Below are 55,536 nucleotides of genomic sequence, written 5' to 3'. Positions count from 1 at the left end.
CCGACGAGCTGGACCGGGTCGCGCACGAGTACATGTGCGACCACGGCGCCTACCCGTCGACGCTGGGCTACCGGGGGTTCCCGAAGTCCCTGTGCTCCTCGCTGAACGAGGTCATCTGCCACGGGATCCCGGACTCGACCGTCCTGCGGGACGGCGACATCGTGAACCTCGACGTGACCGCGTACATCGGCGGGGTGCACGGCGACAACAACGCCACCTACCTGTGCGGCGAGGTGGACGAGGAGTCGCGGCTGCTGGTGGAGCGCACCCGGGAGGCCCTGAACCGGGCGATCAAGGCGGTCAGGCCCGGCCGTCAGATCAACGTCATCGGCCGCGTCATCGAGTCGTACGCGAAGCGGTTCGGGTACGGGGTGGTCCGGGACTTCACCGGTCACGGCATCAACTCGTCCTTCCACTCCGGCCTGATCATCCCGCACTACGACAGCCCGCACGCCACCACCGTCATCGAGCCCGGGATGACCTTCACCATCGAGCCGATGCTGACGCTGGGCACCCACGAGTACGACATGTGGGAGGACGGCTGGACGGTCGTCACGAAGGACCGCAAGCGCACGGCGCAGTTCGAGCACACCCTGGTGGTGACGGACACCGGCGCGGAGATCCTGACCCTGCCGTAGGGGCGCGGCGGCGGGGCGCGGCGGCGAGTTCTTTGCCCGCCGGAGGGTTTTTACCGACAAGGCGTCGGGAACACATTGACTGAGGTAATCCTAAGCAGGAGGATCGGGCGTGGCGGCGGCGTGCCGCCGGGCCCGTTCCTCTTCTCCGGAGGTCAGTCTTGGACGCGTTCTCCACGGTCATCCGTGTCGCCTCGCACGAGCAGCACACCGAAGCCGAGACCTCGACGTTCATGAGCGACCTGCTCGGCGGGCGCCTCGGGGTGGACGCGTACACCCGCTACACCGAGCAGTTGTGGTTCGTGTACCGGGCGCTGGAGGACGGCGCCGAGTCGCTGCGCGAGGACCCGGTGGCGGGCCCCTTCATACGGCCCGAGCTGATGCGCGTCGCCGAGATCGAGCGCGACCTGGCCCACCTGCTGGGCCCGGGCTGGCGGGACGCCGTCAGCGCGCTGCCCGCGACGCGGGCGTACGCGGACCGGGTCGCGCAGTGCGCGGCCTCCTGGCCGGGCGGGTACGTCGCCCACCACTACACCCGCTACCTGGGCGACCTCTCCGGCGGCCAGATCATCCGGGACAAGGCCGAGCGCACCTGGGGCTTCGAGCGCAAGGGCGACGGCGTGCGGTTCTACGTCTTCGCGGACATCTCCAACCCGGCCGCCTTCAAGCGGACCTACCGGGAGCTGCTGGACGCGATCGCCGCGGACGACCTGGAGAAGCAGCGCATCATCGACGAGTGCAAGCGGGCCTTCGACTTCAACGGCGCGGTCTTCCGCGAGCTGGGCGAGGAGTTCCCGCTCAGCGCGTAGGCCCGGGCGGCCGAGCGGTGCGGCGGGAGGGGGCCGGGCGGGTGTGTGCGCACCGGCCCGGCCCCCTCGTCCGTCACGAGGCGAAGCGGACGCGGCCGCCGATCTCGATCGTGCCGTCGGGGCCGGGGGCGGTGAGGATCTGGGAGCCGGCGCCCTGGGTGATGTTGAGGGCGCGGTTCAGCTCGGCGGTGAGGAGTATCGCCGCCGAGCCGGTGGCCTCGTCCTCGGTGATGACCCCGTCCGGGCGGCGCGGGAAGCCGCGGGCGCGGATCCGTCCCGCGGTCTCGTCCTCCCAGGCCCACGCGTAGAGCCAGCCCTCGCCGGGCGGCGGGGCGGGCAGTGCGTCGACCTCGGCGGGGGTGGCGTACCGCTCGGTGCGCTTGCCGGTGACCCACTCGGGGCGGGCGGTGATCCAGGTGAACTCCCCGTCGTCGCGCGCCCATACGGAGCCGACGGGCGGCTGGAGCTCCTCGATGTCCAGCAGCCAGGCGACCCCGACCAGCGGGTGTCCGGCGAAGGACATCCGGGTGCCGGGGGTGCGGATGTCGACGACTCCGCGCTCGGGGTCGTCGACGAACACCGTCTCGCTGTAGCCCAGTTCGGCGGCGAGGGCCTGCCGGGAGGCGTCGTCCGGGCAGGTGCGGCCGTCGCGGACGACTCCGAGCAGGTTGCCGAAGCGGCCGTCACCCGCGCAGAAGACCTTGATCACGTCTAGATCGTTCACGCTGGCATTCAAGCACGGCGCGGCGTCCGGGCCCGGTGGCCGGGGAGCGCACGGATGCCGGTGGAGGTGCTCGCCCATCCGCGCACGGGCGCCCCGCCGGCGGTCCCGGTACGGGGCCGCCGCACTCCGCGTCCGCGCCGCCCCGCCGGGCCCCGCGGGGGCCGGATCGGACGGCGTTTGACCCCCGTTTGACCCTCCCTTGAGGGACTCATGGAGGGGTCGTGACGGGCCCGTGTCCGGGGCCGGAACCTGAGAGACGAATCACTGGACGACTGGGTGACGGTCAGGTACGCCTCGGTTAAGTTAGGGCAGCCTCACCGGCCTGCCCCCGCTTCCCCAGGAGCCCCCATGCGCCCCGCCCGCCTCACCGTGCTCACCGCGGCAGCAGCCGTCGCCGCGCTCACCGCAGTCACCGGCTGCGCCGAGAAGAGCGACAAGAGCGGTTCCGGAGCGATCCACGTGAACGCGACCGACAGCGCCTGCGAGGTCTCGCGGACCGAGTTCCCGGCCGGCAAGGTCTCCATCGAGGTGGAGAACAAGGGCTCCAAGGTGACCGAGCTCTACGTGCTCTTCCCGGACGACCGGATCGTCTCCGAGCGGGAGAACATCGGCCCCGGCACCAAGGCCACCATCACCGCCGAGATCAAGGCGGGCGAGTACGAGTTCGTCTGCAAGCCCGGCATGAAGGGCGACGGCATCCGCACGAAGGTCAAGGCCACCGGCAAGGGCGGCACCGAGAAGCGCAGCCCCGAGCTGGACGCCGCGGTCGCCGCGTACCGCAAGTACGTCCAGGAGCAGGCCGACGAGACCCTGCCGAAGGCCCAGGTCTTCGCCGACGCCGTCAAGGCCGGGGACGTGGAGGCCGCGAAGAAGGCCTACGCCCCCTCCCGCATCGGCTGGGAGCGCACCGAGCCCGTCGCCGAGTCCTTCGGCGACATCGACCCGAAGGTCGACGTCCGCGAGGACGGCCTGGAGGCCGGCCAGGACCCGGCCAAGGACTGGACCGGCTGGCACCGCCTGGAGAAGTCCCTCTTCCAGGACGGCAAGATCGGCGACGAGGAGAAGGAGCTCGCCGACACCCTGATCACCGACCTGACCGCATGGCAGAAGAAGGTGGGCCAGGCCGAGATCACCCCCACGTCCATGGCCAACGGCGCCAAGGAGCTGCTCGACGAGGTCGCCACCGGCAAGGTGACGGGCGAGGAAGAGCGCTACAGCCACACCGACCTGGTCGACTTCAAGGCCAACGTCGAGGGCGCCCAGAAGTCCTACGAGCTCCTCAAGGCGGTCACCGTCAAGAACGAGACGGAGCTCGCCAAGCAGCTGGACACCCAGTTCGCCGCGCTGAACACCCTGCTCGACAAGTACCGCGCCGACAAGAACGGCTACGAGTTCACCTCCTACGACAAGGTCGGCGAGGCGGAGCGCAAGGAGCTCTCGGACGGTGTGAACGCACTGGCCGAGCCCCTTTCCAAGCTGGCCGCCGCGGTCGTCAAGTAGTCCGGAGCCAGGCAGAGGCGGGAGACCCACCATGACCGACGAGGTGCCGGAAGAGACCACGGGCGCCGCCGGCGCGCCCTCGCGCCGCGCCGTGCTCGGCTGGGGCGGGGCCGGGCTGGCGGTCGGCGCGGCCGCGGCCGGCGGCGCGGTGGCCGCCTTCGGCGGTGGCCCGGACGTCTCCCCCGCGGCCGCGGCCGGGGCGGCGGTGCCCTTCCACGGCGAGCACCAGGCCGGCATCGCGAGCGCCGTCCAGGACCGGCTGCACTTCGCGGCCTTCGACGTGCGGACGAAGAGCCGCGACGAGCTGGTCGGGCTCCTCAAGGACTGGACGGCGGCGGCCCGGCTGATGACGGCCGGGCAGCCGGTCGGCGACGCGTACGGCGGCCTGCCCGAGGCCCCGCCCACCGACACCGGCGAGGCCCTCGGCCTCAAGCCCTCCCGCCTCACCCTGACCGTCGGCTTCGGCCCGGGCCTGTTCGCCAAGGACCGCTTCGGTCTGGAGGGCAGGCGCCCCGAGGCGCTGGTGGACCTGGAGCTCTTCCCCGGCGACAACCTGGACGCGGCCCGCTCCGGCGGCGACCTGTGCGTCCAGGCCTGCGCCGACGACCCGCAGGTCGCCGTGCACGCCATCCGCCAGCTGGCCCGCATCGGCTTCGGCAAGGTCGCGGTGCGCTGGTCGCAGCTGGGCTTCGGCAAGACCTCGTCCACCACCCCGGACGAGCAGACCCCGCGCAACATGATGGGCTTCAAGGACGGCACCCGGAACATCTCGGGCACCGACACCGCCGCCCTCGACCAGCACGTGTGGGTCGGCGCGGGCGACGGCAGCGACTGGCTGACGGGCGGTTCGTACCTGGTCGCCCGGCGGATCCGGATGAACATCGAGACCTGGGACCGCACCTCCCTCCAGGAGCAGGAGGACATCTTCGGCCGCGACAAGGGCGAGGGCGCCCCCGTGGGCAAGTCCAAGGAACGCGACGAGCCCTTCCTGAAGGCGATGAAGCCGGAGGCGCACGTGCGCCTCGCGCATCCCGACAGCAACGACGGGGCGACGATCCTGCGGCGCGGCTACTCCTTCACCGACGGCACGGACGGCCTGGGCCGCCTCGACGCGGGCCTGTTCTTCCTGGCCTACCAGCGTGACGTCCGCAAGGGCTTCATCCCCATCCAGCGCCGGCTGGCGAAGTCCGACGTCCTGAACGAGTACATCCAGCACGTGGGTTCGGCGGTCTTCGCCGTCCCGCCGGGCGTCCGCGACAAGGACGACTGGTGGGGCCGGACCCTGTTCGCATGAGTCCCCGCCGTTCGCCCGAGTACCCGCCGGAGAGGAAACGCCGTGTTCGGCAACTATCTGATCGGCCTGCGCGAGGGGCTGGAGGCCAGCCTGGTCGTCTGCATCCTCGTCGCCTACCTGGTCAAGACCGGGAACCGGGCCGCGCTGCGCCCGGTCTGGCTCGGCATCGCGATCGCCTGCGGGCTCTCGCTCGCCTTCGGCGCGCTGCTGGAGTTCGGCACCCAGGAGCTGACCTTCGAGGCGCAGGAGCTGCTGGGCGGCACCCTGTCGATCGTCTCGGTGGGCCTGGTGACGTGGATGGTCTTCTGGATGAAGCGCACCGCGCGGCACCTGAAGGCCGAACTGCACGGCAGGCTCGACTCGGCGCTCGCCATCGGTACCGGCGCGCTGGTCGCCACCGCCTTCCTGGCGGTGGGCCGCGAGGGCCTGGAGACGGCCCTGTTCGTGTGGGCGTCGGTCCGTGCGAGCGGCGAGGGGTCCTCCGCGCCGCTGGTCGGCGTACTGCTGGGCATCGCGACCGCCGTCGTCCTCGGCTGGCTGTTCTACCGCGGCGCCCTGAAGATCAACCTGGCGAGGTTCTTCACGTGGACCGGCGGGATGCTGGTGATCGTCGCCGCGGGCGTGCTCGCGTACGGGGTCCACGACCTCCAGGAGGCCCGGTTCCTCGGCGGCCTCCAGGACAAGGCGTTCGACGTCAGCTCGGCGGTGCCGCCGGACAGCTGGTACGGGGTCCTCCTCAAGGGCGTCTTCAACTTCCAGCCGGACCCGACCGTCCACCAGCTGGCGGTGTGGTCCCTCTACCTGGCGGTCGTCCTGACCCTCTTCCTCCTCCCGGCCCGCCTGCGCGGCGCGACCGGGACCCCGGCCCCCGCCGAGTCCCGGACCTGACCGGGGCGGCCGCGCCCCGGGGACGGGCCGGGGCGGTTCGGGCCGGGCGGTCAGCCCCTGCCGATGTACGGCATCGCGGTGGCCATCACCGTCGCGAACTGGACGTTGGCCTCCAGCGGCAGCTCCGCCATGTGCAGCACCGTGCGGGCCACGTCGGCGGCGTCCATCACCGGCTCCACCGCCAGTTGCCCGTTCGCCTGGAGGATGCCGGTCCGCATGCGCTCGGTCATCTCGGTGGCCGCGTTGCCGATGTCGATCTGGCCGCAGGCGATCCGGTACGGCCGCCCGTCGAGCGACAGGGACTTGGTCAGGCCGGTCATGGCGTGCTTGGTCGCGGTGTAGGCGATGGAGTGGGGGCGGGGGACGTGGGCGGAGATGGAGCCGTTGTTGATGATCCGGCCGCCCTGCGGGTCCTGCTCCTTCATCAGCCGGAACGCCGCCTGCGCGCAGAGGAAGGAGCCGGTCAGGTTGACGTCCACGACCTGGCGCCAGGCCTCGTACGCGATGTCCTCCAGCGGGACCCCGGCGGGACCGAAGGTGCCGGCGTTGTTGAAGAGCAGGTCGAGGCGTCCGTAGCGGGCCCGGACCGTGTCGAACAGCGCGGCGACGTCCTGCGGGTCGCTGACGTCGGCCCGTACGGGCAGCACGTCCGCGCCCGCCCCGGCCGCGGCGGCCGTCTCCTCCAGCGGACCGGTCCGCCGCCCGGCCACGGCCACCGACCAGCCGGCGCCGGCCAGGGCCAGGGCCACGGAACGGCCGATCCCGGAACCGGCTCCGGTCACTACAGCGGTCTTCTTCGCGGGTGCGCTCATGGGGCCGCAGAGTACGTCACAGCGGACATACGGCCCGGGGCGTTCCGACAGCTGAGAGCATGGGTCGGCCAGGGGTGGATAAAGCAGATGAAAAGACTGGAGTTCCGCATGTCGGAGAGTGGCCCCCCGACGGCCCCCTCGCACGGGCCGTCACCCGAGCCGTCCCCCGAACCGTCGTCCGGACCGCCCCCCGAGCCCCCGTCCCGGAAGTCCCCCGGCACCACTGCCCCCCTGACGGCGGCGCGCCGCACCAGCCTGCTGGTCACCTTCGTCCTCGGCGGCCTCAGCGCGCTCCCCCCGCTCTCCATGGACATGTACCTGCCGGCCCTGCCGGAGGTCACCACCGCCCTGCGCAGTCCGGCCGCGACCGTCCAGCTCACTCTCACCTCCTGCCTCGCCGGCATGGCGCTCGGCCAGCTGGTCATCGGCCCCATGAGCGACAAGTGGGGCCGCCGCCGGCCACTGCTGACCGGCATGGCCGTCTACGTCCTCGCCACCGCGATCTGCGCCCTCGCCCCGAGCGCCGAGTTGCTGATCGGCTTCCGCCTGCTCCAGGGCCTGGCCGGGGCGGCCGCCATCGTGATCGCGCGGGCCGTCGTGCGCGACCTGTACGACGGGGTGGAGATGGCCCGCTTCTTCTCCACGCTGATGCTGATATCCGGGGCCGCCCCGATCATCGCGCCGCTCATCGGCGGCCAGGTGCTCCGCTTCGCCGACTGGCGCGGGGTCTTCGCCGTCCTCACCGCCGTCGGCCTCGCACTCACCCTGCTGGTGTGGCGCGGCCTCGGCGAGACCCTGCCGCCCGAGCGGCGCCAGACCGGTGGGGTGGGGGCCGCGCTGCGGACCATGCGCGGTCTGCTCGGCGACCGGGTCTTCGCCGGATACACCCTGGCGGGCGGCTTCGCCTTCGCGGTGCTCTTCTCCTACATAGCCGCCTCGCCCTTCGTCGTGCAGGAGATCTACGGGGCCTCCCCGCAGGCCTTCAGCCTGCTGTTCGGCCTGAACTCCGTCGGGCTGATCGCCGTCGGCCAGATCAACGGCAAGCTGCTGGTGGGCCGGATCAGCCTGGACAAGGCCCTGGGCGCGGGCCTGGCCGTCATCACCGCCGCCTCCGTCGCCCTGCTGCTGATGTCGGCCGGGGTGTTCGGGAAGGCCGGGCTGGTGCCCGTCGCCGCCGCGCTGTTCGTGCTGATGTCGGCGATGGGCCTGGTGCTGCCGAACACCAACGCGCAGGCCCTGATGCGCACCCCGCACGCCGCCGGGTCGGCGTCCGCGCTGCTGGGCACCTCCTCGTTCCTGGTCGGCGCGGTCGCCTCGCCGCTGGTCGGGATCGCCGGGGAGGACACGGCGGTGCCGATGGCGGTGGTGCAGCTGAGCTGCTCGCTGCTGGCGGTGGCCTGCTTCCTCGGGATGTGCCGGCCCTGGCGGCTGCGCGAGCCCCTGGCCGCCGTACCGGGCGGCGCACCGGCGGCCCCGGCGGCCCCGGCGGCCCCGGGCACCCCGGCGGCCCCCCCCGGACCGGCCGCGTCCGCGGCGCCCGGGGCGCCGTAAACTTCGCTGGTGACCGCCGCACCCGCCCCCACCACCGCCGACACCCTCCGCAGCGCCCTCGCCGGGCTGCTCGACGGGCTCCCGCCGAAGCAGGCCTCGGCCGCCGTCGAGCGCCTGATCGCCAGCTACCGGGGTACCACCCCCACCGACGCCCCCGTCCTGCGCGACCGCTCCGACGTCGCGGCGTACGCGGCGTACCGGATGCCGGCCACCTTCGAAGCCGTGCGCTCCGCCCTGGACGGGCTGGCCGGAGCCGCGCCGGAGTGGACGCCGGGCTCGCACGTGGACGTGGGCGGCGGCACGGGTGCCGCGACCTGGGCGGTGGACGCCACCTGGGACGGGCCCCGCGAGACGACGGTGCTGGACTGGGCGGAGCCGGCGCTGGCGCTCGGCGAGGAGCTGGCGGGCCGCTCGTCCTCCGCGGTGCTGCGCGCGGCCGAATGGCGCCGGGCCGTCATCGGGAGCGGGATCGTCCTGCCCGACGCCGACCTGGTGACCGTGTCGTACGTACTCGGCGAACTGACCGCGCAGGCCCGTCGGGCGGTCGTCGCGGAGGCGGCCCGCGCGGGCCGGGCGGTGGTGCTGATCGAGCCGGGCACGCCCGAGGGGTACCTGCGCATCCGCGAGGCCCGCGAGCAGCTGATCGAGGCCGGGATGACGGTGGCGGCGCCCTGCCCGCACGACGGGGCCTGCCCCATCGAGGCCGGGCAGGACTGGTGCCACTTCTCGGCGCGGGTCAGCCGCTCCTCCCTGCACCGGCAGGTCAAGGGCGGGTCCCTGCCGTACGAGGACGAGAAGTTCAGCTACGTCGCGGCGACCCGGTTCCCCGTGACGCCGGTCCCCTCCCGGATCACGCGCAAGCCGCAGATCCGGAAGGGGCTGGTCCTGCTGGACCTGTGCGGTCCCGAGGAGACGGGGCTGTCCCGGGCGACGGTCACCAAGCGCCACGGCGCCCTCTACAAGGCGGCCCGGGACGCCGAATGGGGCGACGCCTGGCCCCCCGCCCCGGGCCACGACCACGACAGGGCCTAGGGGCGCAGCTCCTGGGTGCAGCACTTGACGCTGCCGCCGCCCTTGAGCAGCTCGCCGAGGTCCATCGGGATCGGCTCGAAGCCCCGGTCCCGCAGCGGGGCCAGGAGTCCGGTCGCGCCCTGCGGGAGCAGGACGTGGCGTCCGTCGGAGACCGAGTTCAGGCCGAAGGCGGCGGCGTCCTCGTCCTCCACGAGCAGGGCGTCCGGGAACAGCCTGCGCAGCACGGCCCGGCTGCCCGGGGAGAACGCCGGCGGGTGGTACATGATCTCGTCGCCGTCGAGGACGCAGAGCGCCGTGTCCAGGTGGTAGTAGCGCGGGTCCACCAGGTCGAGCCCGATGACGGGGCGGCCGAAGAACTCCTGCGCCTCGTCGTGCGAGAGCGGGCTGGAGCGGAAGCCCCGGCCGGCCAGGATGTAGCCGGCCGTGACGGCGAAGTCCCCCTCGCCCTCGTTGACGTGCGAGGGTTCGTGCACGTCCGTGAAGCCGTTCGCGCGGAACCAGTCGAGGTGGATCTCCGCCTCGGCGGCGCGTTCCGGGTAGGCGAAGCGGGCGCCGAGCACCCGGCCGTCGATGACGAGGGCCCCGTTCGCGGCGAAGACCATGTCGGGCAGGCCGGGATCGGGGAGGAGGGTCTCGACGGTGTGGCCGAGGGAGAGGTAGCGGTCCCTCAGGTCTTCCCACTGGGCTTGTGCGAGGGGCAGGTCCACCGGTTTCGTGGGGTCCATCCACGGGTTGATGGAGTACGTGACCCTGAAGTGCGCGGGTGGGCACATCAGGTAGCGCCGGGGTGTGGCGTCTCTGCGCAAAGAAGGCTCCTCACGACTACGACTACGGACTCACGGTGCTGTGCGTGTCGAGAGAATCGTCTCTCCTCCGGGGTGACCGCGCAGTGAACTGATCGGGTGGTTTACCACAACGGCTCGGAGACGATACGTCTCGGACCGGCTTGATACGTTGGACCGGTGACCAAGTCTCCCGACGCCACCCGGCGCAGCGACCGTTCCCGGCGCGCCATCCTCGACGCCGCCCTCGTGCTGGTCGGCGAGGTCGGCTACAACAAGCTGACCATCGAGGCCATCGCGGCCCGCGCGGGAGTCGGCAAGCAGACGATCTACCGCTGGTGGCCGTCGAAGGCCGCCGTCCTGCTGGACGCCTCGCTGGCGCTGGCCGGGGACGCCGGTGCGGAGGCCGGCTGGAGCGGCTTCCCCGACACCGGGGACCTGGCGGCGGACCTGAAGGCCGTGCTGCGGGCCACGGTCGACGAGTTCGCCGACCCGCGGTACGAGGCCCCCGCGCGCGCCCTGACCGCCGCCGGGGCGACCGACCCGGAGCTGGGGGCGCGCTTCACGGAGAAGCTGCTGGAGCCGCAGTTGGCGCTGTACGAGGCGCGGCTGCGGGCGGCCGCCGAGGCCGGTCAGCTCCCGGCGGACCTGGATCTACGGCTGACCGTGGAGATGCTGGTGGGTCCGCTGACGTACCGGTGGCTGATGCGGACCGCGCCGCTGACGCACGCGTTCGCGGACGCGCTGGTGGACGCGGTGCTGGGCGGCGTGGGATACGTCACCGCCGGGCGGCGGTCGGGCGGGTGACGGCGGCGCGGCCGAGAAGCATATGGCCGGATTATCTGTTTATGCGGGGATCTCGATCGCGGAGTCCGTTCGGGGGGTGCGGTCACCCGGCGCCCCCGATGGTGGGACCATGGAATGGTCTGCCGGGGCAACGGTGAGGTGAGGGGATAGATGGGGTCTGAGACCGGCCGCGTCAAACGCGGCGAGCAGAGCAGGATTTCCCAGTGGCTGCGCCGCCGCTCGAAACCCGCCCCCGAGGACCCCGGCAAGGAGCGAGAAGCCCTGCTGCTCGCCGTCGCCGCCGCCGGACTCCCCCTCGCCCCGGCCGCGCATCCCGCGGGGTACCGATGTTCGTGCGACCGCATCGGCTGTCCCACGCCCGCACGGCACCCCGTCTCCTTCGCCTGGCAGACCCAGTCGACCACCGACCGCGCGCAGGTCGAGCGCTGGGCCCGCAACCAGCCCCAGGCCAACTTCATCACCGCGACGGGCATGGTGCACGACGTCCTGGACGTCCCCCTGGAAGCCGGCCGCAGCGCGCTGGAGCGCCTGCTCGCCGCCGGCATCGAGGTCGGCCCCGTCGCCGAATCGGGCGGCACCGGCGAACAGGCCCGGATGCTCTTCTTCACGGCGACCCGCGGGACGCCGGAGGACGAGGACGAATGGTGGCCCTGCGAACTGGACTGCCACCCCGAGACCATGGACGAACACCCCGGCCTGCGCTGGCACTGCCGCGGCAGCTACGTACTGCTCCCCCCTGCCGCCCTGCCGGGCGACCACTCGGTGAGCTGGCTGCGCGACGTCCGCCACCCGCTCCCGGACCCGCTGACCCTCCTGGAGACCCTCACGGACGCCTGCGCCCAGTACGCGGGCACGACGGACCAGACCCCGGCCGCGGTGGCCTGGCCGCTGGGACGCTGAAACCCCGCCGCCCGCAGGCCGGTGGGCCGGCCGTGCGGGCGGCTCGCGCCCGCGCGCGGGGCGCCGCCGACGGGCAGGTGCCCGCGCGCGATGCGCCCGCGGCGCGCGGGTCAGTGGACCTGGGTGACGACCACGTCGAGGGACCAGGCCTTCGCCGCCCTCGCGGGGGCCTCGGCCTCCACCACGTAGCCCAGATCCCGCAGGGCCGTCACCAGCTCCGCCGGCGACGCCGGGACGGCCCCGGCCAGCAGCAGGTCGCGTACCAGGCGGCCCTTGGTGGCCTTGTTGAAGTGGCTCACCACCGAGCGCTTCTCCACCCCGTCCACGATCTGCGAGTGCAGCACCCGCACGGTGGCGGTCCGGCCCGCCGTCTCCCCCTTCGGCTTCCACGCCGACGCGTACGCCGACGAGCGCAGGTCCAGCACCAGCCCGTCCCCCGCCGCCTGCGGCATCACCTCAGCCATCGGCGTACGCCAGTACGCGCCCAGCGCGCCCTGCCCCGGCAGCTTGACCCCCATCGAGCAGCGGTAGGAGGGGATCCGGTCGGTCACCCGCACCGCGCCCCACAGCCCGGAGAACACCAGCAGCGACCGCTCGGCCAGCTCCCGCGCGGGCGCCGGCAGCCCCGCCAGGTCCAGGGCGTCGTAGAGCACGCCGGTGTAGATCTCCCCGGCCGGGCGGGCCGGCGCCGAGCGCAGGGCGGCGTTCTTCGCGACCTCCCCGCGCAGCCCCTCGCTGAGGCCGAGCACCTCACGCGCCTTCGGTTCGTCCGCCGCGCACAGCTCGACGAGTTCCTCCAGTACGGCCGCCCGCGCGGCGGCCAGGCCCGGCAGTGACAGGGACGCGGGGTCGAGCGGTGCGCCGGAGCCGCCGGCGGCCTTTCCCTCGGAGGGCGGCAGCAGCACGAGCACGGTGGTTCTCCTTCATGACGACACGGCGCAGGGGATGCGGCCCCCGAGCCAGGGTAGACGGCCCGCCGCCACCCGGTCACAGGCGAACGGCCACGCCCGCGCCCCGTCCGCCGGCGGCCCGGCGGGCCCGCGCGGATCCGGCGGAGTCGGCCTACGCTCGGTCCATGCCACGCCGTCACATGCACATGGCCGGAACGGACGGGGCGGCCCTGCGCGCCGCGCTGGGCGACCTGCGGACGCGGCTGGGCGTGCCCGGACCCTTCACGGCCGAGGTGCTCGCCGAGGCCGAGCGGGCGGCCGCCGCCCCCCGGCTGCCGTCCGAGGACCTGACCGGCCTGCCCTTCTTCACCGTCGACCCGCCCGCCTCCATGGACCTCGACCAGGCCATGCACCTGGCGAAGCGGTCCTCCGGCGGCTACCGCGTGCACTACGCCATCGCCGACGTGGCCGCGTTCGTCGGCCCGGGCGGCGCCCTCGACGCCGAGGCCCACCGCAGGGTGACCACCCTCTACTTCCCCGACACGAAGGTGCCCCTGCACCCGCCCGTGCTCTCCGAGGACGCGGCCAGCCTGCTGCCGGACCGCACCCGCCCGGCCCTCGTATGGCGGATGGACCTGGACTCCGACGGCCGGGTCGAGACCACCGACGTGCGCCGGGCCCTGGTGCGCAGCCGGGCCAGGCTGGACTACGAAGGCGTCCAGAAGGCCGTCGACACCGGCACCGCCGACCCCTCCCTGGCCCTGCTGAAGGACATCGGCACCCTGCGCGAGGCCCTGGAGGCCGAACGCGGCGGGATCTCCCTGGGCGTGCCCGAGCAGGAGGTCATCGCGCACGACGGCTCGTACAGCCTGGCCTACCGGGCCCCCCTCCCGGCAGACGGCTGGAACGCCCAGGTCTCCCTGATGACCGGCATGGCGGCCGCCGAACTGATGCTGGCCTCCGGCACGGGCATCCTGCGCACCCTCCCCGCCGCCCCCGACGGAGCGGTCGGGCGGCTGCGCCGGGCCGCGAAGGCCCTGCGGATCGAGTGGCCGCACCACGTCCCGTACGCGGTGCTCGTCCGCTCCCTCGACCCGCACCTGCCCGCGCACGCCGCCTTCCTCCAGGAGTGCACGACCCTGCTGCGCGGCGCCGGCTACACGGTCTTCACCGGCGGCCGGACCCCGGACCCCGCCCTCCACGCGGCGGTAGCCGCCCCGTACGCGCACTGCACCGCCCCGCTGCGGCGGCTCGCCGACCGCTACGCCGGTGAGCTGTGCGTGGCGGCGGCCGCGGGGGCGGAACCCCCGGCGTGGGCGGTCGAGGCGCTGGAGGCGCTGCCGCGGGAGATGGCGGGCGGCACCCGGCTGGCCAACTCGGCCGAGCGGGAGTGCGTGGACCTGGTGGAGGCGGCCCTGCTCAAGGACCGCGTCGGGGAGACCTTCGACGCGACGGTCATCGACGTCAGGGAACAGGAACCGCAGGTCGGGACGGTCCACCTGGAGAACCCGGCGGTGGTGGGCCGCGTCGAGTCCCAGGAGGGGCGGCTGCCGCTCGGCGAACGGATCCGGGTCCGCCTGACCCACGCCGACCCGGGCGCGGCGAAGATCCTCTTCGCGCGGGCGTGAGCGGGCGTGAGCGGGCGTGAGCGGGCGTGAGCGGGCGTCAACCGTCACGTACGGGTGACGTCACGGGGCCGCGGCCCGCCGCAGTGCGGTCACCAGCGCGCGGGGGTCGTCGGCGTGGAAACGGACCGTGCGGGCCCTGCCGCGGGCGCCGAGCGGACGGCGGAAGTCCAGCGGGCGGTTCAGCTCCAGGGTGACGGTCGTCTGGCCGCCCACGATCAGGTCGAGCACCCCGTCGTCGGAGAGGGTGACGAGCCGGCCCTCGGGGTAGCGCCGCTCCACCCGGGCCGAGGCCACCGCGTCCGGCGGGACGGTCAGGTCGAACAGGGCCCCGTAACGGATCCACAGCGTCCCGTCGGCCCGCAGGACGTGCGGGCGGGTGACGCAGGCGGCGTGCAGGGCGAGCACCAGCAGCACCCCGTAGACGTCGAGCACCAGCACCACCCGGTGCACGGCGGGCCAGGGGATGAGCACGGCCAGCGCGGCGGTCTCGACGACCGACACGAAGAGCAGCCCGTACATCATGGCCGTCTGCGGTCCCGTGTACCGGGCGGTGAGATCGCCCGGCCGCACCCCGTGCTCGCGGCGCGCGATCCACCGCCCGAGGGAGGCGGTGGCCCGCAGCTCGTGCAGCAGCAGCCGCAGGACCGGCTCCGGTACGGCGGCCCGTACGGCCGCCCGCCAGGAGCCGGTGCGGCGCCGCAGCGAGCACAGCACCCAGGCCTCCAGCAGCAGCGCCCCGAGCAGCAGCCCCTCGGCGGAGGCCGTCGCCCACCCGGGCGGGCGCACCCCGGCCGTGAGGCAGAGTACGAGGAGCAGCTCGCCGGGCATCACGGCGACGGCCGCGATCCGGGCCGCGCGTACGGCGCTCATGGCCGCCCCCTCGCGATGAAGGCCGCCATCACCCGGCGCACCACCTCCGCCTGCGCGGGGGCGTACTCGGCGAGCAGCGCCTCCCCGAACCCGGCGACGACGGGCCCGCCGGACGGGATCGCGTCGAAGACCGCGTCGGGGACGGCGGCGACCATGGCCCGGGCGAGCGGGCCGATCCGGGGGTCGTCGGCGGGGGCGTCGGCCAGCTCGTCCAGCCGCTCGTACAGTCGGAGCACCGCGGGGTCCGAGGCCAGCGGCTCGAGCAGGGCGTAGAGCTCCTCGCCGCCGGCGCCCGGGGCATCGAGCAGGGTCAGGTGCTCGCGGTCCTTCGCGGCGGCCGGGGAGTCCGTCGGCGGCGCCTTCGCCAGCAGCGCGGCGAGCGCGGGCGGGACCGGCTCGCCCTCGTCGGGGGCGGCGGCGAGGAGCGCCGCGAGCCGGCGCCGGCGCCCGGCCAGCTCGGCCTCCTGCCGCGCGAGGTCGGCGTCCAGCTCCCGGAGCACGTCGGCCGGCTCGCGCCCCGCGTCGTCGGCGAGGACGCCGCGCACTTCGCCGAGGCCCAGCCCGAGCTCGGTGAGCCGGCGCACCCGGGCCAGGAGTACGGCGTCGCGCACGGTGTAGGCCCGATAGCCGTTGGGGCGTCTCGGCGGCTCCGGGAGCAGCCCGACGTGGTGGTAGTGCCGGACCGCCCGGGTCGTGACCCCGACCAGCGCGGCGATCTCTCCGATCCGCATGCCGCCAGTAGAAACCCTGCCGCTGCGTCAAGGTCAAGCCGCCGCGGACAGCCGGTAGCATGGTCGGCACGACAGACGAGTCGGCCGGGCGGCCGCGTCGGGATCCCCGGATCCCGCCGAGGAACGTCCGGGCTCCACAGGGCAGGGTGGTGGGTAACGCCCACCCGGGGTGACCCGCGGGACAGTGCCACAGAAAACAGACCGCCGGGGGCTTCGGTCCCCGGTAAGGGTGAAACGGTGGTGTAAGAGACCACCAGCGCCTGAGGTGACTCAGGCGGCTAGGTAAACCCCACCTGGAGCAAGGTCAAGAGGATCCGTCCCCGGACGGGTCTGCGCGAACGATTGAGGGCTGCCCGCCCGATGTTCGCGGGTAGACCGCACGAGACCGGCGGCAACGCCGGTCCTAGATGGATGGCCGTCTCCCCGGCGACCGCGAGGTCACCGGGTGACAGAACCCGGCGTACAGGCCGGCTCGTCTGCCGTTCCCCTTCCCGCACGAGGCGGGCGACCCGCGGAGGCTCCTCCTCCGTCGCGGTGCTTGAATGGACCGTCGTTCCCGGTCCGGCAAGGAGAAGCGCTGTGCCCCTGGTGTCTGTCGTGATGCCCGTGTACAACTCGGCCGCCACCCTCGGCGCAGCCGTCCGATCGGTGCTCACACAGACCCACGTCGACTTGGAGCTGCTGGTCACCGACGACCGGTCCTCCGACGGCTCCATGGACCTGCTCCGCGAGTTCGCCGAGCAGGACGAGCGCGTCCTGCCGGAGTCGGCACCCTCACAGGGCGGTGCCGGCCGGGCCCGCAACCTCGCGATCGAACGGGCCCGCGGGGACTACGTCGCCTTTCTCGACAGCGACGACATGTGGCTTCCGGAGAAGACCGAGAAGCAGCTCGCCTTCGCCGCGGAAGGCGATGCGCCCCTGACGTTCACCTCCTACTTCAAGATGGACGCCGACCACGCCGGCGAGAGCACCGACTGGGTCCCGAACGGGCGGGTGGTCCGTGCCCGGGAGCACGTGGACTACCGCGCGATGCTGGTCCGGGACCACATCGGTGCTCTCACCGCCATGTACGACCGCAAGGTCCTGGGCACGAGGCTGATGCCGGAGATGCGCAAGCGCCAGGACTACGCCCTCTGGCTGTCGATCATGCGGGACGGCGCCGAGGCGCGGGGCCTGACCGAGCCGCTCGCGGTGTACCGGGCCCACCAGGCCGGGTCGCTGTCCTCCAACAAGCTGTCGCTCGTGCAGTACAACTGGGCCCTGTACCGCGAGCACGAGCACCTGTCGGTCCCGCGGGCGGCGAGGGCGCTGGCCGGCGCCGCGTGGCAGTCGCTGCGCAACTCGCGCATCTAGATCGGTACGCCGGGTGTGCCCGCGCCGGAGCGGCGCAGCCGGAGCGGGCACCGCCGTCACTTCACCGGGGCGCTGTACGTCTTCCCGAGCAGGCCGTTCTTGAAGTGGACCGTCTTCGCGGTGACCTTCCCCTTGACCGTGATCGTCCCGGAGGCCTTCTCGCCCTTGGCCAGCTTGACGGTGTCGATCTGGTCCTCGGCCGCCGCCAGTTCGATCTGCTTGCGGGTCCCGTCCTCGGTCGTCACCTCGAAGTAGAAGACGTTGACGTCGACTTCCTCGGCGTTGTTGTTGATGACGGTGACCTGGACCGAGGTGTGGTCACCGCCCTGGGCGAGGATGCCGGCCTTGTAGGCGGCCGGTGAGGCGGTCACCACCACATCGGCGGTGGTGTCGGGCGCCGGGGCCGGCGGCGGCCCGGACTGCGCCGGGGCGCCGGAGGGGGCCGCGGGGGCCGTGGGGGTCATGGGGGCCGGGAAGGCCGGGGTTCTGACGTCCGGCGCGCCGCCCTTGGAGCCGGCGAGGACCGCGGCACCGCAGCCGAAGAGGAGCAGCGACAGCAGGACCAGACCGCCGCAGCCGAAGCCGATGATCTTGCCGGTGTTGCTCTTCCCCGGGGGCGGCGGCGGGGCCGGGTAGCCGTAGGGCGGGGGCGGCTGCTGGCCGGGCTGAGGGGTGGTCATGGCTGCTCCTGCGCTGGGTGGTCGACGTCGGGCTCGGCGCCTGATGCCGATCACCCGGCCCGGGACGTGAGCGGCGATCAGCTTAAGCAGCCGAAACGCGTCGGCGGGAGCCCTCGTCACGGGACAGTCCCTTTCCGAGACCGGTCGCGCGGCGCCGACGCGGACGAGCACCCTCGACGGGTCCTTCGGGAACCACCGCGGCCGCCACGCGCGAAGGCCCCCGCCGGGCGGCGGGGGCCTTCGCGTGCTCGCGGTGATCAGCGCAGGTGCGAGGTGTCGTTCAGGAGCCGGACCGAGGCGTTGCCGTCGGCGTAGTAGGCCACCGCCGACAGGGACGCCGCGGAGAGCTCCATCCGGAACAGGGACTCCGGCGGTGCGCCCAGGGCGAGCCGGACCAGCGTCTTGACCGGCGTCACGTGCGTGACCAGCAGCACCGTGCGGCCCGCGTGCGCGGCCAGCAGCCGGTCACGCGCCGCCGAGACCCGGCGGGTGACGGCGGTGAAGCTCTCCCCGCCGCCCGTCGGCGCCGCCCTCGGGGAGTCCAGCCACGCCTGGAGGTCGTCCGGGAAGCGCTCCCGCACCTCGGCGAAGGTCAGGCCCTCCCAGGCGCCGAAGTCCGTCTCGCGCAGGCCCTCTTCGACCGCGACCGGCAGCCCGAGCCGGTCGGCCACGGCCTGCGCGGTCTCCCGGCAGCGGCGCAGCGGGGAGCTGACGACGGCCTGTACGGTGCCCCGCGCGGCCAGCGCCTCGGCGACGGCGGTGGCCTGGCGGCGGCCGGCCGGGGACAGCTCCGGGTCGGTGCCGCCGCTGCCGGAGAAGCGCTTCTGCGGGGTCAGGGCGGTCTCGCCGTGACGCAGCAGCACGAAGGTGGCGGGGGTCCCCATGTCGGGTCCGCCCCAGCCGGTGCCGGTGGCGCGGGGGGCGCCGGCCGCCGACGGGGTGGCGTCCGCGGCCGTGCCGGAGCCCGGTGCGGGGATGCCGACCGGGACCGGGGCCGTGGTCACGGCCCCCGCGGTGCCCTCGGCATCACCGAAGAGCGTCCCCGCCCCGGAGGCGGCCGCGCTGCGGGCGGCCCGTACGTCGGAGTCGGGCGCGAGGGTGCCCGTACCGGCGACGGCGGCCGCGCGGGCGCCCGTACCGGCGCCGGAGGCGAGGGCCGCGCGGACCGCCGCGGCGCCCTTCGCCGCGTCGCCCGGGGGCCCGGCCGGAGCCGGGGCGGCGGCGAGGTCGGCCGTGGAGGCCGACGGCTCCCACTGCTTGCCGCGCTTGCCCGCGTCCATCGCCTCGTTGGCGAGCCGGTCGGCGTGCTTGTTCTTCTCGCGCGGGATCCACTCGTACGTGACCTGCCCGCGCGGAAGGATCTTCGCCGCCTCCGCCGCGAGCGGCTTCATGTCGGGGTGCTTGATCTTCCAGCGGCCCGACATCTGCTCCACGACCAGCTTGGAGTCCATCCGGACCCGCACCACCGCGTCCGGCGCCAGCTCGCGCGCCGCCTTCAGGCCCGCGATCAAACCCCTGTACTCGGCGACGTTGTTCGTGGCGACACCGATGAACTCGGCGCGCTCGGCCAGGGTCTCCCCCGTGACCGGGTCGAGGACGACCGCCCCGTAGCCGGCGGGACCCGGGTTGCCCCGGGAGCCGCCGTCCGCCTCCACGACGAAACGCGGCATCAGATGCCCGAGTCCGCCGCACGGACCAGGATGCGGCCGCAGTTCTCGTGCCGGACGACCTGGTCGCGGGCCGCGGCCTTGATCTCGTTGATCTCCGCCATGTCGAGCTCCAGCCGGCAGCCCTCGCAACGGCGCTGGTACAGGCGCGCGGCGCCGACCCCGCCCTGCTTGACCCGGATCTTCTCGTACAGCGCCATCAGGTCGGACGGCATGGAGGCGACGATGACCTCACGGTCCTTGGCGATCTTCGCGGCCTCGGTGTCGAGCTCGCCGGTGGCGGAGTCGCGGCGCGCGGTGGCGTCCGCCAGCTTGGCCTCCAGCGAGGAAACCCGCTCGGTGATCGCGGTGACCCGCTCCTGCGCGCCCTCCAGCCGCTCCATGACCTCCAGGACCACGTCCTCCAGGTCGGCCTGCCGCTTGGCGAGCGAGGCGACCTCGCTCTGCAGGTTCGCCAGGTCCCTGGCCGAGATGCCCGCGCCGGAATCCAGGCGCTGCTGGTCCCGGGCCGCGCGCTGGCGGACCTGGTCGACGTCCTGCTCGGCCTTGGTCTGCTCGCGGGCGGCGTCACTGGCCTGCGTCTGGGCGGCGACGAGGAGGTCGCGCTGCTGGCTGAGTTCCTTGGTCAGGGAGTCGACCTCGGCGTGCTCGGGCAGCGACTTGCGCTTGTGGGCGAGCTGAGACAGCCGGACGTCCAGGGCCTGGACGTCGAGAAGTCGGATCTGGTCGGCGGGCTCGGCGTTCAGTTGGGGGCTCCAGAGGCACTAGAAGGGGGTGTGACGGACGGCGCGTGCGCCGTCCAGGGGTCGGTGACCGTGCGCGAGACGTGGGTCCGCAGACCCCAGCCGTGGCGCTCGGAGATCGCGTCGAGCTCGGCGGCGGCCTGCTCGCACCAGGGCCACTCGGTGGCCCAGTGCGCCGCGTCGACGAGGGCGAGCGGGCTCTGCTCGCGCGCCTCGGACACCGGGTGGTGGCGCAGGTCGGCGGTGAGGAAGGCGTCCACACCGGCGGCGCGGACCTGCGCGAAGAGGCTGTCGCCGGAGCCGCCGCTGACGGCGACGGTGCGGATCAGCGCGTCCGGGTCACCGGCCGCGCGGATGCCCTGCGCGGTGCGCGGCAGCCGGGCGGCGGCGCGGGCGGCGAACTCGCGCAGGGTCTCGGGGTGGTCCAGCTCGCAGATCCGGCCGAGCCCCCGGCGGCCCGCCGGGTCGGTGGGGTCGGGCACGAGGGGGCCGGTGACGCGCAGGTCGAGGGCTCCGGCGAGGGCGTCGGAGACCCCCGGGGCGGCGGTGTCGGCGTTGGTGTGGGCCACGTGCAGGGCGATGCCGTTCCTGATCAGCGTGTGCACCACGCGGCCCTTGAAGGTGTCCGCGGCGACGGTGGTGGTGCCGCGCAGGTAGAGGGGGTGGTGCGTGACGACCAGGTCGGCCCCGAGCTTCACCGCCTCGTCGACGATCTCCTGTACGGGGTCCACGGCGAAGAGCACCCGGGTGACCTCGGCATCGGGGTCGCCGCAGACGGTTCCGACGGCGTCCCACTCCTCGGCCCGCGAGGGGGGCCAGAGAGCGTCCAGCGCGGCGATGACTTCAGAGAGACGGGGCACGGGCCAAGGCTACCGTCCGTGGCGACCGGTGGTCCCCTGGCCGGGTGGGCAGCACAACCGCCTCGTCCGTCACCGGCGAATCGGCGGGGGGCCACCCGTACGTGTGAAGCGCGCTGGGTCGCGCTGTTCGGCTGGGAGTGCGAAAACTAGCTTCCTCTGCGGAGGTGACGGCCCGGATGACTGTCTGTGCCACCGAGATCACGAAGACCAGCACGTCCCCGGACCCTGAGGCCACGGGACCGGAGCCGGGCCCGGTTCCGGCGGCCCCCGGGGTCACGGCCCCGGCCGCGGAGGCCCCCGCCCTCACGATCGCCGCCGACGGGGCGTACGCGGCCCGGCTGGCCGGCGAGGGCGAGGCCCGCTACCCGGAGCGCTGGACGCTGGGCGGCCCCGAGCCCTACGCCGTACCGCTGCCCCTGGCGCAGCCGGAGGAGGCGGACAGCGAGGTGCTCGCGCTGGCCGACGGGCAGGTACTGATCCACCGCCGCGTCGCCGACCGGCACGCGTTCTCCTTGCTGTACCCCTCCGGCGCCGCGACGGGCCCGCGCACCGGGGAGGCCCGGCTGGGCTCGGTCGCCGCCGAGGAGGGGGTACGGGTCCGCCTGCTGCCGCCGTCGCCCGACGGGTGCGGGGCCTACGCCCTGGCGGTGGGGGCCGAGGAGAGCACCGTCTGGCAGGTGGCCGGGGCCTCCGGCGGGCCCCGGCGGGCCGCGGTGGTCCCGGGCCGCTGCTCCGGCGGGGTCTGGCTGGACCGCACGGGCCGGCTCCTGGCCCTGGACCGCGAGGTGGACGGCCGCACCAAGGCCGTCGCCGTGGACCTGGGCCGGGGCGGGGTGGTCAGCCCGCTGCTCCAGATCGCCGAGGACAGCGACGACCGGCTGCTGCTGGCCGCCCCGGACAGCGGGCTGCTGCTGATCCGCTCGGACGCCCCGGGTGAGCCTCGGCTGGGCTGGGGGGTGCTGGGCAGCGAGCGCCCGGTCCGCTTCCCGGAGTGCCTGCGGCTGGAGGACGCCCACCCCTTCGCGGTGCAGCCGGGTCAGGTCCTGATGCCGGAGACCTGCGGGGTGGCGCTCCGGACGGGCGGAGGCGGTCTCGCGCTGTGGCGGCCCGCCGACCGGTACGTCTTCCGGCTGGGCGCCCCGGAGGGCTGGCTCGGGAGCGGGCTGTGGACCCCGCAGGGGCGGCTGTGCCTGCCGTACTCCACCCCCGCCGTGCCCTGCGGGGTCGTCAGCCTGAGCCAGCCGCCCGCCCCGCCGCCGCCCGTCCGCGTGGACCCGCCCCCGCCGCCCCCCACCCGGCCGGTACCGCTCCAGCAGGCGCCGCTGCGCTGACGGGGCGGCGCCGGGCATCGTGACAGGGGCGGGGGCATGGCGAACTCCACGGCCCCCGCTGCCGGCAGGCCCTTCGACGTGCTCCTGTGCGACCTCGACAACGTCATCCGCTTCTACGACCCGACCCGCCTGGCGGAACTGGAACGCCTGGCCGGGCTGCCGGAGGGCACCACCACCGCGGTGGCCTTCTCCCCGGAGCTGGACGGCCCGCTGCTGCTGGGCCGGATCACCCGGGACGAGTGGCGGGATTCCATCGCCGACGCCCTCGCCCGCTCCGGCCGGATACCGGAGGAGGGCGCGCGGGAGCTGGCCGGGGCGATGACCCGGTCCCCCTTCACGGCCGACGCGGCGGTGGTCTCCGTACTGCGCGCGGCGCGGGCGGCCGGGCTCCCGCTGGTGCTCGTGACCAACGCCTCCCTGGACCCTGCCGGCCGACCTGCGGGCGGCGCTCGCGTTCCTGTCCTGAGTACGGGTCCGGCGGCCCGGGGGTCCCCTCCCCGGGCCGCCGGCACGGCGCTAGCCGTGCTTGAGGCCCAGGACCTCGGTCGCCGCGAAGGTCTCGTTCGGCGGGCGGGAGTCGTAGTGCGGGGTGAGGAGCCCGTCGAGCTCCTCGAAGGTGAAGGCCTCCTTGGCCGTGTCGAACTTCGCGGCGACCCGGGGGCGTTCCATCACGGCGACGATCCCGCCGTGCACCACGAAGAGCTGCCCGTTGACCTTGGCGGAGGCCGGTGAGGCCAGGTAGCCGACCAGCGGGGAGACGTGCTCGGGGGCGAGGGCGTCGAGCCCGCCGTCCTCGGGGACCTGGAAGCCGGCGAAGACGTCTTCGGTCATCCGGGTGCGGGCGCGCGGGCAGATGGCGTTGGCCGTCACCCCGTACTTGGCCAGGGCCAGGGCGGTCGAGGTGGTCAGGCCGACGATGCCGCCCTTGGCGGCGGCGTAGTTGGGCTGGCCGGCCGAGCCTCCGAGGAAGGCCTCCGAGGAGGTGTTGACGATCCGCCCGTACACGGGTCCGCCCGCCGCCTTGGAGCGTTCGCGCCAGTGCGCGGAGGCGAAGTGGGTGGTGTTGAAGTGGCCTTTGAGGTGGACCCGGATCACCGAGTCCCACTCGTCCTCCGTCATCGAGAAGACCATCCGGTCGCGCAGGATTCCCGCGTTGTTGACGAGGACGTCGAGCTTGCCGAAGCGGGAGACCGCCAGGGCGACCAGCTCCCGGGCCTGCTCGAAGTCGGCCACGTCACCGAGGTGCGCGACCGCCTGCCCGCCCGCCGCGCGGATCTCCCCGGCCACCTCCTCCGCCGGGGCGGCCGAGGCCTCTCCCGAGCCGTCGCGCCCGCTCTGCCCGTAGTCGTTGACGACGACGCTCGCGCCGAGCCGGGCGAGTTCGAGCGCCTCGGCCCGGCCGAGCCCGCGGCCCGCGCCGGTGACGATGGCGGAGAGCCCCTCAAGTGGGAGTGACATCCGTGGCGTTCCTCTCAGCGGTCGTGGAGCAGTGGTCGTCGAGCACCGGCTCGTGGGCAGTGGTCTCAGAGTTCGATGCAGGTGCGCAGGGCGACGCCGGTGCGCATCTGGTCGAGGGCGTCGTTGATCTCGGCCAGGGTCACCCGGTGGGTGATCAGGTTCTCCAGGTCGATCCGGCCGGCCCGCCACAGCGCGATGGTGCGCTCGTACGAGCGGAGCACGTCGCCGCCCCCGTACATCGACGGGAGGATCTTCTTCTCGTCGAAGAACAGGGAGAACATGTTGACCTGGAAGTCGTCGTCGAGGGCGCCCGCGCCGACCACGACGACCGAGCCGCCGCGCCGCGTCATCTCGTACGCCGTCCGCGCGGTCGCGGACTTGCCGACGACCTCGAAGACGTAGTCGAAGCCCTCGCCGGCCGTGATCCGGTTCCTGGCGTCGGCGAACTCCTCCGGGGAGACGGCCTCGGTCGCGCCGAACCCCAGCGCCGCCTCGCGCCGGGAGGCGACCGGGTCGACGGCGAGGATCTGCGCCGCGCCCTGGACCTTGGCGCCCTGGACGACGGATATCCCGACGCCGCCGCAGCCGATGACGGCGACCGAGGAACCGGCCTCCACCCGGGCGGTGTTGATGGCCGCGCCGAGTCCGGTGGTGACGCCGCAGCCGATCAGCGCGGCGATGTCGAAGGGCAGGTCGTCGGGGATCGGGACGGCGCAGGCGGCCGGGACGACCATCTCCTCGGCGAAGGTGCCGGTCCCGGCGAAGCCGAAGACGTCACTGGCCGCCCGCTTGAAGTTGGGGGTGGCGACGTTCCCGAAGGCCTCCAGGCACAGGTGCCCCTGACCGCGCCCGCAGGCGGGGCAGTGGCCGCACGGCGGCAGCCAGCAGACGAGGACGCGGTCGCCGATCGCGTGGCCGGTGACCCCGTCGCCGACGTCCGTGATCACGCCGGAGCCCTCGTGGCCGGGGATGAAGGGGGCGGGCTGCGGCAGTACGCCGCTCATCGCCGAGAGGTCGGAGTGGCACAGGCCGGTGGCCTTGACGCGGATCCGGACCTTGCCGGGGCCGAAGCCGACGGCGTCCATGTCGTCGACGACCTCGAGCTTGTCCTGGCCTGTCTCGCTCTGCAGTGCTGCGCGCACGGTGCGGCTCCTTCCGTGGATGCTACGAGTGTTCGACGACGGTGTCGGCGAGGACCGGCGCGTCGTCCCGTTCGACGGCGGTCACCGAGACCAGTACGCGGCCTTCCTCCTGCCACATCCGGATGCGCAGCGTCTCCCCCGGGAAGACGATCCCGGCGAAGCGCGTGCGGTAGGCGCGGACCCGGGACACGTCCCCGCCGAGCGCGGTGTCGACGACGGCCTTGAGGGTCATCCCGTACGAGCACAGGCCGTGCAGGATCGGCTTGTCGAAGCCGGCCAGCTTGGCGAACTCGGGGTCGGCGTGCAGGGGGTTCCAGTCCCCGGAGAGCCGGTAGAGCAGCGCCTGTTCCTCGCGGATGGCCCGCTCCTCGGTGCGGTCGGGGCCGCGTGCGGGCAGTTCCTCCCTGACGGACGGGCCGCGTTCGCCGCCGAAGCCGCCCTCGCCGCGTACGAAGATCTGCGCGTCGCTGGTCCACAGCGGCCCGTCGGCGTCCGCGACCTCGGTGCGCAGCACGATCACGGCCGCCTTCCCCTTGTCGTAGAGGGCGGCGACCCTGGCGGAGGAGGTGGCGCTGCCTTTGACGGGGATGGGCCGGTGCAGCTCGATGGACTGGCCGCCGTGCAGGACGTCGGCGAGGTTGACCTCGATGCCGGGGGCGGCGAGACCGCCGAGCATGGCCATGCCGGCTCCGGCGACGGTCGCGAAGCTGGGCAGGACGTGGAGCCTGGACTCCAGGGTGTAGCGCAGCTCGTCGGGGTCGGTGGCCAGGTTCTGGCCGTGCAGCGGCGTTCCCGCTCCGAGGCCGAGGTGGTAGAGCTGGATGTCCTTGTGGTCCCAGCCGATGTCCCCCCGGCGGGGTTCGGCGGCGAGGGCCCTGGCGGCATCGATCGGCATGAGGATGCTGCTCCTTCGGTTCCTTGGAAGACCCCGGCACGGCCGTCCGCACCGTCGGCCGCACCGAGGTCGTGTGCGGGGCCGCATGCCGGGACGCGTTCTAGAACGCGTTCTAGCACCGGGCCGAAGGCATGTATAACGCACGCCCCGGCACTTGGGAAGACTGCTGACTTCACGTCAGATCAGCCTGATGCAAAGCGTGTTGCGCCTCGGCGCCGGGGCCGGCCGTTACGCTTCGGCGGTGGACGAAATGCCCCTGACGCACCGGCCCGCGCGCTCGCTGCGCGTCCTGCTGGAGCCGCCGGACCCGGCCCTCGCGCTGCTGCTCGGCCTCCAGCCGGACATCGAGGTGGTGGACTCCCCCACCGCCCGGCCGCAGGTGGCGCTGGTGGAGGAGGTCGCCGCGGTGACGGCGCTGCTCGCCGACGATCCCGAGTGCCGGGTCCTGCTGACCGCCGGCTCGGCCCGCCCCGGCCTGCTGGAGGCGGCCCTGACGGCGGGCGCGGCGGGACTGGTCCTGCGGGACGGCCCCGTCGAGGACCTGGCGGACTGCCTGCGCCGCGCCTCCACGGGCGAGACGGTGGTGGACCCGGCGCTGGCGGGCCCGTAGAACGACAGACCGGCTGACCGGCTGACCGGCCGGCGGCCGGCCGCCGCGGACGCGCGGAGGCCCTCCGCCGGTGACGGCGGAGGGCCTCCGGCCGCGCCGGGGCGGGGCTCAGCCCGCGGGCTTCGTCCAGTCGTCGACCGTCCGTGAGGGGTCCAGCGCCACGGGCAGCCGCTCCAGCCCCCGGAAAGCGGGGAACGGCCCCTTCAGCCAGTCGCCACCGTGCGCCGACGGCATCGCCAGCACCATGTCGGGGAAGCGGTCCAGCAGCGACGTCAGGCAGATCTCCAGCTCCAGACGGGCCAGCGGCGCGCCCAGGCAGTAGTGCGCCCCGAAACCGAAGCCGAGGTGGTTGCCCTGCAGCCCCTCGCGCGTGAAGTCGAGCCTGTCGGGCTCGGGGAACTTCTCCGGGTCCCGGTTCGCGGAGGCGATCGCGATCTGGATGACGGCGCCCCGCGGAATGACCGTCCCGCCGATTTCCACGTCCTCCAGCGCGTACCGGAAGGTGGAGGTTTCCACCGAGCCCTCGAAACGGACCATTTCCTCGATCGCCTGCGGCAGGAGTTCCCGGTTCTCCTGGACGGCCTTCAGCTGTTCCGGATTGGTCAGCAGGCTGTAGACGCAGTTGCCGATCTGGAGGGTGGTGGTCTTGTGGCCCGCGAAGAGCAGCACCCAGATCATCGAGACGAGTTCGTCGTCCGTCAGCGGTTCCTCGTCGTGCGGGGTTTCCGCCAGCACGCTCAGGAAGTCGTCGGTGGGGTTCTCGCGGGTGCGGTGGATCAGGTCCGTGAAGTAATCGCGCAGCCAGTGCTCGGCCTCGACCAGTTCGTGTTTCAGGTCCCTGCTGAACCGGGAGCGGGTCACCTGGGCGAACCACCGCAGGACCTCGACGCGCTCGTCCCCGACGATGCCGAGCAGCTCGCAGATGACCATGACGGGCAGCGGCAGCGCGAAGGCCGCCATCAGGTCGACGGGCTCGTCCGTCGGGCACCGGTCGAGCAGCCCGTCCACCAGTTCCTGGATGTGCGGGCGCAGGTCCTTGACGTGGCGCGGGGTGAAGGCCGTCTTGGCGATGTGGCGCAGCCGGGTGTGCCGGGGCGGGTCCGCGAAGAGGAGGTTGTCGTCGAGCGCCTCGCACGCGTCCCCGAAGAGGGCGTGGTAGGTGTCGATGGCCTCGTGCATGTCCTTGCCGACGCGATGGTCGGCGAAGATCGCGTGGGCGTCCTCGTACCGGGTGATGAGGTACGTGGGCACCCCGTGCCCGGGGGTCAGCCGGGCGATCGGGGCCTTCTCCCGCAGCGACCGGTAGACCGGATAGGGGCACTGCCGGTATTCCGGCGTGCCCTTCGTCACCGCCGCCACCGCGTCTTCGAGCGCGGGTCCGTCCCCCACTGCCACCGTCGGTTCAGTCGTCACGCGCTCATACCTCTCGGGTATCCCGGAATGGACAGTCGGCTCCTTTCCCTGGGCCGAATGACGGCCAAACCGCGTTGACCCGTTCGGAGCCGAATGCACCCCCTCGGGAATGTCCGGGCGGCGGCGGTCCGGGCCCGCCCTAAGGTGTTCGCTGATCAGGTTCCGCGACCCCGTTCCGCGATCCCGTTCCGCGGCCCGAAGAGAGGGAATGCGCCCATGCCGGAATACGGCGCCGGCGGTTTCGCCGCCAGTGGAGCAGCAGGGCCCGCCACCGCGGCCCCGGAGGACGACGACGGCAGCCGGGCGGTGATCGACGTCCACCACCACTTCTGCGCCCCGGCCTGGCGGGAGTGGGGTGAGGCGCGGGGGCTGGTGGATCCGCGGGCGCTGCCGCCGTGGGCCCGCTGGGACGCGGAGTCCGCGCTGGCGCTCATGGACCGGGCCGGGATCGCCACCGCCGTGCTCAAGCCGATGCTGCCCGCCCGGTACGAGAGCTCCGCGCAGCTGCGGGAGGCCGTCACCGTGACGCTGCGGGCGGCGGTGGAGGCCGCCGAGGCGCATCCGGGACGGTTCTTCTTCCACACCCCGCTCTTCCTGGACGACCTGGAGGTCTCCTCCTGGGCGCTGCGCCACGGGCTCGACGAGCTGGGCGCGGTGGGGGTGAACGTCACGGCCAACTACGGCGGGGTGTACCTGGGGGACCCCGCGTACGACGGGATCTTCGCCGAGCTGGACGAGCGCGCCGCCGTGGTGGACACCCACCCGCACAACCTCCCGGCCGTCCCGGCGGGCCCGCCGCCCGGCGCGGGCGGACCCGGCGCGGGCGGACCCGGCGCGGGCGGACCCGGCGCGGGTGGCCGGCCGGGGGCCGGGGGACCGCCCGGGGCCACCGTGCCGGGGCTGCCGAACTTCCTGTGCGACTTCCTCCTCGACACCACCCGCGCCGCCGCCAACATGATCCGCAACCGGACCCTCGACCGCTTCCCGAACCTGTCGGTGGTCCTGCCGCACGGCGGCGGCTTCCTCCCGCACATCGCGACCCGGCTGGAGGCCTTCGCGGGCTCCTTCGACCCTCCGGTGGAGCCCGCGGCGGTCCGGGACCACCTGCACCGCTTCTACTACGACACCGCCGGCCCGATGTCCCCGGCCGGCACCCTGCTGGCCACCGTGGACCCGGCCCGGATCCTCTTCGGCAGCGACTGGCCCGCCTGCCCCGCCGGCGTGGTCGCGGACATCGCCGTACCCGCGCTGGCCGCGGACCCGGCCCTGACGCCCGCGCTGCGCCGCGCGATCAACCGGGAGAACGCGCTGCGCCTGATGCCGCGGCTCGTGCCCGCGTAGGCGTCAGGCGGGGCACTCCGGCACGGCACTCCGGCACGGCTCCGCCGCCGCGGGGAGTTCACCGGCGCAGCAGGGTCACCACCGCCGCGCCGCCCAGCCCGATGTTGTGCGCCAGCCCGACCCGGGCGCCGGGGACCTGGCGGGCGCCCGCCTCGCCGCGCAGCTGCCACACCAGTTCCGCGGCCTGCGCGAGCCCCGTCGCCCCGAGCGGGTGGCCCTTGGAGATCAGGCCGCCCGAGGGGTTGACCACCCACCGCCCGCCGTAGGTGGTGGCACCGCTCTCGACGAGCTCGCCGGAGGCGCCGTCGGCGCACATGCCGAGCGCCTCGTACGTCAGCAGTTCGTTGACCGAGAAGCAGTCGTGCAGTTCGACGACGTCGACGTCCTCGATGCCGAGCCCGGAGGCCTCGTACACCCGGCGGGCCGCGGCGGCCGTCATGGGCTTGCCGACGACGTCGATGCAGGAGCCGCCGAAGCTCTCGGCGGTGTCCGTGGTCATCGCCTGGGCGACGATCTCGACGGCCTTGTGGTGCAGTCCGTGCGCGACGACGAACCGCTCCGAGACGACGAGGGCGGCCGCGGCCCCGTCGGAGGTGGGCGAGCACTGGAGCTTGGTCAGCGGGGCGTGGACGGTCTTGGCCACGAGGACCTCCTCGACCGTGTACACGTCCTGGAACTGCGCGTTCGGGTTGTTCGCGGAGTGCCGGTGGTTCTTGGCGCCGACCGCCGCCAGCTGGGCGGGCGTGGTGCCGTACCGCTCCATGTGCTCGCGGGCGGCGTTCCCGAAGATCTGCGCGGTGGGCGGGGACATCTCGAAGCCGTGCGCGGCCGCCATGATCCCGTAGTGCCGGGCCACCGGCGAGGCGGCGAAGTCACCGCCGTCGGCGCCGCCGCCCAGCGCACCGCGCTTCATCTTCTCGAAACCGACGGCGAGCACGCAGTCGGCCAGGCCGCCCTGGACGAACTGCCGCGCCATCATCAGGGCGGTGGAGCCCGTCGCGCAGTTGTTGCTGACGTTGTAGACGGGGACGCCCGTCAGGCCCAGCCCGTACACCGCCCGCTGCCCGGCGGTGGAGGGCTGGAAGCAGTAGCCGGCCGGCACCTGCTCGACCAGCCCGTAGTCCACGCCGGCGTCCGCGAGCGCCGCGCCGCCGGCCTCCTCGGCCATGTCCCAGTACTGCCAGTCCCGTGACTCCGGCTTCTCGAACTTCGTCATGCCGACGCCCACGATGTATGACTTCATGCCCGTTGATTCCTCGTCCGTAAGTCCGTCAGTCCCTGGGGAGGCCGAGGATCCGCTCGGCGACGACGTTGAGCTGGACCTGTGTGGTGCCCCCGGCGATGGTCAGGCAGCGGGACATGAGCATCCCGTGCACCGCCCGCTCCCCCGCGCCCTCCCGCACCGCGCCCGCCGGGCCGAGCAGTTCCAGGACCAGTTCGGCGGTCCGCTGCTGGTGGGGGGTCTGCACGAGCTTGCGTACGGACGCCCCCGCGCCCGGATCCAGCCCGGACACCTGCTGGAGGGTGGTCCGCAGGCCGATGCAGGCGAGGGCGTGCGCCTCGGCGGCGAGCGCGCCGATGCGGGCCGGGTACGGGCCGTCGAGCTCCACCGACCCGGCGATCAGCGCCTCCAGACCGGAGGGGCCTCCCTGGCCGCCCGGCCCCGGGGCGGCGTCGAAGCTCATCTGGTCGGCCATGTGGACGCGCTCGTTGCCGAGGGTGTTGCGGGCTACCTGCCACCCGCCGCCGGCCGCCCCGACCAGGGCGTCGGCCGGGAGCACGGCGTCCTCGAACCAGACCTCGTTGAAGAGGGCCTCGCCGGTGATCTCCCTGAGCGGGCGGATCTCGATGCCGGGGGTGTTCCTCATGTCGACGACGAAGTACCCGAGCCCCTTGTGCTTGGGCGCGACCGGATCGGTCCGGGCCAGCAGGATCCCGAAGTCGGCGGTGTGCGCGGAACTCGTCCACACCTTCTGCCCGTTGACCTTCCAGGAACCGTCGGCGGCGCGTTCGGCGCGCGTCCGCAGGGAGGCCAGGTCGGAGCCCGCGCCGGGCTCCGAGAAGAGCTGGCACCAGGTCGTGTCCCCGCGCAGGGCCGGCAGGACGTGGGCGGCGCGCTGCGCGTCGGTCCCGTAGGCGAGCAGCGAGGGCACCACCCAGGTGGCGATGCCGAGGTCGGCGAGCCTGACGCCGGCCTCCCTCAGCTCCTGCTGGACGACGAGCTGTTCGACGGGCCCGGCGCCGAGTCCGTACGGGGGCGGCAGGTGGGGGGCCGCGTACCCGGTGGGGGCCAGCACCCGGCGGGCGGCGGCCGGGTCGAGGCCGCGGGCGGCCCCGACGGCGGCGCGGGCGGCCGCCCGGTACGCCTCGGCCCCGGGCGGCAGTTCGAGGCGCAGCTCGCGCCGGGCGCCGGCCGCGGCGAGGCGCACGGCGCGGACGCGGTGGCCGTCGCCGGGGCCCAGGAGCTGGCGGGCGACGAGGGAGCGGCGCAGGTAGAGGTGGGCGTCGTGTTCCCAGGTGAAGCCGATGCCGCCGAGGATCTGGATGCAGTCCTTGGCGCAGGAGTACGCGGCGTCGAGGGCGGTCGCGGCGGCGAGGGCGGTGACGAGCGAGCGTACGCGCGGGGTGTCGTCCGCGCTGTTCGCGGCGTCCCAGGCGAGGGCGCGGGCCTGTTCGAGGCGGACCAGCATGTCGGCGCACAGGTGCTTGACGCCCTGGAAGCGGCCGATGGGGCTGCCGAACTGCTCGCGCGTCCTGGCGTGCTCGGCGGCGGTGTGCACGGCCCAGGCGGCGGTGCCGCAGGCGTCGGCGGCGAAGAGGACGCAGGCCAGATCGCGGACGAGGGCGGTGTCGAGTCGCAGCAGCCGGCCGGGCGGGACGGTGGCGTTCCGCGCCCGGACCTCGGCGGTGGGGCGGGTGGGGTCGGCGCCTTCGTGGGTGCGGATGCCGAGCACGGCGGAGTCGACCGCGAACCAGCGGGTGACGCCCTCCGCGTCGGCGGCGAGGACGACCAGGTCGGCCTCGCCCGCGCCGAGCACGGGGGGCGCGTCCCCGTCCAGCCGCCACCCGCCGCCTCCGACGGGGACGGCGGTGAGGGTGCCGGGACCCAGGGCGACCGCCCCGATACGGCCGCCGAGCGGCTCGGCCCCCGCCCGGTCCAGGAGTACGGAGGCCAGCGCGCTCGGCAGGAAGGGCCCGGGCAGCGCCGCCCGGGCGGCCTCCTCCACCACGACGGCCAGGTCCAGCAGGGTTCCGCCCTCCAGATGGGGCACCGCCAGCCCGGATTCCACCAGCCCGTCCCAGTAGCCGGGCCGGACCCCCGTCCGCGGCGGGGAGTCGAGCAGCTTGCGCACCTCCTCGGGCGGTACGGCCCGCGCCACCCAGCCGCGCACGGCGTCGGCCAACTCCCGCTGTTCCCGCGTGATTCCGATGCCCATGCGCGGCAGAGTAGAACACGTTCCAATCTGACGGAAGGTCAGAAACGGGTTCTTCTCGGCTCCCCGTACGCCCCTTGAGGGTGACGGCGACGGGCGTCTCGTACCGCCGCAGCCGCCGGGGGCGGGGCGCCGCCGACGCCAAGGCCCGAACAGCGGTGGAGGTGCACCTGATGCGGCCGGCCGGGCCGACGCGTGGCGCCGCCCGGCGGGAGCCGAACCCCCGCCCTCAGCCGGCCGGCACGGCCGCGAGGGCGGCGCGGGCGATGTCCACGGCCTCTTTCCGGCACCCGGACGGCGGGGCGGGCGACCCGCTCGCGCCGCTTTCGTCCGACCCGCTGTCATCGGCCCGGCTTTGGTCCGCATCGCCTCCGCTCCACACGTAGAGCCGGAGGTTCCCGTCCCGGACCACGAGTTCGCAGCTGTCCTTCCACAGCGTCTCGTCGCCGAGCCCCACCTTCGTCTGTTCCACCGTCCCCACGGCCGCCCGCACCGTCCGGCGCTCCGAGGCGAGCCGCTCCCGCTGTTCCTCCCGCCCCTTCCGGCCGCCGCCCTCCCCGTTGAGCTTCAGGGACCACTCCACGATCACGCGGGGCTTCCCCCCGCCGAACCAGTAGCAGCGCACCGAGGTGGTGGGTCCGTCACCGCGCTCCGGCAGGACGGTTTCCAGCGTCGGCGCCGGCTCGGCCCCGGGCGGCAGCGGCAGCTTGGCGGACGCGTTGTCGCAGCGGTCCAGCTTCGTGTGCACCTTCTCCCCCCACGACCCGCCTCTCTGTCCGTACGCCCATACGCCGGCGCCGGCCGCCACCAGCGCGACGGCCGCCGCCAGTGGCCCGGCCACGCGGAGCACGCGGCGCCGGGGCGGCGCGGAGGCCAGGGCGCCCACGGTGACGGGCGGCTCCTCCGGCAGGGTCACGAGGGCGGGCCGTGGATCCGGGACCCGCGCCGGCTGCGGCTGCCCCGCCGGCTCCGATGCCGGTGCCCGCTCCGGCACCGGTACCGGTACCGGCTCCGGCTCCGGCTCCCGCTCCGGTTCCGGCACCACCTCCGCCACGAGCGTCGCCGGTTCCTGCGGGCCGCCCCCCAGCAGGCGGTCGATGGCCGCGCCCTGCTCGGCGATCATGCGGTGCACCGCCGGAGGCCACGGCTGGCGGCCCGACGGGGCGACCGGGCCGAGGAGGGCGAACAGGTCCGCCGGGGACGGCCGGGCGGCGGGGTCCTTGGCCATGCACCGCTCCACGACCTCCCGCAGCCCCGCCGGGACGTCCGACAGCTCGGGCTCCGCGTGCACCACGTCGTACAGGGTCTGGAGGGTCGACGACCCCGCGAACGGGTGGCGCCCCGTGACCGCCAGGTACAGCACCGACCCGAGGGAGAACACGTCGCTGGCCGCCGTGAGTTCGCGTCCCTCGGCCTGCTCGGGCGACATGAAGGGCGGCGAGCCGATCACCAGTCCCGTGTGCGTCAGCCGGGTGTCGGCCCCGCTCTCGGCCGCCCGTGCGATGCCCAGGTCGATCACCCGGACCCCGTCCTCGGTGAGCAGGACGTTCTCGGGCTTCAGGTCCCGGTGGACCAGCCCCGCCCGGTGGATCTCCGCGAGCGCGGACGCCAGGCCGGCCGCGAGGCGGCGTACGGTCTCCTCGGGCAGCGCCCCGACCTCGGCCACGGCCGCCCCCAGCGACGGGCCGGAGACGAAGACCGAGGCCAGCCAGGGGGTCGGCGCGTCCGCGTCGGACTCCATCACGGCCGCCGTGTAGGCCCCGGACACCCTCCGGGACGCGGCGACCTCCCGCCGGAACCGGGCGCGGAAGCCCTCGTCGTCGGCGAACCGCGCGAGGACCTGTTTGACGGCGACCAGCCGGCCGTCCGGCGCGGCGCCGAGCAGCACCCGACCCATCCCGCCCTCGCCGAGCACGCCCAGCACCTTGAACGGCCCCACGTACGACGGACCCGACGGCCCTAACGGCTCCATGCCCCTCCCGCCCTCCCCAGGTACGGGAGGGGATCATACAGAGGTGTCAACTCCCGCCACCTGCAAGGGCGGCGCGCACGGGCCCCGCCGGCCCGGCCACCGCCGCCCGCGGCTCCGCCGGGTCCAGCCGCCGCCCGCGCGGCGAGGGCGCGGACCCCGGCATGGTGCCCTACCGGGCGGTAGGGCACCATGGGCCGCCACAGCCGCTCACCGCCGGAGGAACCACCGTGGCCGCCACTCCCAAGCCGGAGACCCTCGCCGCTTTCGAGGCCGCCAAGGGGTTCATGCCCGTACGCGAGGGCCTCGCCCTGTACGGGGCGGCCGCCGCGGCCGCCGCACTCGGGCTGCCGCTGCTGGAGGTCGGCACGTACTGCGGGCGCTCCACGATCCTGCTGGCCGACGCGGCCCGCGAGGCGGGCGTGCCCGCGATCACGGTCGACCACCACCGGGGCAGCGAGGAGCAGCAGCCCGGCTGGGAGTACCACGACCCGACCGTCGTGGACCCGGAGATCGGCCTGATGGACACCCTGCCGGCCTTCCGCCGCACCCTGCACCGGGCCGGCCTCGAAGAGCACGTCATCGCGATCGTCGGCCGCTCCCCGCAGGTCGCCGCGGCCTGGGGCGGCAAGCTCGGCTTCGTCTTCATCGACGGCGGCCACACCGACGAACACGCCACCGGCGACTACGAGGGCTGGGCCCCGCACCTCGTGGAGGGCGGCACGCTCGTGATCCACGACGTGTTCCCGGACCCGGCGGACGGCGGCCAGGCCCCGTACCGGATCTACCTGCGCGCCCTGGCCTCGGGCGCCTTCGAGGAGGTCTCGGTGACGGACTCCCTCCGCGTGCTGCGGCGTACCGGAGCCGGCATCTAGGCCGACGTCCGGGCCTCTAGGCCGACGTCCGGGCCTCGGGGCCACGGACGTGCGCCCGTCCGGGATCATTGGACGACAATCACACCACGCCCCCGGATGGCCCATGGTCCGTACGGGGCCCGGCCGGGCGTTCTAGCATCGCGACGTGCGCTACGACGAAAGCCCCCCGCTTCCCGAGTCCCGGTCCTCGATCAGCCCGGACCGGCCCTGGTTCGCGCGTCGGCCCGCCCTCACGGTCGCCCTGGCGGCGCTTGCCCCGACCTGTCTGGCGGGCTGGGTGCTGGCCCAGGTGCTGACCGGCCCGGGGGCCGACGGGCGGCAGCCCGAGGGCCCGTCCCTCACCGCCTCGCACGCCACGGGCTCGACGGACGCGAAGTCCAGCGCCTCGCCCAGCCCGGCGCAGGTGCCGGCCCAGAGCCCCGCCCCGGGCACCGGGGCCCAGGCCCCCACGGCAGCCAAGGGCCCGCTCGCCGGCCGGACCGTCGTCATCGACCCCGGCCACAACACGGGCAACTTCCAGCACGGCTCCGAGATCAACAAGCTGGTGGACGTCGGCACCCACCGCAAGGAGTGCGACACCACCGGCACGACCACCAACTCCGGCTACAAGGAGGCGGAGTTCACCCTCGACGTCTCCCGCCGGGCGCGCGCGCTGCTGGAGGCCAAGGGCGTCAAGGTGGTCTTCACCCACGAGGCCGACCGCCCGTGGGGCCCCTGCATCGACGAGCGGGCCCGGATCGGCAACGACGCGGCGGCCGACGCCGTGGTCTCCGTCCACGCCGACGGCGTCTCCGCCGGCAACCGGGGTTTCCACGTCATCCTCCCGGCCCGGGTCAAGGGCGGGGCGGCGGACACCGCGAAGATCGTCGGCCCCTCCCGCGACCTCGGTGAGCGCATCGCGCGCAACTTCGGCCGCACCACGGGCTCCGCCCCGGCCAATTACCTCGGCAGCGGCACCGGGCTGGTGGTCCGCGACGACCTGGGCGGGCTCAACCTCTCGACCCGGCCCAAGGTGTTCCTCGAATGCGGCAACATGCGTGACGCCAAGGACGCGGCGCAGTTGATGAGTCCGGAGTGGCGGCAGAAGGCGGCGCAGGGCATCGCCGACGGCATCGTCGGCTTCCTGGGCGGGTAGTTCACGGGCAGTCGTCCCGGGGCGGCTCGCCGCCCCGATCCTCTCGGCCGCGCGAAGCTCCGTACCATGGGGGCGCCCGCTCCGCCCAGCCAAGACCGAGAAGGACACCCCAAGACGTGAACATCCGCTCCCTCACTCGAGGTGACGGCGTGGTGATCGGAGCAGCGGTGCTGCTGTTCATCGCCTCGTTCCTCGATTTCTACTCCGCCACCGGCCTGGACCTCCCGAGTGCGTGGGACACCGACGTCTACGGGCTGGCGCTGCCCACCATCTTCCTGACCGGGTTCATCGCCGCCGGCCTGCTGATCGGCGCCCGCTTCCTGCCCGAGGGCCGCAAGCTCGGAGGCCTGACGCTGACGGCGTGGGGCACCGTGCTGGCCGTGGCGGCGGCCTGGGCGGCACTGTGGTCGCTGATCACCAGCCCGGCCCGGGCCGACCTGGGCGCCGGCTGCATCATCGCCTTCCTCGCCAACCTCGCGCTGGCGGGCGTGGCCGTCGCCGGTGCGAAGGTCCCCGCGCTGGCCGGGCCGCTCGTGCCCGAGCCCCGGCCCGTCGCCCCCCAGCCGTACGGCGGCCAGCCCGGCACCGGGTACGGCTACCCGGGCGGGCAGCAGCCCCAGGCCTACGGGGCCAGCCCGCAGCCCGCCCCGCCGTACGGGGGCACCCCGGCGCCCGGACCGCAGGACGCTCCGGCCGCGCCGGCGGCGGACTTCACTCCGTTCTGGTTCGCGGTGCCGGTGGCCCGTCCCCTGTACGGCGAGGACGGCTCCCCCGTCCCGATCGCGGAACTGGCCCCCGGCACCTGGTACCTGGCCGTCGACCAGCGCGGCCCGTCGGCGCTGATCGCGCAGACCCAGGACGGCCGCCGCGGCGTCCTGAACGACACCTCCGGGATCCAGCGCGGCTGACCGCCCCGCCCGGACCAGGGCGTACGGCCCCCCTCCCCGCGCGGGGAGGGGGGCCGTTCCCTACTTCCCGGCGGGGCGCGCGTGCCCTACAGTCGCCTGACGCTACCTGACGTACCGTCAGATCCGGCTTCGCGGAGGGGATCGTACATGCGCCTCGGACTCGCACTCGGCTACTGGGGCCGCGGACCCGCCCCCGCCCACCTCGGCCTCGCCACCGAGGCCGAACGCCTCGGCTACCACTCGGTGTGGACCGCCGAGGCCTGGGGTTCCGACGCCTTCACCCCGCTGACCTGGATCGCCGCGCACACCTCCCGCATCCGGCTGGGCACCGCCATCGCCCAGATGGCCGCCCGCACCCCCACCGCCACCGCCATGCACGCCCTCACCCTCGACCACCTCTCCGGCGGCCGGATGATGCTCGGCCTCGGTCTGTCCGGGCCGCAGGTGGTGGAGGGCTGGTACGGGCGCCCGTTCCCCGCGAGCCCGCTCACCGCGACCCGGGAGTACGTGGACGTCGTCCGCCAGGTGCTGCGCCGCGAGGGCCCGGTGACCCTGGACGGCCGCTTCCACAGCCACCCCTACCGCGGGCAGGACGGCACCGGCACCGGCAAACCCCTCAAGCCCATCACCCACCCGCTGCGCGCGGACCTCCCGCTGCTGCTCGGCGCCGAGGGCCCCAAGAACATCGCCCAGACCACCCGCATCGCGGACGGCTGGCTCCCCCTCTACTGGTCACCCACCCGCACCGACGTCTACCGGGCCTCGCTGACGGACCTCCCCGACGGGTTCATGATCGCCCCGATGGCCCGTGCCGAGGTCTGCGAGGACGTCGCCGAAGGGCTGCTCCCCGTCAAGGCGATGCTCGGCTTCTACATCGGCGGCATGGGCCACGCCACCCGGAACTTCCACGCCGACCTGATGGGCCGCATGGGCTACGAGGCCGAGGCACGGCGCATCCGGGAACTGTTCCTGGAGGGGCGCAGGGAGGAGGCGGTGCTCGCCGTCCCGGACGCTTTCGCCGACGAGATCTCCCTCGTCGGCCCGCGCGAGCGGATCGCGGAACGCCTGGAACTGTGGCGCGCGGGTCCCGTCACCGACCTGCTCGTCACGGCCCCGGACCCTCACACCCTGAGGGTGCTGGCGGAGCTCAACGCCTGAGCCGGGACTAGGGCGTCTCCTCCGGCACGGCTTCGAGGAGCGCGCGCAGGTCCAGCGGCATCACCGCGATCTCCATCGTCCCCCCGCCCTCCAGGGCGCAGGCCACGATCCGCGAGCCCGGGTTGATGGAGATCCCCTCCCGCACGGAGGGCACCCGGACGGCGGTGGCCCGGGCGCCGGCCAGGGGCACGGCCGGGCGCCGGGCGGGCTGCCAGCGGGCCGCGCCCTGGTCCGCGTACAGCCGGCCGGGGCGCCAACGGCCCTCGCCCGCCGGGATCCGGGCCATGCCCGGGATTCCGGCGGGACTGCCGGCCGCCAGCCGCTGCCGGTGCCTGCGCCGCAGCAGCCAGCCCAGCCCGCCGGCCGCGAGGGAGAGGAACAGGAACTCGATCACACCGCCATTGAAACAGGCGGGCGGCTCAGCCGGTCAGCTGCGAGGTGCTCGGCACCTTGTCGGTCACCACGGCGCCCGCGTTCTTGCCGGCTTCCTTGACCCCGTTGATGACGTTGTCGAAGGCGTCGATGTCGGCGTCGCCCGCCTCGCCCTTGCGGAGCTTGTTGCCCAGCCCCTTGAGGGAGTCGATGCCCGCCGTCAGCGGACCCATGGCCTTCGACAGCAGCGGGTCGCCCTTGGCGTTCTCGGCGGCCGCCTTCAGCCGGTTGTAGGCGAAGGCCCCCGCCAGCCCCGCCTTGATCAGCGCGAACGTACGCCCCTTCGCGCCCTTCTTGAACTTGCCCTCGCGGTACGGCTTGACGATCCACTGGTACGTCGCCCCGGCCGCGAGCCCGGCGTTGGCGACGAACCGCGTCTTGGCGAACTTCTGCCTCTCGGCCTCGGTGCTGGGCGTGGGCGTCACGGCGGCCAGCTCGTCGGCGGCGGCCGCGTTCGGCTCGGCGACGGCGAGGACGGCCAGCTCCGCGGCGGCGGCCGAGGAGACCTCCTCCCGCTGCCCCCGGTCGCCGCCGCTGCCGCACGCGGTGGCACCGGCCAGCAGCGCGGTGGACAGCACCACCGCCGTGAGGGCTCTACGGATACGGACGGTTGCGGATACGGCCACGGTTTCCTCCGGGGACTGAGGTGTCCCCCGCAGCCTCACCCCCGGCACCCGGCCCCACCACCTGGGGGACCCGTTCGGGGGTCCCCCGCGCGACGTCAGCGGCAGCAGTCCGGTTCCAGGCCCGACGGCAGGGCCAGCCCGCCGAAGACCTCCCCCGTCGCCTCGTCCCCGCCCAGCGCCGCCACCGCGAGCAGCAGCGAGCCGGCCGTCCAGGTCGTCTGCTCCACCGGCCACACCGCCCGGTCCTCGAAGACGTAGCCCGTCCAGTACATGCCGTTGTCGGCGCGCAGGTGCCCGATCGAGCGCAGGACCTCCAGCGCCCGGTCCGACTCGCCCATCACCCACAGGGTCAGCGCCAGCTCGCAGGACTCGCCGCCCGTCACCCACGGGTTCGGCAGCACGCACCGCACCCCGAGGTCCGGGACGACGAACTCCTCCCAGCGCCGCTCGATCCGCGCCTTCGCCTCCGGGCCCGACAGCGCCCCGCCCAGGACCGGGTAGTACCAGTCCATCGAGTAGCGGTCCTTGTCCAGGAACCGCTCCGGGTGCCGGCGTATCGCGTGCGCGAGCGCGCCCGTCGCCAGCTCCCAGTCCGGCTGCGGGTCGCCCCGGTGGTCCGCGATGGCGAGCGCGCAGCGCAGCGCCTGGTGGATGGAGGAGGAACCGGTCAGCAGGGCGTCGGTGACGACGGTGCCGTCCGCCTCCCGCTTCCAGCCGATCTCGCCGCCCGGCTGCTGGAGCGCGAGGACGAACTCGACGGCCGCGACGACCGCCGGCCACATCCGGTCCAGGAAGGTGTCGTCGCCGGTGGCCAGGTAGTGGTGCCAGACGCCGACCGCGATGTACGCGACGAAGTTGGACTCCCGGCTCGCGTCCTGCGGCGCGTCCGTGTCCACGCCGTCGGGCCGGTCCGCGTACGCCGCGTACCAGGAGCCGTCCTGGTTCTGGTGCCGGGCCAGCCAGGCGTAGGCCCGCTCGGCCGCCTCGTGCTCGCCCGCCGTGTCCAGGGCCATCGCGGCCTCGGTGTGGTCCCACGGGTCGAGGTGGTGGCCGCGGAACCACGGTATGGCCCCGTCCGCGCGCTGCACGGCCAGGATCCCCTCCACGGTCCGCGCGGCCTGCTCGGCGGTCAGTACGCCGTCCAGGACGAGGTGTTCCGGTACGGTGCGCCCCGGCGAGCTCACTGGGCGGAGCCGGCTGCGCCGACGGGCAGGTGGGGCTTGGTCGCGTACGCCACGAAGCTCTTGCCGATGAGCGGATTGAGGGCCTGCTCGGCGAGGCGGGTGGCCAGCGGCTTCTTCATGATGTCCCAGACCAGGAGCTTGTGGTACGCCTTGACGGGCAGCGCCTTGTCGTTGTCGACGCCGAAGGCGCACTTGAGCCACCAGTACGGGGAGTGCAGGCCGTGCGCGTGGTGGGTGCCGTACGGCTTGAGGCCCGCGGCCTCCATCTTGCCGAGCAGCTCGTCCGCCTTGTAGATGCGGATGTGGCCGCCCTCGACCTCGTGGTAGGCGTCGGACAGCGCCCAGCAGACCTTCTCCGGGCCGTAGCGCGGGACGGTGACCGCGATGCGGCCGCCGGGCTTGAGCACGCGCACCATCTCGGCGAGCACGCCCTTGTCGTCGGGGATGTGCTCCATGACCTCGGAGATGATGACGACGTCGAAGGACTCGTCCGGGAAGGGCAGGGCCAGGGCGTCGCCCTCCATGGCGGTGGCGGTGGCGCCGGCCGGGGCCTCACCGGCCTCCTTCATGGCGGCGAACCACTTGGCGACCTCGCGGATCTCCTCGCCGTTGCGGTCGACGGCGACGACCTGGGCGCCGCGCCGGTAGCACTCGAAGGCGTGCCGGCCTGCGCCGCAGCCCAGATCGAGCACACGGTCGCCTGCGGCGAGCGGGAACCGGGAGAAATCGACGGTCAGCACGGGGTCCTGCCTTCGCGGTCACGGGGGTGAAGGGTGTTGCGGATGAGAGGAACTGCCGGGTGGTGCCCGGGGCGCTCGACGTGGTGGGGGCGCTCCGGGTTCATTCGGGTGCTTCGGGTGCTTCGGGTCTCGGTGGTGCGCTGGGGCAGGCTCCGGAGCTCACCGGGTCCGGGCGGCGGCCGCCCGCGCGACGGCGGCTCTGTAGTGCGCGACGGTGCCCTCGGCGGCCTTGGCCCAGGTGAACCGGGTCAGGACCCGCTCGCGCCCGGCGGCCCCCAGCCGGGCGCGCAGCCCGGCGTCGCCCAGCAGCCGGCCCAGCGCGACGGCCAGCGCCCCCGCGTCGCCGGGCGGCACGGCCAGGCACGTCTCCCCGTCGGGGCCGGACACCTCGGGGATGGCCCCGCCGGTGGTGGCGACCAGCGGGGTGCCGGTGGCCATCGCCTCGGCCGCCGGGAGCGAGAAGCCCTCGTACAGGGAGGGCACGCAGGCGACCTGGGCGCTGCGCACCAGGTCCACGAGCTCGGCGTCGGTGATGCCCTTGACGAACCGCACCGCGTCCTGGAGCCCGTACGTCTCGATCGCGCGGGCGACGGGCCCGCTCTCGGCGCGCTTGCCGACGACCACGAGGTGGGCGCCGGGCTGCTCGGTACGGAGCTTGGCGAGGGCCTCGACGAGGTGGACGAGCCCCTTGAGCGGGACGTCGGCGCTGGAGGTGGTCACGATCCGCCCGGGAACCTCCGGGACGGAGGGGTCCGGCGACCAGAGGTCGGTGTCGGCGCCGATGTGCACGACGTGGATGCGGTCGCCGCGCACACCGAGGTGCTCGGCGATCTCCTGCTGGGAGGAACCGGAGACGGTCAGCACCGACGGCAGCCGTCGGGCCACGCGTCCCTGCATGCGCGTGAACGCGTACCAGCGCCGCACGGAGGCGCGCTTCTTGCGGTCCTTCGCGGCGGCGAGGTCGAGCTTGCGGTCGACGGTGATGGGGTGGTGGATGGTGGTCACCAGGGGCGCGCCGAGATCGCCCAGCAGGCCGTAGCCGAGGGTCTGGTTGTCGTGGATGACGTCGAACTCGCCCGCGCGGGCGCGCAGGTGGCGCCGGGCGCGCAGCGAGAAGGTCAGCGGCTCGGGAAAGCCGCCGGTCCACATCGTGCCGACCTCGAGGGCGTCGATCCAGTCCCGGTACTCGTCGCGCTTGGGCGTACGGAACGGATCGGGGCTGCGGTAGAGGTCCAGGCTCGGCAGCTCGGTGAGCGTGGCACCGGTGTCGAGCACCGGGTAGGGCTGGGCGCCGATGACCTCGACGGAGTGCCCGAGCTTGACGAGCTCCCGGGAGAGGTGCCGGACGTAGACGCCCTGGCCGCCGCAGAACGGGTTCCCCTTGTAGGTGAGGAGTGCGATGCGCAACGGGCGGTCGCCGTCAGTGGCGGAACCCACGAAAGGGCTCGTCACCATGGCCTCTGCGGTCACTCTCGGCCCCCTTCTCCCTGCACTTTCGCCGGAGCGTAACCGCTCGGATAATGTAGAACAAGTTTCAGACTTGATCCTCTGAAGACCATTGAATCTACCGGCCGGAAACCGCACCGTAAGAGGCGGAGCAGGTGATTCGCGCCACGGCTCGGACGCCTGACATGCTGGCCCCCGGACCATCCCGGAATCAGCCGCCGCGACGACACGGAACGCCAGGAACGGGACACATGACAGCGGAAGCGAAGGCCGTGACGCCTCCCCTGACGGAACGCCAGGAGGCGCGTCGGCGCCGCATCCTGCACGCGAGCGCGCAGCTGGCCAGCCGGGGCGGCTTCGACGCCGTGCAGATGCGGGAGGTCGCCGAGTCGTCGAACGTCGCGCTCGGCACCCTGTACCGCTACTTCCCGTCCAAGGTGCACCTGCTGGTGGCCACCATGCAGGACCAGCTGCAGCACATGCACACGACCCTGCGCAAGCGCCCCCCGGCGGGCGAGGAGCCGGCGGCCCGCGTCGCGGAAACCCTGATGCGCGCCTTCCGCGCCCTCCAGCGGGAACCGCACCTCGCGGACGCGATGGTGCGCGCCCTGACCTTCGCGGACCGGAGCGTCTCCCCCGAGGTGGACACGGTCTCACGGCTGACGACCGCGATCATCCTGGACGCCATGGGCCTCGACGCCCCGCCGACTGCGGAACAGCTCTCGGCGGTCCGGGTCATCGAGCACACCTGGCACTCGGCCCTGATCACCTGGCTCTCGGGCCGCGCGTCGATCGCCCAGGTGAAGATCGACATCGAGACGGTGTGCCGGCTGATCGACCTGACGGGGGCGGGGGCGGGCGGGGTCGCGGGGGGAACTGCGGGCGGATCCACGGGAAAGGCCTGATTGTGGTGTAGGGGGCGCCGGGGGCGGGGTCCTGTTGGGCCGTGTCAGGGCCGGTTTGGGGGGGTTCCCGTCAGTCCCATCGTCCTTCCGGTTCGTGCCGGCCCGTCAAGGGCGCTCACTTCGTTCGCGTCACTGCGTGATCGCCTTCGGCGACCCTTGACCGACCGACCCGCCCCGGAAAGCCGAAAGACTGCCGGGAACCCCCCAAAAGAACGGTCACGGGGCAGGAAGGGGAGGGGCGGGTCCCTCAGTGACGAGACGAGGGACCGGGCCACGCCCTGCCGGGCATCCGGGCCCCCAAAGACCCTCGGCGGTCCACCCCCGCGCGTCAGATCGCTACGCGCTCCTCCCGGCTTGGCGTCCGACGACCGTCATGGGCCGATACCCGCACGAAATGACGATCAGGGCCCCTTCCGGGACCGGTGGGCGCGTCAGATCGCTACGCGCTTCCGCCCGGGAGGCGTCTGACGACCGTCATGGGCCGATACCTGCACTCCATGTTGACCAGGGCAGCATCCGGGACGGATGGACGCGTCAGATCGCTACGGGCCAATCGGCTGCTGGTGGCGTGTGCAGTCGCCAGATGACGTCCGTTGCGTCCTGCGAGGACAACGTGAAGCCCAGGCGCTTGGGGACGGCGGCGCTGGCGGAGTTGGCCGGATCGTGGGCGATCTCGACGTACTCCACGCCCGGCAGGGCGAACGCCTCGCGGACTGCGGCCGCCGCTGCCCGGGTGGCCATGCCCCGGCCGGTGGCGGCCGGGTGCAGCCAGTAGCCGACGGCGCGTCCCTGCGGTTCGTCGGCGAGGTAGAGGGAGAGGCTTCCCACAGGCCGGCCGTTCACGGTGATCGCGTAGTTGTACGCCTCACCGCTGCGCCAGTTCGGATCGCAGCCGGCGAGGAAGTCCCGGGTGTGCTGCGGCGTGTGGGAGCTCGCCCACGGCATCCACGGACTCAGGTGGTCGAGGGATTCCTCGCTCAGGCGGAGGAGAGCATCGAAGTCGCCCTCCCGCCAGCGCCGCAAAACGAAGCCTTCACAGTCAATGGTGTCTCTCGGCTGATCCATGGGCGCATCGTTTCGCCACGGAGGTGATCACCACAATGGGATTGACCGTTAGCCTCTCCGGATGATCGCTGAAGCCGACGTATGGAACCGTTTCGTCCGCCTCTTGCCGGATGCCGAGGGGCGCGAGGTCCAGGTCTGCTGGGACATCGGCGAGCAGGAGGCCGGACTGGACCTGCTGGTGTGCGGTCTCCTCGAACACCAGGTGGCCATCAGTGAGACCACCCGGGTGGAGATCTCCGTCATCGCGGAGAGCTGGGGTGTGCGGCGGGACATCGCTTCCCGTCTGCTCGCCTGCCGGGGTGACGGTCTCCCCAGCCCGGTGGAAATCGTCGAACACCCCACCACCACACCCCTGCCCTACCCGGGCCTGGCCGATCTCCTCGTCATCCCCTGGATCCGGCACACGTCCGGCCGCCTCCTCGCCCGCGCGCACGTCGAGGAGCCCTGGGGCGACCTCTCCCTCATTCCCGCGCACTACGCCGTCCTGGCCTCCGAACAGGGCCCGACCCTCCGCCTCCTCGAGTCCTTCTCCGCAAGGGAAGCCCTCGAAGCCCTGCATGCCACGCACCTGTGAGCCACGACCAGCCCAAGACGGTCGTCAGACGCCAAGCAATGAGGAGCGCGCAGCGATCTGACGCGCCCACCGGCACCGGAAGGGGCCCTGATCGACATGTGGTGCGGGTATCAGCCCAAGACGGTCGCCGGACGCTATGCCATGAGGAGCGCGTAGCGATCTGACGCGCGGGGGTGGACCGTTGAGGGTCTTTGGGGGCCGGATGCCCGGCGGACCGGCGCCCGGCCCCTCGTCTCGTCACTGAGGGACCCGCCCCTCCCCTTCCTGCCCCGTGACCGTTCTTTTGGGGGGTTCCCGGCAGTCCTTGTCTTTCCGGGGCGGGCTGGTCGGTCAAGGGTGGCCGAAGGCCATCACGCAGTGACGGGAACGAAGTGAGCGCCCTTGACGGGCCGGCACGACACGGAAGGACGATGGGACTGACGGGAAACCCCCGAACCAGCCCTGACACCGCCCCACCGAAACCCCGCCCCCCGCAGCCCCCGCCCACCCCACCCCTCACTCCTCCGGCGGGAACACCGCCTCCCCCGACGGGGACAGGGTGATGAGAATGGCTTCCACCGGGCAGCCCTCGGCGGCCGTCAGCGTCGGTTCGTTGGCGTCCGTTTCCGGAGAGCGGGGGTGGGACTGGCGGGCCGAGTCGAGGGTGAAGGCGTCGGGGGCGTGGCTCACGCACATGCCCGAGCCGATGCAGACCCCCCGGTCGACCTCGACCTGCCAGCGGTCCCCCATCAGGCACCCGCCGGGAGGTGGATCATCTTGTGCTCCAGGTACTCGCTCAGGCCCTCCGGGCCGAACTCCCGCCCGACGCCGCTGCTCTTGTAGCCGCCGAACGGTCCCAGCATGTCCAGGCTGAAGGTGTTCACGTTGAAGGTGCCGGTACGCACACGCCGCGCGAGGTCGATGCCGTGTTCCACGTCGGCCGTCCAGACACTGCCGCTCAGGCCGAACTCCGAGTCGTTGGCGATCCGTACGGCCTCCGCCTCGTCCCCGTACGGGATCAGGCACACGACGGGGCCGAAGATCTCCTCGCGGGCGATCCGCATCGAGTTGTCGACGTCGCCGAAGAGGGTCGGTTCCACGTACCAGCCGCGTTCCAGGCCCGCCGGGCGGCCGCCGCCCGCCAGGACCTTCGCGCCCTCCTCCTGGCCGATCCGGATGTAGTCCAGCGAGCGCCGCTGCTGGCGCTCGGCGACGAGCGGCCCGAGCTGCGTCGCCGGGTCGAGGGGGTCGCCGACGACCAGGGCGCCGGCCGCTGCCGCGAGGGCGTCGGCGACCTCCGCGTAGCGGCCGCGCGGGGCGAGGATGCGGGTCTGGGCGACGCAGGCCTGGCCGTTGTTCATCCAGGCCGCCGGGACGATCCCGGCGATGGTGCTCTCCAGGTCGGCGTCCGGCAGGATCACGGCGGCGGACTTGCCGCCGAGTTCGAGGGTGACCCGGGTCAGGTTGCGGGCGGCGACCTCCATGACCCGCTTGCCGGCGGCGACGGAGCCGGTGAAGGCGACCTTGTCGACGCCGGGGTGCCCCACCAGGTACTCGCTGACTTCCCGGTCGGCGGGCAGCACCGACAGCACCCCCTCCGGCAGCCCGGCCTCCCGTGCGATCTCGGCCAGGATGAAGGAGTCCAGGGGGGCTTCGGGGGACGGCTTCAGGATGACCGAGGAGCCGGTGAGCAGCGCCGGCGCGAGCTTCGCCGCGGCCACGAACTGCGGGACGTTCCACGGGATGACGGCGGCGACGACCCCGACCGGTTCGCGGCGTACGAGGATCGGGCCGAGCGCGCCCTGACGGCGCTCCTCGTAGGGGTATGCGGCGGCGACCTTGATGGCGGAGTCGTACACCATCATGGCGCCGAGCGCCTGGGCGAGGACGCTCCAGGAGTACGGGGAGCCGTTCTGGGAGCTGATGGAGCGGGCGATCTCCTCGTGCCGGACGGCGATGGCGTCCTTGATCCGGGAGACGACGGCGGTCCGCTCCTCCAGTGACAGGCGGGGCCAGGGGCCTTCGTCGAAGGCCTTGCGGGCTGCGGTCACGGCCCGGTCCACATCGGCCTCGGAGGCGTGCGGGACGCTGCCGATGACCTGCTCGGTGTGGGGGGAGACGACCCGGATGGTGCCGGTGCCCAGCGGATCCGTCCATTCCCCGCCGATGAACAGTTGGCCGTGTTCCACGAGCTCGGTCATGTCCGATGCCTCCAGGAGCTGCGCACGATCTCACCGATGTCGCAGAACTGATACCAGTTCTACTTCAAGGAGTCCACGGTCGGGACGTGGTCGGCGACACGGACGTCAACTGCGCGGCAGGATCTCACTGCTGGCCAGGAAGCCCCGCAGATGGTCGACTTGGGCTACTACTGCAACACGTTCTCGCATGTTCCACCCCAGTTGCCCAGAGCCCCAGGGAGAGCCCCATGACGGAACCCACTCCCCAACCCACCCCCCAAGCCCCTCCCCACCCCCAACCCACCCCCCGCATCACCGACCACGGCGGTGGCGTCCGGGCCATCAAGGTGCCCATCCCCGACAACCCCCTCGGCCACACCCTCGTCCACGTCCTCGACACCGACCGCGGGCCCGTCCTGATCGACACCGGCTGGGACGACCCCGCCTCCTGGGACACCCTCACCGCCGGGCTCGCCGCGCTCGGTACCGCCGTCGCCGATGTCCACGGCGTCGTCATCACCCACCACCACCCCGACCACCACGGCCTGTCCGGCCGCGTGCGGGAGGCCTCCGGGGCGTGGATCGCCATGCACGCCGCCGATGCCGAGGTCGTCGTACGGACCCGTTCCGCCGAGCCCGCCGTCTGGTTCGACTACATGAGCGAGAAGCTGGCAGCCGCCGGGGCCCCCGAGGAGCACATCGCTCCGCTCCGCGCGGCCCGGGAGGGCGGGCGCGTCCGTACCCTCCCGGGGCTGAGCTCCGCCGTGCCCGACCGGGAGATCGTGCCCGGGGAGCTGTTGCCCCTCGCCGGGCGCCGGCTGCGCGCGGTCTGGACCCCGGGGCACACCCCCGGCCACGTCTGCCTGCACCTGGAGGAGGCCCACCCGGCCGGCCTCCCCGGGAACGGCCGGCTCTTCTCCGGTGACCACCTGCTGCCCGGGATCTCCCCGCACATCGGCCTGTACGAGGCCCCGGGCGACACCCGTGTCACCGATCCCCTCGGCGACTACCTCGACTCCCTCGAACGCGTCGGCCGCCTGGCTCCCTCCGAGGTGCTCCCGGCCCACCAGTACGCCTTCACCGACGCTGCCGCCCGCGTACGGGAGCTGCTGGAGCACCACGAGGACCGGCTGGCCGGGCTGTGGCGGCTGCTGGCCGAGCCCCTGACCCCCTGGGGGCTCGCGGAGCGGATGGAGTGGAACCGGCCCTGGGAGCAGATCCCGTACGGCTCGCGGAACATCGCCGTCTCGGAAGCGGAGGCGCATCTGCGGCGGCTGGTGAAACAAGGCCGGGCGGAGGCGGTCCCGGGCACGGATCCCGTGGCGTACCGGGCGCTGTAGGCCGCCGCACGGCCGGCCGGGGGCCGCCCGCGGGGGGCCCGAGCCACCGGGGCGGTGAGTTACGGGCCGGTAGAGTAGGGCCGTCGTCCACACTTCCGTACGGGGGGAAGCCGGTGCGAATCCGGCGCTGACCCGCAACCGTGACCCGGCCCGCAGTACGCGGGACGGCAGCCGGAATGCCCCGTACCGGAGGTGCGCGGCTCGTGCCGCCGGGTCCTCCGGCGGCCGGCACCGTCGAGGTAAACGGAGCCGGAGCCCGGTGCCTGCGCGTGCCTGTCTCCCGCCCCCCGCACGAGAGGCACCCTCCCCGCCATGAACGTCCGCCGCAGCGCCGCCGCGCTCGCCGCATCCGCCGTGCTCTGCGTGGGCGCCGCTCCCGCCGCCCTCGCCGACACGCCGCCGCCCTCCCCCGCCGCTTCCCCGGCCCTGCCGGCCGGCCTGTTCGGCAAGGCGGACCCGACGTACGACGGGGTGTGGCGGCAGTCCCTGGCCCTGCTCGCCCAGCGGACGGCCGGTGTGAAGCCCGCCGCGCAGGCGGTGGAGTTCCTCGTCTCCCAGCAGTGCCCGAGCGGTGGTTTCGCCTCCTTCCGCGCGGCCGCGCCGTGCGACGACAAGACGATGTACGACACCAACGCGACCGCGGTCGCCGTGCAGGCCCTGAAGGCCCTCGGCGGCAAGGACGCGGAGGTCAAGAAGGCCACGGACTGGCTGAAGTCCGTACAGAACGAGGACGGCGGCTGGGCCTACGTCCCGGGCTCCCCCAGCGAGGGCAGCTCCACCTCCCTGGTGATCAGCGCGCTGGCCGTGGCGGGCGAGAAGCCGGCCGAGGTGAAGTCGAAGGCGGGCAAGTCGGCGTACGACGGGCTGCTCTCCTTCCAGCTGGGGTGTTCCGCCGAGCCGGCCTCGGACCGGGGTGCCTTCGGGTACCAGCCGGCCGACGGCAAGCTCGCCGCGAACGCCGACGCCACCGCCGCGGCCGCGCTGGCGGGCCTCGGCAAGGGCATGGTCGTCGACCCGGCCGCCACGGACACCCCGGCCGCCGCGCCGGCCTGCCCGGCCGGCTCCGCCGACCCGGCGGGCGCGGCCCGGGGCGCGGCCGGCTACCTGGCCGAGGCCCTGAAGAAGGACGGCCACCTGACGGCCGTCACCCCGGGCGCCGACCAGCCGACCGCCGACACCGGCAACACCGCCGACGCGGTGATCGCCCTGGCCGCGGCCGGACACCGGCAGGCGGCGGCGGGCGCCCTGGAGTGGCTCCAGAAGAACTCCACCGCCTGGGCCAACCGCAACCCGGCGGCGCTGGCCACCCTCGTCCTGACCGCCCACGCGACGGGCACCGACCCGAAGGCCTTCGGCGGTGTCGACCTGGTGGCGGCGCTGAACGCCACCGGTCCGGCCCCGGAAGCCGTCGCCGACACCGAACCGCAGACGGTGGAGGGCGAGGAGAAGCCCGGCTCCGGCAACGGGAACGTCTGGTGGATCGTCGGCGCGGGCGCCGCGGCCGGCATGGGCATCGGCATCCTGCTGAGCGGCCGCCGCAAGAAGAACCAGCCGTGATCCCCGGCCGTACGCGTACGCGGGGTACACGGGCCGGCGCGGTCGCCGGAGCCCTCGGCCTCCTCGGGGTACTGGGTCTGGCGCTGACCCTGTTCGCGGCCGCCCCCGCCCTGGCGGCGAGCTACCGCTACTGGTCGTTCTGGGACGGCGCGGACGGCCGCTGGACGTACGCCACCCAGGGCCCCTCGACGGCCCGTCCCGCCGACGGCGCCACGCTCGGCTTCCGCTTCTCGGTCAGCAAGGACGCCGCCGCCGAGGCGGCCCAGCCGCGCGCCGGCGCCGACTTCCAGGCCGTCTGCGGCGGTACCGCCCCGGTGGACGGCAAGAAGCGCGTGGCGCTGGTCATCGACTTCGGCGTGCCCGGGGACGCCCCGGACGGCGAGGGCGTGCCGCAGGACACCCCGCGCACCGCCTGCGCACAGCTGGCGCCCGGGGCCACGGCGGCCGAGGCCCTGGCGGAGGTGGCGAAGCCGCTGCGCTACAACGGCGCGGCCCTGCTCTGCGGGATCTCCGGCTACCCGAGGACGGGCTGCGGCGAGCCGCTCCCCGACGCGGAGCCGAAGCCTTCGGCCTCCGCCCCGGCACCGTCGGCCTCCTCGGACGGCGGCTCCTCCGCCCCCTCGGCGGGCCTGTTCCTGGGCATCGCGGCGCTGCTCGCCCTGGGCTCCGCCACCGTCTGGCAGTCCCGCCGCCGCAGGCGATGACGGAGCGCCCCACCCACGGCGGGGCACGTGCCGACGCACCCCCGGCCCGGCGGGGTGCGGCCGGGCGGGCCAGCCCCTCGCACGGGCCCGCGTACGGAAGGGAACGGCGCTGGCGGGCCCCCGAGGCACGGCGCGGGAACGCCCTGCACGCGGGGGCATGGTGGCTGTGGGCCCTCGGGCTCGCGACCGCCGCCTCCCGGACCACCAATCCGCTGCTGCTCGGGCTGATCGTCGGCGTCGCCGGGTACGTGGTCGCGGCGCGCCGGACGCAGGCGCCGTGGGCGCGGTCCTACGGCGCCTTCCTCAGGCTCGGCCTCTTCGTCATCGGGCTCCGACTGGTCTTCTCCGTGCTGCTGGGCTCCCCGATTCCGGGCTCGCACACCCTCTTCACCCTGCCCGGGATCGCGCTGCCCGACTGGGCGCAGGGCATCAGGTTCGGTGGCCGGGTCACCGCCGAGCAGCTGGCCTTCGCCTTCTACGACGGCGCGAAGCTGGCCACCCTGCTGATCTGTGTCGGTGCCGCGAACGCGCTCGCCAACCCGGCCCGGCTGCTCAAGTCGCTGCCGGCCGCGCTGTACGAGGCGGGGGTGGCGGTGGTCGTCGCCATGACCTTCGCGCCGAACATGGTCGCCGACGTGGCCCGGCTGCGGACCGCCCGCCGGCTGCGCGGGCGCCCCACCGGCGGGGTGAAGGCGGTCCTGCAGATCGGGCTGCCGGTGCTGGAGGGGGCGCTGGAGCGCTCGGTGGCGGTCGCCGCGTCGATGGACGCGCGCGGGTACGGGCGTACCGCGCGGGTCGCGCCGGCCGTGCGTTACACCACCAACGCCCTCACCCTCGGCGGACTGCTCGGCATGTGCGCCGGTACGTACGGGCTGCTCGCGGCGGAGGGCGCCGCGTTCGGGCTGCCCGTGCTCGGCATCGGCCTCGTGCTGGCCCTCGCGGGGCTGCGGCTCGGCGGGCGGCGCAGCGTCCGCACCCGCTACCGGCCCGACCGGTGGGGGGTGCGGGCCTGGCTGGTCGCCGGCTCCGGGGCGGCCGTCGCGGCGCTGCTGATCCACGCGGGCTCGCTGGACCCGGAGGGGCTGCGGCCGGGCGTGGTCCCGCTGGTCGCGCCCGCCCTGCCGCTGTGGCCGGCGGCGGCGATCCTGATCGGCCTGCTCCCGGCCTTCGTGGCCCCCGTACCTCCCGAGGAGTCTTCCCGTTGATCCGCTTCGAGCAGGTGTCGGTGACGTACGACGGCGCCGCGCACCCCTCCCTCCGGGACGCGGACTTCACCCTCCCGGAGGGTGAGCTGACGCTGCTGGTCGGCCCGTCGGGGGTCGGCAAGTCGACCCTGCTGGGGGCGGTGTCGGGACTGGTCCCGCACTTCACCGGCGGGACGCTGCGCGGGCGGGTGACGGTGGCGGGCCGGGACACCCGTACGCACATGCCGCGCGAGCTGGCGGACGTGGTGGGCACGGTGGGGCAGGATCCGCTCGCCCACTTCGTGACGGACGTGGTGGAGGACGAGCTGGCGTACGGGATGGAGTCCCTGGGGCTGCGGCCGTCGGTGATGCGCCGCCGGGTGGAGGAGACGCTCGACCTGCTCGGCCTGAACGAGCTGCGGGACCGTCCGATCGCCTCCCTGTCGGGCGGGCAGCAGCAGCGGGTGGCGATCGGTTCCGTCCTCACGACGCACCCGCGCGTGCTGGTGCTGGACGAGCCCACGTCGGCGCTCGACCCGGCGGCGGCCGAGGAGGTCCTCGCGGTGCTCCAGCGGCTGGTGCACGACCTGGGCACGACGGTGCTGATGGCGGAGCACCGCCTGGAGCGGGTGGTCCAGTACGCCGACCGCGTCCTCCTCCTCCCGTCCCCCGGCGCCGCCCCGGTCCTGGGCTCCCCGGCGGAGGTCATGGCCGTCTCCCCGGTCCACCCCCCGGTGGTCTCCCTGGGCCGCCTGGCGGGCTGGAGCCCGCTCCCCCTCTCCGTCCGCGACGCCCGCCGGCGTGCGGCTCCGCTCAGGGCCCGCCTGTCGTCCGTGACCGCACCCGCGGCGGGGGAGCTGCCGCAGCCGTCCGCGTCCCCGGGCCCGGCCGCCTTCTCGTCCCCGGGCCCGTCCCGGACCCCGGCCGGCCCGGTGGCCGTCGCCGCGCCCCCGGGCGGGGGGCCCGTCGCGCCCGCCGGTGCCTCCGAAAGCGCCGCCGACGTACGCAGCACGGCCGGACCGTGCGACGCGGCCGCCCCCGGCCTCCTCGGCCGGCTGGCACGGCTCGCGCGCCGCGCCCCGGCCGCCGACGCCCCGGCCGGGCCGGGCGACACCACCGCCGCCGCCGTCGCCACGGGTCTCGGCGTCCGCCGCGGCCGCGCCGAGGTGCTCCACGACGTCACCCTCCGGGTGGCTCCCGGCGAGACCGTGGCCCTCATGGGCCGCAACGGCGCCGGCAAGTCCACCCTCCTCGCCGCCCTCACCGGCACCCTCGCCCCCTCCGCCGGCCAGGTGACCGTCGGCGGCCTCACCCCGCACCGCACCCCGCCGCCGGAGATGGTCCGCCGCGTCGGTCTGGTCCCGCAGGAGCCCCGCGACCTCCTCTACGCCGACACCGTCGCCGCCGAGTGCGCCGCGGCCGACGCCGACGCCGGGGCCGCGCCCGGGAGCTGCCGCGCCCTGGTCACCGCCCTGCTGCCCGGCGTACCGGACGACACCCACCCCCGCGACCTGTCCGAGGGCCAGCGGCTGACGCTGGCCCTGGCGCTGGTGCTGACCGGCCGGCCGGCCCTGCTGCTGCTGGACGAGCCGACCCGCGGCCTGGACTACGCCGCCAAGGCCCGTCTGGTGGAGACGCTGCGCGGCCTCGCCGCCGAGGGCCACGCCATCGTCCTCGCGACGCACGACGTGGAGCTGGCGGCCGAGCTGGCCCACCGGGTGGTGATCCTGGCGGGCGGAGAGGTCGTCGCGGACGGCCCGACGGCCGAGGTTGTGGTGTCCTCCCCGGCCTTCGCCCCGCAGGTGGCCAAGATCCTGGCCCCGGGGCGCTGGCTCACCGTGCCCCAGGTCGCCGCCGCCCTCGGGGACTCCCGATGACCCGCGCCCGTCCCGCCCGTCCCGTCCGCGTCGGCCCCCGCGCCGCCGCGGCCCTGCTCCTGGTCACCCTCATCGGCGTCGCCGCCTTCGGCTGGCCTCTGCTCGCCGACCGCCAGTCCGGGCTCGCGCACTCCCAGGACGCCCCGTGGCTCTTCGCCGCGCTGCTCCCCCTCCTGGTGGCCGTCGTCATCGCGACCCTCGCCGACGGCGGCATGGACTCCAAGGCCGTCGCGATGCTCGGGGTGCTCGCCGCCGTGGGGGCGGCGCTGCGGCCGCTGGGGGCGGGCACGGCCGGGCTGGAGCCCATGTTCTTCCTGATGGTGCTCAGCGGCCGGGTCCTCGGGCCGGGCTTCGGCTTCGTCCTCGGCTCCGTCACGATGTTCGCGTCCGCCCTGCTCACGGGTGGGGTGGGGCCGTGGATGCCGTTCCAGATGCTGGCGCTGGGCTGGTTCTCGCTGGGCGCAGGGCTGCTGCCCGGGCCGGGGAGGATCCGGGGGCGGGCCGAGCTCGCGATGCTCGCCGCGTACGGGTTCCTGGGCTCCTTCGCGTACGGCACGGTCATGAACCTCCAGGGCTGGGTGATCCTGCAGGGCATGGGCCAGGGCATCTCCTTCCACCCCGGCGATCCGGTGCCGGAGAACCTTGCGCGCTTCGTCGCGTACTGCCTGGCGACTTCGGTGGGCTGGGACCTGGGGCGCGCGGCGCTCACGGTCGTCCTGACGCTCACGCTCGGGGGGACGCTGCTGAAGGCGTTGCGCCGGGCGACGAGGAAAGCGGCGTTCGACGCGCCCGTTTCCTTCGGATCCGGGCCCGGAAGTGACCCGGGACACGCATCACAAAGGTGCCGGACGGATACGGGGGGTGAGGTTCGGGGGGTGGGGCGGTGAGGCGCCCCACAGGAGGCAGATCACATTCGGC

At 73.9% G+C, this 55,536-nt stretch carries 51 protein-coding genes and 1 other RNA gene (1 of these 52 only partly in view); 27 read left to right on the top strand and 25 right to left on the bottom strand.

The window, feature by feature from the left end; translation table 11 throughout:
- Both map and ACZ51S_RS20385 read left to right on the top strand, forming a co-directional pair.
- Positions 1 to 638 carry the 3' portion of a type I methionyl aminopeptidase gene (gene map, locus ACZ51S_RS20390; RefSeq protein ID WP_007263801.1) on the top strand. It extends 220 nt beyond the left edge of the window, so the window shows 638 of its 858 coding nt (coding positions 221-858); its start codon lies off the left edge, out of view; the stop codon is at positions 636 to 638.
- A gap of 158 nt (positions 639 to 796) precedes the next feature.
- Positions 797 to 1,444, top strand: coding sequence for a biliverdin-producing heme oxygenase (locus ACZ51S_RS20385; RefSeq protein WP_467893874.1), 648 nt, complete (start codon positions 797 to 799; stop codon positions 1,442 to 1,444).
- 73 nt (positions 1,445 to 1,517) lie between these two features.
- Here ACZ51S_RS20385 and ACZ51S_RS20380 read toward each other — a convergent pair whose 3' ends face one another.
- The gene (locus ACZ51S_RS20380) at positions 1,518 to 2,168 is read right to left on the bottom strand and encodes a PhzF family phenazine biosynthesis protein (RefSeq protein WP_468477622.1); all 651 of its coding nucleotides are present in this window, start codon (positions 2,166 to 2,168) and stop codon (positions 1,518 to 1,520) included.
- Positions 2,169 to 2,516: 348 nt separating this feature from the next.
- Here ACZ51S_RS20380 and efeO point away from each other — a divergent pair, with 348 nt between their 5' ends.
- From efeO to efeU, 3 genes are read left to right on the top strand one after another with little or no spacing between them, the layout of a single operon-like run.
- Entirely contained in the window at positions 2,517 to 3,668 is a 1,152-nt protein-coding gene (efeO, locus tag ACZ51S_RS20375) for an iron uptake system protein EfeO (RefSeq protein ID WP_468802210.1), read from the top strand.
- Between the two features lie 31 nt (positions 3,669 to 3,699).
- Positions 3,700 to 4,962, top strand: a complete 1,263-nt coding sequence (gene efeB / locus ACZ51S_RS20370; protein ID WP_468477624.1) for an iron uptake transporter deferrochelatase/peroxidase subunit — start codon at positions 3,700 to 3,702, stop codon at positions 4,960 to 4,962.
- 42 nt (positions 4,963 to 5,004) lie between these two features.
- Positions 5,005 to 5,850 (top strand): iron uptake transporter permease EfeU, encoded by an 846-nt coding sequence (gene efeU / locus ACZ51S_RS20365; protein ID WP_468477625.1) that lies wholly within the window; start codon positions 5,005 to 5,007, stop codon positions 5,848 to 5,850.
- 50 nt (positions 5,851 to 5,900) lie between these two features.
- On the opposite strand, the gene ACZ51S_RS20360 is transcribed toward efeU, so the two are convergent.
- Entirely contained in the window at positions 5,901 to 6,662 is a 762-nt protein-coding gene (locus ACZ51S_RS20360) for an SDR family oxidoreductase (RefSeq protein WP_388935937.1), read from the bottom strand.
- Between the two features lie 108 nt (positions 6,663 to 6,770).
- Here ACZ51S_RS20360 and ACZ51S_RS20355 point away from each other — a divergent pair, with 108 nt between their 5' ends.
- Positions 6,771 to 8,213 (top strand): multidrug effflux MFS transporter, encoded by a 1,443-nt coding sequence (locus ACZ51S_RS20355; RefSeq protein WP_468802211.1) that lies wholly within the window; start codon positions 6,771 to 6,773, stop codon positions 8,211 to 8,213.
- 9 nt (positions 8,214 to 8,222) lie between these two features.
- On the top strand, positions 8,223 to 9,245 hold the full coding sequence (locus ACZ51S_RS20350) for a small ribosomal subunit Rsm22 family protein (RefSeq protein WP_468477627.1): 1,023 nt from the start codon (positions 8,223 to 8,225) through the stop codon (positions 9,243 to 9,245).
- On the opposite strand, the gene ddaH is transcribed toward ACZ51S_RS20350, so the two are convergent.
- Positions 9,242 to 10,051, bottom strand: coding sequence for a dimethylargininase (ddaH, locus tag ACZ51S_RS20345; RefSeq protein WP_468802212.1), 810 nt, complete (start codon positions 10,049 to 10,051; stop codon positions 9,242 to 9,244). The genes ACZ51S_RS20350 and ddaH overlap by 4 nt on opposite strands.
- Positions 10,052 to 10,207: 156 nt before the next feature.
- On the opposite strand from ddaH, the gene ACZ51S_RS20340 reads away from it, so the two are divergent.
- Both ACZ51S_RS20340 and ACZ51S_RS20335 read left to right on the top strand, forming a co-directional pair.
- The gene (locus tag ACZ51S_RS20340; RefSeq protein ID WP_468802213.1) at positions 10,208 to 10,834 is read left to right on the top strand and encodes a TetR/AcrR family transcriptional regulator; all 627 of its coding nucleotides are present in this window, start codon (positions 10,208 to 10,210) and stop codon (positions 10,832 to 10,834) included.
- Positions 10,835 to 10,984: 150 nt separating this feature from the next.
- Positions 10,985 to 11,734 carry a bifunctional DNA primase/polymerase gene (locus ACZ51S_RS20335; RefSeq protein ID WP_388935952.1) on the top strand — a complete coding sequence of 250 codons (750 nt, stop codon included), beginning with the start codon at positions 10,985 to 10,987 and terminating at the stop codon, positions 11,732 to 11,734.
- A 110-nt stretch (positions 11,735 to 11,844) separates the two neighbouring features.
- Here the strand turns inward: ACZ51S_RS20335 and yaaA are convergent, their stop codons facing one another.
- The gene (gene yaaA / locus ACZ51S_RS20330) at positions 11,845 to 12,645 is read right to left on the bottom strand and encodes a peroxide stress protein YaaA (RefSeq protein ID WP_468961621.1); all 801 of its coding nucleotides are present in this window, start codon (positions 12,643 to 12,645) and stop codon (positions 11,845 to 11,847) included.
- 164 nt (positions 12,646 to 12,809) lie between these two features.
- On the opposite strand from yaaA, the gene ACZ51S_RS20325 reads away from it, so the two are divergent.
- Entirely contained in the window at positions 12,810 to 14,252 is a 1,443-nt protein-coding gene (locus tag ACZ51S_RS20325) for an RNB domain-containing ribonuclease (protein ID WP_468961619.1), read from the top strand.
- A gap of 60 nt (positions 14,253 to 14,312) precedes the next feature.
- Here ACZ51S_RS20325 and ACZ51S_RS20320 read toward each other — a convergent pair whose 3' ends face one another.
- Positions 14,313 to 15,122, bottom strand: coding sequence for a hypothetical protein (locus ACZ51S_RS20320; protein WP_468961617.1), 810 nt, complete (start codon positions 15,120 to 15,122; stop codon positions 14,313 to 14,315).
- The gene (locus ACZ51S_RS20315) at positions 15,119 to 15,853 is read right to left on the bottom strand and encodes a MerR family transcriptional regulator (protein ID WP_468802216.1); all 735 of its coding nucleotides are present in this window, start codon (positions 15,851 to 15,853) and stop codon (positions 15,119 to 15,121) included. The genes ACZ51S_RS20320 and ACZ51S_RS20315 overlap by 4 nt, the downstream gene beginning before the upstream one ends.
- A 76-nt stretch (positions 15,854 to 15,929) precedes the next feature.
- On the opposite strand from ACZ51S_RS20315, the gene rnpB reads away from it, so the two are divergent.
- Positions 15,930 to 16,332, top strand: an RNA gene (gene rnpB, locus ACZ51S_RS20310) — RNase P RNA component class A.
- Positions 16,333 to 16,432: 100 nt separating this feature from the next.
- Positions 16,433 to 17,206 carry a glycosyltransferase family 2 protein gene (locus tag ACZ51S_RS20305; protein WP_468477634.1) on the top strand — a complete coding sequence of 258 codons (774 nt, stop codon included), beginning with the start codon at positions 16,433 to 16,435 and terminating at the stop codon, positions 17,204 to 17,206.
- A 56-nt stretch (positions 17,207 to 17,262) separates the two neighbouring features.
- Here the strand turns inward: ACZ51S_RS20305 and ACZ51S_RS20300 are convergent, their stop codons facing one another.
- The 4 genes from ACZ51S_RS20300 to ACZ51S_RS20285 form a co-directional block, all read right to left on the bottom strand.
- Positions 17,263 to 17,886, bottom strand: a complete 624-nt coding sequence (locus tag ACZ51S_RS20300; RefSeq protein WP_468961615.1) for a DUF4352 domain-containing protein — start codon at positions 17,884 to 17,886, stop codon at positions 17,263 to 17,265.
- A 257-nt stretch (positions 17,887 to 18,143) separates the two neighbouring features.
- Entirely contained in the window at positions 18,144 to 19,556 is a 1,413-nt protein-coding gene (locus ACZ51S_RS20295; RefSeq protein WP_468477636.1) for a bifunctional RNase H/acid phosphatase, read from the bottom strand.
- Complete coding sequence (locus tag ACZ51S_RS20290) at positions 19,556 to 20,299, bottom strand: zinc ribbon domain-containing protein (RefSeq protein WP_468477665.1); 744 nt, start codon at positions 20,297 to 20,299, stop codon at positions 19,556 to 19,558. Before ACZ51S_RS20290 ends, ACZ51S_RS20295 begins: the two co-directional genes overlap by 1 nt.
- A complete protein-coding gene (locus tag ACZ51S_RS20285) occupies positions 20,296 to 21,156 on the bottom strand; it encodes a Nif3-like dinuclear metal center hexameric protein (RefSeq protein WP_468477637.1) in 861 nt (286 codons plus the stop codon). Before ACZ51S_RS20285 ends, ACZ51S_RS20290 begins: the two co-directional genes overlap by 4 nt.
- A gap of 176 nt (positions 21,157 to 21,332) precedes the next feature.
- On the opposite strand from ACZ51S_RS20285, the gene ACZ51S_RS20280 reads away from it, so the two are divergent.
- Positions 21,333 to 22,487 (top strand): hypothetical protein, encoded by a 1,155-nt coding sequence (locus ACZ51S_RS20280; protein WP_468477638.1) that lies wholly within the window; start codon positions 21,333 to 21,335, stop codon positions 22,485 to 22,487.
- Positions 22,488 to 23,003: 516 nt separating this feature from the next.
- On the opposite strand, the gene ACZ51S_RS20275 is transcribed toward ACZ51S_RS20280, so the two are convergent.
- From ACZ51S_RS20275 to ACZ51S_RS20265, 3 genes are all read right to left on the bottom strand, one after another.
- On the bottom strand, positions 23,004 to 23,945 hold the full coding sequence (locus ACZ51S_RS20275) for a 3-oxoacyl-ACP reductase (protein ID WP_468477639.1): 942 nt from the start codon (positions 23,943 to 23,945) through the stop codon (positions 23,004 to 23,006).
- Between the two features lie 65 nt (positions 23,946 to 24,010).
- A complete protein-coding gene (locus ACZ51S_RS20270; protein ID WP_468802220.1) occupies positions 24,011 to 25,087 on the bottom strand; it encodes a Zn-dependent alcohol dehydrogenase in 1,077 nt (358 codons plus the stop codon).
- A 22-nt stretch (positions 25,088 to 25,109) separates the two neighbouring features.
- Positions 25,110 to 25,982, bottom strand: coding sequence for a MaoC/PaaZ C-terminal domain-containing protein (locus ACZ51S_RS20265; protein WP_468802221.1), 873 nt, complete (start codon positions 25,980 to 25,982; stop codon positions 25,110 to 25,112).
- Positions 25,983 to 26,232: 250 nt separating this feature from the next.
- Here ACZ51S_RS20265 and ACZ51S_RS20260 point away from each other — a divergent pair, with 250 nt between their 5' ends.
- Positions 26,233 to 26,592 (top strand): response regulator, encoded by a 360-nt coding sequence (locus tag ACZ51S_RS20260; RefSeq protein WP_388936235.1) that lies wholly within the window; start codon positions 26,233 to 26,235, stop codon positions 26,590 to 26,592.
- Positions 26,593 to 26,700: 108 nt separating this feature from the next.
- Here the strand turns inward: ACZ51S_RS20260 and ACZ51S_RS20255 are convergent, their stop codons facing one another.
- Positions 26,701 to 28,005, bottom strand: a complete 1,305-nt coding sequence (locus ACZ51S_RS20255; RefSeq protein WP_388935990.1) for a cytochrome P450 family protein — start codon at positions 28,003 to 28,005, stop codon at positions 26,701 to 26,703.
- A gap of 216 nt (positions 28,006 to 28,221) precedes the next feature.
- On the opposite strand from ACZ51S_RS20255, the gene ACZ51S_RS20250 reads away from it, so the two are divergent.
- On the top strand, positions 28,222 to 29,346 hold the full coding sequence (locus ACZ51S_RS20250) for an amidohydrolase family protein (RefSeq protein ID WP_468961612.1): 1,125 nt from the start codon (positions 28,222 to 28,224) through the stop codon (positions 29,344 to 29,346).
- Positions 29,347 to 29,404: 58 nt separating this feature from the next.
- Here the strand turns inward: ACZ51S_RS20250 and ACZ51S_RS20245 are convergent, their stop codons facing one another.
- The 3 genes from ACZ51S_RS20245 to ACZ51S_RS20235 form a co-directional block, all read right to left on the bottom strand.
- Positions 29,405 to 30,589: a thiolase C-terminal domain-containing protein gene (locus ACZ51S_RS20245; RefSeq protein WP_468961610.1), complete on the bottom strand. Its 1,185-nt coding sequence runs from the start codon at positions 30,587 to 30,589 to the stop codon at positions 29,405 to 29,407.
- Between the two features lie 28 nt (positions 30,590 to 30,617).
- Positions 30,618 to 32,783: an acyl-CoA dehydrogenase gene (locus ACZ51S_RS20240; protein ID WP_468961609.1), complete on the bottom strand. Its 2,166-nt coding sequence runs from the start codon at positions 32,781 to 32,783 to the stop codon at positions 30,618 to 30,620.
- Between the two features lie 226 nt (positions 32,784 to 33,009).
- Entirely contained in the window at positions 33,010 to 34,752 is a 1,743-nt protein-coding gene (locus ACZ51S_RS20235; RefSeq protein WP_468961608.1) for a serine/threonine-protein kinase, read from the bottom strand.
- A 227-nt stretch (positions 34,753 to 34,979) separates the two neighbouring features.
- On the opposite strand from ACZ51S_RS20235, the gene ACZ51S_RS20230 reads away from it, so the two are divergent.
- The 4 genes from ACZ51S_RS20230 (at position 34,980) to ACZ51S_RS20215 (ending at position 38,825) form a co-directional block, all read left to right on the top strand.
- Positions 34,980 to 35,624 carry a class I SAM-dependent methyltransferase gene (locus tag ACZ51S_RS20230; RefSeq protein WP_468477647.1) on the top strand — a complete coding sequence of 215 codons (645 nt, stop codon included), beginning with the start codon at positions 34,980 to 34,982 and terminating at the stop codon, positions 35,622 to 35,624.
- A 145-nt stretch (positions 35,625 to 35,769) separates the two neighbouring features.
- On the top strand, positions 35,770 to 36,759 hold the full coding sequence (locus tag ACZ51S_RS20225) for an N-acetylmuramoyl-L-alanine amidase (protein WP_468477648.1): 990 nt from the start codon (positions 35,770 to 35,772) through the stop codon (positions 36,757 to 36,759).
- A gap of 116 nt (positions 36,760 to 36,875) precedes the next feature.
- Positions 36,876 to 37,667 carry a DUF5336 domain-containing protein gene (locus tag ACZ51S_RS20220; protein ID WP_468477649.1) on the top strand — a complete coding sequence of 264 codons (792 nt, stop codon included), beginning with the start codon at positions 36,876 to 36,878 and terminating at the stop codon, positions 37,665 to 37,667.
- A 147-nt stretch (positions 37,668 to 37,814) separates the two neighbouring features.
- Positions 37,815 to 38,825 carry an LLM class F420-dependent oxidoreductase gene (locus ACZ51S_RS20215; RefSeq protein ID WP_468477650.1) on the top strand — a complete coding sequence of 337 codons (1,011 nt, stop codon included), beginning with the start codon at positions 37,815 to 37,817 and terminating at the stop codon, positions 38,823 to 38,825.
- 7 nt (positions 38,826 to 38,832) lie between these two features.
- Here the strand turns inward: ACZ51S_RS20215 and ACZ51S_RS20210 are convergent, their stop codons facing one another.
- The 5 genes from ACZ51S_RS20210 to ACZ51S_RS20190 form a co-directional block, all read right to left on the bottom strand.
- On the bottom strand, positions 38,833 to 39,219 hold the full coding sequence (locus ACZ51S_RS20210) for a hypothetical protein (RefSeq protein ID WP_468802226.1): 387 nt from the start codon (positions 39,217 to 39,219) through the stop codon (positions 38,833 to 38,835).
- Between the two features lie 25 nt (positions 39,220 to 39,244).
- Positions 39,245 to 39,883 (bottom strand): hypothetical protein, encoded by a 639-nt coding sequence (locus ACZ51S_RS20205; RefSeq protein WP_468477652.1) that lies wholly within the window; start codon positions 39,881 to 39,883, stop codon positions 39,245 to 39,247.
- Between the two features lie 95 nt (positions 39,884 to 39,978).
- Complete coding sequence (locus ACZ51S_RS20200; protein WP_468961605.1) at positions 39,979 to 41,067, bottom strand: prenyltransferase/squalene oxidase repeat-containing protein; 1,089 nt, start codon at positions 41,065 to 41,067, stop codon at positions 39,979 to 39,981.
- Positions 41,064 to 41,807 carry a class I SAM-dependent methyltransferase gene (locus ACZ51S_RS20195; protein WP_388936019.1) on the bottom strand — a complete coding sequence of 248 codons (744 nt, stop codon included), beginning with the start codon at positions 41,805 to 41,807 and terminating at the stop codon, positions 41,064 to 41,066. The genes ACZ51S_RS20200 and ACZ51S_RS20195 overlap by 4 nt, the downstream gene beginning before the upstream one ends.
- 159 nt (positions 41,808 to 41,966) lie before the next feature.
- Positions 41,967 to 43,277 (bottom strand): glycosyltransferase family 4 protein, encoded by a 1,311-nt coding sequence (locus tag ACZ51S_RS20190; protein ID WP_388936022.1) that lies wholly within the window; start codon positions 43,275 to 43,277, stop codon positions 41,967 to 41,969.
- Between the two features lie 227 nt (positions 43,278 to 43,504).
- Here ACZ51S_RS20190 and ACZ51S_RS20185 point away from each other — a divergent pair, with 227 nt between their 5' ends.
- Positions 43,505 to 44,158 carry a TetR family transcriptional regulator gene (locus tag ACZ51S_RS20185; protein ID WP_468477654.1) on the top strand — a complete coding sequence of 218 codons (654 nt, stop codon included), beginning with the start codon at positions 43,505 to 43,507 and terminating at the stop codon, positions 44,156 to 44,158.
- 534 nt (positions 44,159 to 44,692) lie between these two features.
- On the opposite strand, the gene ACZ51S_RS20180 is transcribed toward ACZ51S_RS20185, so the two are convergent.
- The gene (locus tag ACZ51S_RS20180) at positions 44,693 to 45,223 is read right to left on the bottom strand and encodes a GNAT family N-acetyltransferase (protein ID WP_468477655.1); all 531 of its coding nucleotides are present in this window, start codon (positions 45,221 to 45,223) and stop codon (positions 44,693 to 44,695) included.
- A 61-nt stretch (positions 45,224 to 45,284) separates the two neighbouring features.
- On the opposite strand from ACZ51S_RS20180, the gene ACZ51S_RS20175 reads away from it, so the two are divergent.
- A complete protein-coding gene (locus ACZ51S_RS20175) occupies positions 45,285 to 45,797 on the top strand; it encodes a hypothetical protein (RefSeq protein ID WP_468802230.1) in 513 nt (170 codons plus the stop codon).
- A gap of 495 nt (positions 45,798 to 46,292) precedes the next feature.
- Here ACZ51S_RS20175 and ACZ51S_RS20170 read toward each other — a convergent pair whose 3' ends face one another.
- Positions 46,293 to 46,526 carry a ferredoxin gene (locus tag ACZ51S_RS20170; protein WP_468477657.1) on the bottom strand — a complete coding sequence of 78 codons (234 nt, stop codon included), beginning with the start codon at positions 46,524 to 46,526 and terminating at the stop codon, positions 46,293 to 46,295.
- Positions 46,526 to 47,977 (bottom strand): aldehyde dehydrogenase, encoded by a 1,452-nt coding sequence (locus ACZ51S_RS20165; protein WP_468961602.1) that lies wholly within the window; start codon positions 47,975 to 47,977, stop codon positions 46,526 to 46,528. The genes ACZ51S_RS20170 and ACZ51S_RS20165 overlap by 1 nt, the downstream gene beginning before the upstream one ends.
- Positions 47,978 to 48,204: 227 nt before the next feature.
- Between ACZ51S_RS20165 and ACZ51S_RS20160 the strand changes: the two genes are divergently transcribed.
- The 6 genes from ACZ51S_RS20160 (at position 48,205) to ACZ51S_RS20135 (ending at position 55,505) form a co-directional block, all read left to right on the top strand.
- The gene (locus ACZ51S_RS20160; RefSeq protein ID WP_468883940.1) at positions 48,205 to 49,296 is read left to right on the top strand and encodes an MBL fold metallo-hydrolase; all 1,092 of its coding nucleotides are present in this window, start codon (positions 48,205 to 48,207) and stop codon (positions 49,294 to 49,296) included.
- A 312-nt stretch (positions 49,297 to 49,608) separates the two neighbouring features.
- Positions 49,609 to 50,853: a prenyltransferase/squalene oxidase repeat-containing protein gene (locus ACZ51S_RS20155; protein WP_468802234.1), complete on the top strand. Its 1,245-nt coding sequence runs from the start codon at positions 49,609 to 49,611 to the stop codon at positions 50,851 to 50,853.
- A complete protein-coding gene (locus tag ACZ51S_RS20150; RefSeq protein ID WP_468477661.1) occupies positions 50,850 to 51,557 on the top strand; it encodes an SCO2322 family protein in 708 nt (235 codons plus the stop codon). Before ACZ51S_RS20155 ends, ACZ51S_RS20150 begins: the two co-directional genes overlap by 4 nt.
- On the top strand, positions 51,554 to 52,762 hold the full coding sequence (locus tag ACZ51S_RS20145; RefSeq protein ID WP_468961600.1) for an energy-coupling factor transporter transmembrane component T family protein: 1,209 nt from the start codon (positions 51,554 to 51,556) through the stop codon (positions 52,760 to 52,762). Before ACZ51S_RS20150 ends, ACZ51S_RS20145 begins: the two co-directional genes overlap by 4 nt.
- Positions 52,759 to 54,618 (top strand): ABC transporter ATP-binding protein, encoded by a 1,860-nt coding sequence (locus ACZ51S_RS20140; protein WP_468961598.1) that lies wholly within the window; start codon positions 52,759 to 52,761, stop codon positions 54,616 to 54,618. The genes ACZ51S_RS20145 and ACZ51S_RS20140 overlap by 4 nt, the downstream gene beginning before the upstream one ends.
- Entirely contained in the window at positions 54,615 to 55,505 is an 891-nt protein-coding gene (locus ACZ51S_RS20135; protein WP_468802236.1) for an ECF transporter S component, read from the top strand. The genes ACZ51S_RS20140 and ACZ51S_RS20135 overlap by 4 nt, the downstream gene beginning before the upstream one ends.
- Positions 55,506 to 55,536: the final 31 nt, after the last annotated feature.

The organism is Streptomyces sp. NPDC034043 (assembly GCF_055575675.1).
Note: the sequence above shows the minus strand (reverse complement) of the source record. Positions and strands in the feature narration are given on the sequence as shown.

What these genes read in the sequence shown, in the direction of transcription:
- ACZ51S_RS20180 (WP_468477655.1), bottom strand. Translation starts at nt 45,223, where the DNA reads ATGGATCAGCCGAGAGACACCATTGACTGTGAAGGCTTCGTTTTGCGG.
- ACZ51S_RS20245 (WP_468961610.1), bottom strand. Translation starts at nt 30,589, where the DNA reads ATGAAGTCATACATCGTGGGCGTCGGCATGACGAAGTTCGAGAAGCCG.
- ACZ51S_RS20360 (WP_388935937.1), bottom strand. Translation starts at nt 6,662, where the DNA reads ATGAGCGCACCCGCGAAGAAGACCGCTGTAGTGACCGGAGCCGGTTCC.
- ACZ51S_RS20250 (WP_468961612.1), top strand. Translation starts at nt 28,222, where the DNA reads ATGCCGGAATACGGCGCCGGCGGTTTCGCCGCCAGTGGAGCAGCAGGG.
- ACZ51S_RS20260 (WP_388936235.1), top strand. Translation starts at nt 26,233, where the DNA reads ATGCCCCTGACGCACCGGCCCGCGCGCTCGCTGCGCGTCCTGCTGGAG.
- ACZ51S_RS20280 (WP_468477638.1), top strand. Translation starts at nt 21,333, where the DNA reads ATGACTGTCTGTGCCACCGAGATCACGAAGACCAGCACGTCCCCGGAC.
- ACZ51S_RS20170 (WP_468477657.1), bottom strand. Translation starts at nt 46,526, where the DNA reads ATGGGGGACCGCTGGCAGGTCGAGGTCGACCGGGGGGTCTGCATCGGC.
- ACZ51S_RS20275 (WP_468477639.1), bottom strand. Translation starts at nt 23,945, where the DNA reads ATGTCACTCCCACTTGAGGGGCTCTCCGCCATCGTCACCGGCGCGGGC.
- efeB (WP_468477624.1), top strand. Translation starts at nt 3,700, where the DNA reads ATGACCGACGAGGTGCCGGAAGAGACCACGGGCGCCGCCGGCGCGCCC.
- ACZ51S_RS20135 (WP_468802236.1), top strand. Translation starts at nt 54,615, where the DNA reads ATGACCCGCGCCCGTCCCGCCCGTCCCGTCCGCGTCGGCCCCCGCGCC.
- ACZ51S_RS20355 (WP_468802211.1), top strand. Translation starts at nt 6,771, where the DNA reads ATGTCGGAGAGTGGCCCCCCGACGGCCCCCTCGCACGGGCCGTCACCC.
- ACZ51S_RS20335 (WP_388935952.1), top strand. Translation starts at nt 10,985, where the DNA reads ATGGGGTCTGAGACCGGCCGCGTCAAACGCGGCGAGCAGAGCAGGATT.
- ACZ51S_RS20160 (WP_468883940.1), top strand. Translation starts at nt 48,205, where the DNA reads ATGACGGAACCCACTCCCCAACCCACCCCCCAAGCCCCTCCCCACCCC.
- ACZ51S_RS20235 (WP_468961608.1), bottom strand. Translation starts at nt 34,752, where the DNA reads ATGGAGCCGTTAGGGCCGTCGGGTCCGTCGTACGTGGGGCCGTTCAAG.
- ACZ51S_RS20325 (WP_468961619.1), top strand. Translation starts at nt 12,810, where the DNA reads ATGCCACGCCGTCACATGCACATGGCCGGAACGGACGGGGCGGCCCTG.
- ACZ51S_RS20155 (WP_468802234.1), top strand. Translation starts at nt 49,609, where the DNA reads ATGAACGTCCGCCGCAGCGCCGCCGCGCTCGCCGCATCCGCCGTGCTC.
- ACZ51S_RS20295 (WP_468477636.1), bottom strand. Translation starts at nt 19,556, where the DNA reads ATGCCGCGTTTCGTCGTGGAGGCGGACGGCGGCTCCCGGGGCAACCCG.
- ACZ51S_RS20240 (WP_468961609.1), bottom strand. Translation starts at nt 32,783, where the DNA reads ATGGGCATCGGAATCACGCGGGAACAGCGGGAGTTGGCCGACGCCGTG.
- ACZ51S_RS20145 (WP_468961600.1), top strand. Translation starts at nt 51,554, where the DNA reads ATGACGGAGCGCCCCACCCACGGCGGGGCACGTGCCGACGCACCCCCG.
- ACZ51S_RS20320 (WP_468961617.1), bottom strand. Translation starts at nt 15,122, where the DNA reads ATGAGCGCCGTACGCGCGGCCCGGATCGCGGCCGTCGCCGTGATGCCC.
- ACZ51S_RS20215 (WP_468477650.1), top strand. Translation starts at nt 37,815, where the DNA reads ATGCGCCTCGGACTCGCACTCGGCTACTGGGGCCGCGGACCCGCCCCC.
- ACZ51S_RS20185 (WP_468477654.1), top strand. Translation starts at nt 43,505, where the DNA reads ATGACAGCGGAAGCGAAGGCCGTGACGCCTCCCCTGACGGAACGCCAG.
- ACZ51S_RS20300 (WP_468961615.1), bottom strand. Translation starts at nt 17,886, where the DNA reads ATGACCACCCCTCAGCCCGGCCAGCAGCCGCCCCCGCCCTACGGCTAC.
- efeO (WP_468802210.1), top strand. Translation starts at nt 2,517, where the DNA reads ATGCGCCCCGCCCGCCTCACCGTGCTCACCGCGGCAGCAGCCGTCGCC.
- ACZ51S_RS20315 (WP_468802216.1), bottom strand. Translation starts at nt 15,853, where the DNA reads ATGCGGATCGGAGAGATCGCCGCGCTGGTCGGGGTCACGACCCGGGCG.
- ACZ51S_RS20265 (WP_468802221.1), bottom strand. Translation starts at nt 25,982, where the DNA reads ATGCCGATCGATGCCGCCAGGGCCCTCGCCGCCGAACCCCGCCGGGGG.
- ACZ51S_RS20165 (WP_468961602.1), bottom strand. Translation starts at nt 47,977, where the DNA reads ATGACCGAGCTCGTGGAACACGGCCAACTGTTCATCGGCGGGGAATGG.
- ACZ51S_RS20175 (WP_468802230.1), top strand. Translation starts at nt 45,285, where the DNA reads ATGATCGCTGAAGCCGACGTATGGAACCGTTTCGTCCGCCTCTTGCCG.